Here is a 57,307-nt window from a genome sequence, read left to right as displayed (position 1 = left end):
CGGGCGGAGAGGACGGCGGCCGCCAGGGCCGCCAGGGCCGCCAGCCAGGCGCCGCGGACGGCGAGCTGCCGGTCGGCGCGCAGCAGGGCGGCGAGCGCGGCCAGGACGACGCCCGCGAGCAGCGCGCCGCCGACGGTCTTCGCGCCGCCGGGGTCGGCGGTGAGCAGGTACAGCGGAGAGGCCGTGGCGGTGGCCGCCTGCCCCAGGCCGGCCTCGGTCAGGAAGCGGCCCGGGTGCGCGAACAGGCCGAGGGACCAGGGGGCCAGGACGGCCAGGGGGGTGAGAGTGACGGCGAGGAAGCGCGGGCCGTGGAGCAGCAGCCGCGGGCGCCCGCCCTGGGCACCGTGGAAGGCCAGGGCGGCCAGGCCCAGGACGACGGCGAGCGGCCACACCACCGGAGTGAAGGCGGTGGTGACGGTGAGCAGGAGGGCGTACGCCCAGGACGCGCGCCAGGTGGGGCGGGCGCCCGGGACGCGCAGGCCGGTGGCGGCGACGGCGGTGCGCGCCATGAGCGGCAGCAGGACGGCCAGGACGGCGGTGCCGAGGCGGCCTCCGGCGAGGGCACCGGTCGCGGCGGGCAGGAAGGCGTAGGCGACGGCGGCCCAGGCGCGCAGGGGGCGGGAGGAGACCAGCGGGCGGGAGGCGAAGTAGGCGCTGAGCCCGGCCAGGGGCACCGAGCAGACGAGCAGCAGGGTGAGGGTGAAGCCCGTGGAGCCGAGGAAGAGCGTCGAGAAGCTGGCGAGGACCGCCAGATAGGGCGGTGCGCTTCCGGTGCTGCCGACGCCGACGGGGTGCCAGGCGTCCGTGTACTGCGCCCACAGGGCCGACGCGCCGTCGGGCGCGGGCAGGAGGGCGCCGCCCGAGAGGCTGCCGGTGCCGAAGAGCTCACGGCAGGCGACGAGGGAGACGAGCAGCAGGAGGGCGAAGAGGACGGGGGCGGGCTTGCGGAAGATGCGCTTGAGGCGGGCGAACTGCTCGATCTCCAGGAAGTCGGCGTCCTCGCCGGTCGGCCCGGATTCGACGGCGCCGTGGCGACCGCCCGCGGGGCCGTCGTCCCAGCGGCCGCCGAGGCTGGCCGCCAGTTGCTCGGCAGTGGCCCGGAGGGTGGCTCCGGGCGGCGGGAAGAGCGGTCTCAGTTCGCCGGGAGCGACCGCGGGGGTGCCGCGCTTCGCCCGGGCGGCGCGGATGCGGCCGGGCCGCAGGAGGACGCGGAAGAGGCCGGTGAGCTCGTCGAGGGCCTGCGCGGGGGCCTTGCCCAGGAGGTAGCCGGCGGTCCGCAGGAGGGTGCTGAGGACGAGCCGCAGCATCACGTAGGCGAGGGCCGGGCCGCGGGTGTTGGCGAGGAGGGTGTGCACGGCGCCGGCCTTGTCGACGCGGTGCGGGTTGACCGGGCGGCGGCCGGCGCAGTCGACGGGGCGGCGTTCGCGGGCGGCGGCCTCGGCGTGCCGCAGGACGGCGTCGGGGGCGACGAGGACGCGGTGGCCCGCGGCGTGGGCGCGCCAGCACAGGTCGACGTCGTCGCGCATGAGGGGCAGCCGGGGGTCGAAGCCGCCGAGCTGTTCGAAGACGTCGCGGCGGACGAGCATGCCGGCGGTGGACACGGACAGCACGGTGCGGATCTGGTCGTGCTGGCCCTGGTCCTGCTCGCGGCGGTCGATGCCGGTCCAGCGACGGCCGCTGCGGGCGATGGAGACGCCGGTCTCCAGCAGCTGGCGGCGGTCGTACCAGCCGCGCAGCTTGGGGCCGAGGACGGCGGCGCCCGGCTCGGAGTCCGCGACGCGCAGGAGCTCGTGGAGGGCGCCGGGCTCGGGCGCGCAGTCGTCGTGCAGGAGCCACAGCCACTGGACGGGTTCGAGGTCGGCGTCGCCGTGGCGCCGGCCGTCGCCGGGCTGGTCGTAGCCGTCCTCGCGCCAGGTGCGGCTGACGGGGTCCCAGCCGCTGGAGCGCTTGAGGTAGGGCAGTTCCTCGGGGTCGGGCGCGGGGACGGCGCGCAGGGCCTCGTCGACGGCGGTGCCGAAGCCGGCGCGGCGGGCGAGGTGCAGGACGCGGTCCGGGCCGAGGGCGTCGGCGAGGAGCTGGGCGGAGTCGTCGGTGCTGCCGGTGTCGGCGCCGACGGCGCTCTGCACGGGCCGCTCCTGGCCGAGCAGGCCGGACAGGGCGTCGGGGAGCCAGCGGGCGCCGTCGTGGCTGACGATCACTGCGGTGACGACGTGGCGCGGGAAGGCCGGCGGGACGGCGGGGTCGAACGTGGGCAGACGGTTGGGGGCGGCGGACGCGTCCGCCGTATTCGAGTGCGCCGCATTGCTGTGCACGGACATCGGGGTACGGGCCCTCCGGCCGGGGTCCGGGGCGGGCCCCGGATGACTGCTGTGCTGGACTGCGCCGGCCGCGGGTGCGCCCGTCGGGGCGGCGGTGCGTCTCGGACGGGCCACCACACTAGTGGCTGCGCACACAGCGGTCCGCCTCGCGCCGGTGGCGCGGCGGGCGGACCGGATGTCCCGTACGCGGCGGGCCTGCCGTGCGTACGTCATGGCGTACGTCACAGGGGTGCGCCATGGAGTGCGGAAGGCCTCCCGGCAACAGGGAGCCAAGGCCTGGCCTTCGCTTTTAACTTTCCGTGACCACCGGCCCATTAATTCCCGCATTTACCGGAGAATCGCTGGCCCTGGAATCACGGAGACCAATAAGACCAAAAGTCCGCCCGTAGGATCTATAGGACTCGTAGGCCTATCGGAAGCTCAGACCGCCGCCTTCTTGAGGCGGCGGCGCTCACGCTCGGACAGGCCGCCCCAGATGCCGAAGCGCTCGTCATTGGCAAGGGCATATTCAAGGCATTCCGAGCGGACTTCGCAGGCGAGGCAGACCTTCTTCGCCTCCCGCGTGGACCCGCCCTTCTCGGGGAAGAAGGACTCGGGATCGGTCTGAGCGCACAGCGCGCGCTCTTGCCAGCCGAGCTCCTCGTCCGCCTCCTCGACCAGCAGTTGCTGAAACAGCTCGGTCATGTGCGCCCCTCGTCTGTCATTTACGTCCCCGCATCGTCGCCTTCATCAAGTACGGCACAACGACACGGGTGAAATTACAAGTGTGCCGATCCGGGCCAGTCAAGCCGAGATCTGCTATTGGGCCCCTTATTCACTCTGCGGAACCAAAGCCAAGCAGAAAGTGTCCAAAAGATTACAAGTCCGGACAGACCCCTCTGCGCCGCTCCCACCGGGCCACGGCCGCCCCGTTCCCCTCCGCAAGAAGAGGACGTCACGCGCGGCAATCCCGTTGCACCGTCCGGCCGAACGATGTTTGCGGCCCCGGTCGCAGCGCCACCTCTCCATGGTCACACCCCCGCAAACCTTGGAGCACCCACAGTTACCGGATGAGGTGAAACATTGCCCCCAAAAGGGACGTGCAGTTGACACAACGTGTCCGGGCCCGTCACCGTGGTGGGCATGCCAGTGAACGCCGCCCTCAGCCTGACCCGTAGCTACGGGTCCCGCTGCGCTGTGCAGGCTCGCTGTCGCTGTTCCAGCTGTTGATGCCGTCGACGCCCCAGAGCTCCGGCTGACCTCTCCGCAGCATCGCTGCGCCCCGCGCCCGCGCGGCCGTCGTCACGGCCGTCCACGGCGCACCGCACCCCTGCGCCACCCGTAGCTCCGGGCACCCCCGCGCTCCGCCCGTCACGCGCTCCCCCGCACCTTCCGCCGCTTCCGCCGCTTCCGCCGAGGAACCCCCGCACATGAACAGCGACGTCCAGATCGCCGGCGACCCGCTCGCCATCCCCCACCTCATGCCGCCCGCGCCCGCCCACCCGCGCACCGTCGCCGAGTTCGCCGGGCTGGCCCGCTCCGTCGCCGCCGACCGCGCCTCCTGGGCCCACCTCGTCCAGTACGACGCCACCAGCCGCTGGTACCACCGCCTCCGCGTCGGCCCCGGCTACGAGGTGTGGCTGCTGAGCTGGGTGCCCGGACAGGGCAGCGGGGCCCACGACCACGGCCCCTCCTCCGGGGTGCTGACCGTCCTCCAGGGTGAGTTGACCGAGATCACCGGAAGCACCGGCACGCCCGGCGGCGCGCGGCAGGTGCTGCGCGCCGGAGCCCAGCGCGTCTTCGCGCCCGGATACGCTCATGAGATCGTCAACGACTCGCTCGCACCGGCCGTCAGCCTGCACGTGTACTCACCGGGGCTGACCGAGATGCCCATGCGGGCGTCGGTCTCGGCGACCGCCATCAGGGACGTCGTACCCAACTGACAAACTGCTGCCTATGCCTATGCCTATGCCTACGCAGCGCATCGTCGTTCTGGCCGGTGGAATCGGGGGCTCCCGCTTCCTCCGCGGCCTCAAGTCAGCAGTCCCCGACGCCGACATCACCGTCATCGGCAACACCGGCGACGACATCCACCTCTTCGGCCTCAAGGTCTGCCCCGACCTCGACACCGTGATGTACACGCTCGGCGGCGGCATCCACGAGGAGCAGGGCTGGGGCCGGGCCGGCGAGTCCTTCGCCGTGAAGGAGGAGCTGGCGGCGTACGGCGTCGGGCCCGAGTGGTTCGGGCTCGGCGACCGCGACTTCGCCACGCACATCGTCCGCACGCAGATGCTCGGCGCCGGGTACCCGCTGAGCGCGGTGACCGAGGCGCTGTGCGAGCGGTGGCAGCCCGGGGTGCGGCTGCTCCCCATGAGTGACGACCGTGTCGAGACCCATGTCCTGATCGACGATCCCGACGGCAGTGCCGGCTCCGGCTCCGATTCCGGGGCTCCCTCGCGCAAGGCCGTGCACTTCCAGGAGTACTGGGTGCGGCTGCGGGCCGGCGTGCCCGCGCACGCGGTCATCCCCGTCGGCGCCGAGCAGGCCAAGCCCGCGCCCGGCGTCCTGGAGGCGATCGCCGCCGCCGACGTCATCCTCTTCCCGCCGTCCAACCCCGTCGTCAGCATCGGCACCGTGCTCGCCGTCCCCGGCATCCGCGAAGCCGTCGCCGGCGCCTCCGCCCCCGTCGTCGGCCTCTCCCCCATCGTCGGAGACGCGCCCGTGCGCGGCATGGCCGACAAGGTCCTCGCCGCCGTCGGCGTGGAGTCCACCGCCGCGGCCGTCGCCGGGCACTACGGCTCCGGGCTGCTCGACGGCTGGCTCGTCGACACCGTCGACGCCGGCGCCGTGGAGACGGTCGAGGCCGCGGGCATCCGGTGCCGGGCCGTCCCGCTGATGATGACGGACACCGAAGCCACGGCCGCCATGGCCCGCGAGGCGCTGGCGCTGGCCGAGGAGGTACGGGCGTGAGCGCGGTCCCCGGATTCCGGGTCTGGGCCGTTCCCGGCATCCCCGAGGTGCAGGCCGGCGACGACCTCGTCAAGCTCCTCGCCGGGGCCGTCACCGGCGAGGGCCTGCCCGGGCTCGCCGACGGCGACGTCCTGCTCGTCACCTCGAAGATCGTCAGCAAGGCCGAGGGCCGGATCGTCCGGGGCGACGACCGCGAGGCGGCCATAGACGCCGAGACCGTACGGGTCGTCGCCCGCCGCGGCCCCCTGCGCATCGTCGAGAACCGGCAGGGCCTGGTGATGGCCGCCGCCGGCGTCGACGCGTCCAACACCGCCGCCGGGACGATACTGCTGCTGCCCGAGGACCCCGACGCCTCCGCCCGCGCCCTGCGCGACGGGCTCCGGGAAGCCCTCGGCGTCGACGTCGGCGTCCTCGTCACGGACACCTTCGGCCGGCCCTGGCGCAACGGGCTGACCGACGTCGCCATCGGCGCGGCCGGAGTGCGCGTGCTGGACGACCTGCGGGGCGGCACCGACGCGCACGGCAACCCACTGACCGCGACCGTCGTCGCCACGGCGGACGAGCTCGCCGCTGCCGGGGACCTCGTCAAGGGGAAGGTCTCGGGACTGCCGGTCGCGGTGGTGCGCGGATTGCCCCACGTGGTGGGCGAGGACGGTGACGGTGCCCCCGGGGCGCGGGGCCTCGTGCGGGCCGCCGGCGACGACATGTTCCGGCTCGGGACGTCCGAAGCGGTGCGTGAGGCGGTGACCTTGCGGCGGACCGTGCGGGAGTTCACCGGTGAACCCGTCGACGGCGCCGCCGTGCGGCGGGCCGTTGCTGCCGCCATCACCGCTCCCGCCCCGCACCACACGACGCCCTGGCGGTTCGTCCTGCTGGAGTCCGCGGAAGCGCGGGGGCGACTGCTCGACGCCATGCGGGAGGCGTGGATCGCGGACCTCCGGGGGGACGGGTTCAGCGAGGAGAGCATCGCCAAGCGGGTGCGGCGGGGGGACGTGCTGCGGAACGCGCCGTATCTGGTGGTGCCGTGTCTGGTGACGGAGGGGTCGCACACCTATCCCGACGCGCGGCGCAACGCCTCCGAGCGCGAGATGTTCGTCGTCGCGGCCGGAGCCGCCGTGCAGAACTTCCTGGTGGCGCTGGCCGGTGAGCGGCTGGGGTCGGCGTGGATCTCGTCGACGATGTTCGGCCGCGATGTGGTGCGGGTGGTGCTGGAGCTGCCGGAGGGGTGGGATCCGAGGGGGGCCGTGGCGGTGGGGCATGCGGCGGCGCCGCCGCGGGAGCGGCCTGAGCGGGTCGCTGACGCGTTCATCTCGGTGCGGTAGCCCGTAGGGGGCCGGGGGCCGGGGCCTCCGGGGCAGGGTCCCCGGACCGTATATTTACGGCGCCCCTCGCCCCTGCGCGTTCTCACCCGGCACTTGGCGCCACACATACACGTCAGCGTCCAGGGACCCTGCCCCTGCGGCCCCGGCCCCCTCCCGCCGTCGTCGTCAGCCGGCCCTCGTGCGCTCCTTGGCAGAGGGGTCCGTCGTCAGACGGCTCCCTCGCGTCAGAGGGCCCTGATGTCGTTCACCGAGAAGCGTGGGCCTCTGCGCGGCGGTCTGGTGCCCGTGAGCAGGATCAGGCGGCACGCCCTGTGGCGTTGGCCCTCGTACGGGGTCAGGAGGTTCAGCATCGCCGTGTCGTCCCCGTCCCTGGCGCCGGTCAGGGCGTAGCCGATGATCTTCGGTAGGTGCAGGTCGCCCACCGTGACGGCATCGGGGGCGCCATTGCTGCGCTGGAGCGTCTCCGCCGCCGTCCAGGGGCCTATGCCGGGGACCGCCTGGAGGCGCCGGGACGCCTCGGCGTCGTCCATGGCAGCCGCCTCCTCCAGGCGTCCCGCCACGCGGGCCGCCCGGACGATCGTCGCCGAGCGTTTTCCGTCCACGCCCGCCTTGTGCCAGTCCCAGGACGGGATCGTCGCCCAGCCGCGCGGGCTCGGCATCACCCTCATGCGGGGAGCCGGGCCCGGGGCCGGTTCGCCGTGCTGCTGGAGGAGGAGGCGCCAGGCCCTGTACGCCTCGTCCGCCGTGACCTTCTGTTCCAGGACCGAGGGGATCAGGGACTCCAGGACCAGGCCCGTACGGGCCAGCCTGAGTCCCTGGTGGCGGCGGTGCGCCTCGTGGACCAGGCGGTGGCGGGGCGTGAAGGCGCCCGGGTCGTCGCCGGCGCCCAGGAGCGCGGGGAGCGTCTCCAGGAGCCGGTCCGCGCCGGGGCCCCACGCCTGCGCGTGGATGCGGTCGCCCAGGTCGGTCACGTGGAGCGTGCCGGGGCCTTCCGGCGTGCGGCTGGCCCGCCACACGGAGCCGTCCGGGTCCACCCGGTAGGCCGGGTCACCCGGGCCCCGCGCGAGGACGCCCAAGGTGCGGCCCATGTCGTACGGGGCCGGTGGGGTCCATGTGCGGGTCTTCATCCTGCCAGCGTACGTTCCAGCATTTACCACCAAAGGTGCTGCATGCCGGATTTATCCGGCCCCTACTGGTCCGACGAGAACCTGATCGTTCCCGCCGGGATCCTCGCCTCGCACCAGATCCGGGCTCCCGCCCGCAGCTCGTTGTCCGCCCCCACGTGCGCCCGGTCCCCGATCACCGCGCCGTCCAGCACCGTGCGCGCCCCGATGCGGGCCCCCGTGCCCACCAGCGAGTCGCGGATCTGCGCGCCGGCCTCGACGACCGCGCCGTCGAGGATCGTCGAGCCGTCCACCAGGGCGCCCGGCTCCACGCGCGCGCCCGCGCCGACGACCGTGCCGCCCGTCAGCTTGGCGTCCGGCGCCACGTCGGCGGTGTCCAGGACCAGCCGGTCGCCGCAGCGGCCGGGGACCGCGGGCGACGGGGCCCGGCCCAGGACCAGGTCGGCCGAGCCGCGGACGAAGGCCTGCGGCGTGCCGAGGTCCAGCCAGTACGTCGAGTCGACCATGCCCTGCAGGTGCGCGCCGGCCGCCAGCAGGCCCGGGAACGTCTCGCGCTCGACCGAGACCGGGCGGTCCGCCGGGATGCTGTCGATCACCGAGCGGTTGAAGACGTACGCGCCCGCGTTGATCTGGTCGGTGACGATCTCCTCCGGCGTCTGCGGCTTCTCCAGGAAGGCCGTGACCCTGCCCGTCCCGTCGGTCGGGACCAGGCCGAAGGCGCGGGGGTCCTCGACCCGGGTGAGGTGGAGGGAGACGTCCGCGTTCGTGGTGCGGTGGGTGTCCACGAGGGCTTCGATGTCCAGGCCCGTGAGGATGTCCCCGTTGAAGATCAGGACGGGGTCGTCCGGTCCGGAGTGCAGCCGGGAGGCGACGTTGCGGATGGCGCCGCCGGTGCCGAGCGGCTCCTCCTCGGTGACGTACTCGAGGTGGAGGCCGAGGGCGGAACCGTCGCCGAAGTACGGCTCGAAGACCTCCGCCAGGTACGACGTGGCGAGCACGATGTGCTCCACGCCCGCCGCGCGGGCTCGCGCCAGCTGGTGCGTCAGGAAGGGGACGCCCGCCGCCGGGACCATGGGTTTGGGCGTGTTCATCGTGAGCGGACGCAGCCGGGTTCCCTTGCCGCCGACCAGGAGGATCGCTTCAGTCAAGGTGTTGTCTCTGCTTCCTGCTGGGGCCGGGCCGTGATCGGCGGCCAGTGTATGCAGACCGGAGGGCGCCCCCGCGCCGGGTCAGCGTCCCTGGAGGCGTGCCGCGGCGGCACGGGCGATGCCGAGCTTGCGGTAGAGGCGGTCACCGGGGCACTCCGTGGAGAAGCCGTCGCGGTGTCCGGAGATGACCTTGAGCCGCACCGTGGTGCCCTTTTTGAAGAGATTTCCGCCTCCGGAGACCAGGCTCGTGGTGCCGGCCGGGTTGGCGCCGAACAGTCCGAGCTTCCATGCGGTGAGGTCCGCCACCGCGTCGACCGCCGCGGTGGACGGATTGGTGGTTCCGTACGTTCCGAGAACGGCGATGCCCATGCTGTTGCTGTTGAAACCGAGGGTGTGCGCCCCCTTGACGGGCTTGGCCACGCCTCCTGAGCGGCCCTCGTAGACGGTGCCGCACTTATCGATGAGGAAGTTGTAGCCCAGGTCCCGCCAGCCGCTGCTCACAACGTGGTAGCGGTAGATACCGCGGATGACGGACGCGGACTGCGCGCAGGAATAGCGGTTGCCGGAGGCCGTGTGGTGGACGAAGGCCGCGCGGACGGCTCCGGTGTAGGAGAAGCCGGACTCGCGCAGCGATTCGTCGGCGCCCCAGCCGGCGCGGGTGACGATGCGGGGGCGCGGGCCGACGTAGCGACCGCCGTCGGCGGAGCCGGGGCGGTCGGAGTCGTCCGAGTCGTAGCCGTCGGGCGGATAACCGTCCTCCTCGTCGTCGGCCGGCAGCTCGCCCACGCCGGTGTGCTCGACGTCGCCCTCGGACTCGGGCTTGCCGAGGGCGGGGATCTCGGTGGCGCCCAGAGGGGCGAGCGGGACGTTCGCGGCCGAGGCGGCGAGCTCGTTCTCGCTGGGCACGGGCGGCGCCGCGGAGCGGGCGCGATCCACCCCGGGGTCGACCAGTTCCAGGCGCATCCCGGCGGGCAGGGAGCCGCCGGGGGTGCGCCCGCTCGCGGCGTCGGGGCGTACGCGCACCTGGATGGCGTCGGAGGCGCCGACCCACAGGGGCGCGGTGGAGCCGCGCAGCCGCCCGGCGCGGGCTTCCGTGGAGTCGGTGTCGGGGCGGTCGTCGTCGTGGGTGGAGACCTCCTGCCAGTCCGCCCAGTCCCGGCCGCCGATCGGTCGGGTGCGCACCTGGGCGTGGCCGCGCAGCTCGGCGCCGGCGTCGTCCCAGACGATGCCGACCAGCGAGAACGGCTTGACCTCCATCTGGGGCAGGCCCTGTTCCGTGGAGGTGGGCTCGGGGCCCGCCGTGCGCTTCTTGCTGTGGCTCTTGGCATGGCTGCCGCCGGCATGGCCGGCGCCGTGGCTCGCGCCGCGGAGCGGGACGAGCGGCAGCGACTGGGTGCTGCCGGGCACGGAGCGCGCGGTGACGCCCGGGTCGTGGGTGGACGACGCGGCGGACGAGGGGGTGGCGAGGAAGGGCAGGGTGAGGGCGGCGCAGGCGGTCACGGTCGAGGAGACAAGGATTCCACGCATGACGAAAATCTTGGACATAAGCCTTAAATCTGTCCATTCGTCAAGTGGTGACCGGGCGGCGCCGCACGGCCCCGTCCACCCCTTCGGCGTCGTCCGTCCGGCTGACCGGCCGGTGCCCCGCCGCGTACGCTGACGCCGATGAACGCCACCGATCGCACCCCCGCCGACCTGCTGCGATCCGCGCTCTCCGCGGATCCGGCCCGCCCGCTCGTGACCTTCTACGACGACGCCACCGGCGAGCGCGTGGAATTGTCCGTGGCCACCTTCGCCAATTGGGTGGCGAAGACCGCCAACCTGCTCCAGGGCGAGCTCTCCGCCGAGCCCGGCGACCGGCTCGCCCTGCTGCTGCCCTCCCACTGGCAGACGGCCGTCTGGCTGCTGGCCTGCTCCTCCACCGGGGTGCTGGCCGACGTCGGCGGCGACCCGGCCGCCGCGGACCTCGTCGTCAGCGGGCCCGACACGCTGGAGGAGGCGCGTGCGTGCTCGGGCGAGCGCGTGGCGCTGGCCCTGCGCCCCCTGGGCGGCCGGTTCCCCCAGCCGCCCGCGGGCTTCGCCGACTACGCCGTCGAGGTGCCGAGCCAGGGGGACCGCTTCGCGCCGTACGCCCCGGTCGACCCGGACGCCCCCGCGCTCGCCGTCGGCGGGCTGGAGCTGACGGGCGCCGAGCTGGTGGAGCGGGCGCGCACGGACGCCCTCCAGCACGGGCTCGGCGCGGGCTCCCGGATGCTGTCCGGCCTGCCCTACGACACCTGGGACGGGCTGTCCGCCGGGTTGTTCGCGCCGCTGGCCGCGGGCGGGTCGGTGGTGCTGTGCCGCCACCTCGACCGGCTCTCCGGCGGCGGCCTGGACAAGCGCCGGGAGAGTGAGCGCGTCACCGTGACGGCCCTCTGACAGCCCTCTCGCGCTGCCGCTCCGCCGCTCCCGGGCGATGATCGGCCGTACGGATCGCCAGGTCCACGAGATCGCCGGGTCCGCAAGGATCCCGAGGTCCGCAAGGATCCCGGCGTCCGTACGGCCGCCGGTCCGCGGGCCCCCGAGGCCCGTACGACCGCCCCGACCCCGAGGAGGACGCAGCGCAGCCGTGACCCACAGCCCAGGAAGGCCCGGCCCCCCGGCTTCCCCGTCCTGCTCCGCCTTCTTCGAGGAGCCGGACGAGCAGCCGCCCGCGCCCCGGCGGCGCCGCCGCTGGCTGCGCTGGCTGGCCCTGGCCACGGCCCTGGCGGTGCTCGCCGTGGTGGCGGTGGGCTGGTTCCTCTACGAGCGGCTGAACAGCAACATCACCACGGACACGGCGACGGCGGACGAGCTGCGGCGCTGGGAGAAGGAGCGCCCCGTCGCCCTGGTGAAGGGCGCCCAGAACATCCTGATCATCGGCTCCGACACGCGCAGCGGCGCGGGCAACGGCCAGTACGGCGAGGACAGCGGCACCCAGCGGTCGGACACCACGATCCTGCTGCACCTCGCCGCCGACCGGAAGAGCTCGACGGCCGTCAGCCTGCCGCGCGACCTGATGTCGGTGATCCCGCGCTGCCGGCGGCCGGACGGCACGGAGACGAACGAGCGCTTCGCGCAGTTCAACTGGGCGTACGAGCAGGCGGGCGCGGCGTGCACGATCCGCACCGTCGAGAAGATCAGCGGCATCCGCATCGACCACCACGTGATCCTGGACTTCAACGGGTTCAAGCGGCTGGTGGACTCGGTCGACGGGGTCGAGGTGTGCCTCAAGCAGCCGGTCGACGACCAGGAGGCGAAGCTGAGGCTGCCCGCCGGCCGGCAGACCCTGCACGGCGAGCAGGCCCTCGGCTACGTCCGGGCGCGCTACAGCCTCGGCGGCGGCAGCGACACCGAGCGGATGGGACGACAGCAGCAGTTCCTTGGCGCCCTGTTCAAGGAGATGAAGAGCGACGGGGTGCTGCTCAACCCGACCCGGCTCTACCCCGTGCTGGACGCGGCCACGTCCTCGCTCACGACGGACGCCGGGCTCGACTCGCTGCGGAAGATGTACGACCTGGTGCGCACCGTGCGGACCGTCCCGAGCGACCGGGCGCTGTTCCTGACGGTGCCGCGCCGCCCGTACCCGTACAACCCCAACCGGGACGAACTGGTGCAGCCGGACGCCGACCAGCTCTTCAAGCAACTGCGCGAGGACCGGCCGGTGTCGGTGAGCGGCAACGTCCGGGCGGCGGAGAACAAGCCGGGGGGCGCGAAGCCCGGGGCCGGGCGGCCGGGGGCCGGCAAACCCGGGGCCGAGGAGGGACCTGACGGCACGGAGGGTCCGACGGGGCCGGGGAGCCAGGAGGGGCCCGGCAGCCCGCAGGGGCCCACGGGAACCGGAAGCACGGGGGGAACAGGGGGGCCGGCGCGGACGCCGGGCACCGGGGGGACGGGAGGCCCGGCCGCGCCGGGCGCTCCCCGCGCACCGCGCGGAACCGGCGGGCAGCACGGTACGGCCGTGCCCCCCGGTGGTAATTTCTCGGCAAATGCGAGTGCACCGGCCTCCTCCGCCGGTTCGCCTCCGCCGAACGGTCCCCCCACCTACGAAGGGACCACGGCCGCACGCGGCATCTGTGGATGAATCGCTCAAAACGCACGAACAGGTTTCCCGGCCTGGTCGAAGGGATTGAGCAGATTGCCCAGTTGTAGGGGAGTGGAATTTGTCACCGGCGTCGCTTGACGCTGAACTGGGCGGATAGTGTGAGCGATCCGGTGCGCACGGCCGGGCTGACCGCGCACTGCACAGACGACGTGACCGAGCGCCTCGGGGGGGTAGGCGCCGCGTGGCACCGACGGAGGATTCAAGCGACCGTGGACGCGCAAGGCCGTGGGCGGGCGGGCGGTATCGACCCCGCCGACCAGTGGGTCTTCGACCCGAAGACCGGCAGCTACGAGCTGCGTCTCGACCATGCCGACGGGGCGGAGCCCGCCCCGGGGCGGGGCTCAACCCCCTCGGCCATCACCGATCCCGGCAGCTCCGCCAATTCCTTCGTGCCCCCCGCGAAGGCCTCTCCCGGCACGGCGTCGCGCCCCAAGCCGGGCCGGGACGTGCCGGGCCCGCGCGCGACCGGCCGCCGGGGCGCGCCCGGGGCCAGGCCGGGGACCGCGGCGGGCGCCAAGGCGGGTGCCAGGCCGGGGACCAAGGCCGGGAGCAGGACGGCGGCGGCCAAGGCCGCCGCGACGGGCAGGCGCAAACCCAAGCCGAAGAAGTCCACGAAGAAGAAGGCGCTGCTGTGGACCGGCGGCACGCTGGCGTTCATCCTCGTCGGCGGCTCACTGGGCGCGTACCTGCTCTACGAGCACTTCAACAACAACCTCAACAAGGTTGACGTCGGCATCAACAACGGCGCCGTCACCAAAGGCCCCGTCAACATCCTGGTCATCGGCACCGACAAGCGCGACGGCGAGGGCAACAAGGGCTACGGCGACGAGGGGAGCGTCGGCCACGCCGACACCACCCTCCTCTTCCACGTCTCCGAGGACCGGTCGAACGCCACCGCGCTCTCCATCCCGCGCGACATGATCACCGACATCCCGGAGTGCATCACCAAGAAGGACGGGAAGACCAAGTCCATCCCCGGCTCGAAGGGCGTCCGCTTCAACGAGAGCCTGGGCCAGGAGGACCGCGACCCGGGCTGCACCTGGCGGACCGTCGAGCAGCTCACGGGCCTGAAGGTCACTCACTTCATGATGGCCGACTTCAACGCCGTCAAGAAGATGTCGTCCGCGGTCGGTGGCGTCGAGGTGTGCCTGGGCAAGGACATCGACGACCCCAAGTCGCACCTCAAGCTCAGCAAGGGCCGCCACAAGATCGAGGGCGAGGACGCGCTCGCGTTCGTCCGCACCCGGCACAGCGTCGGCTTCGAGAGCGACCTGGACCGCATCAAGCTCCAGCAGCAGTTCCTGAGCTCGATGATCCGCGAGATGAAGTCGGACGACACCTTCACCAACCCCAAGAAGCTGTACAACCTGGGCGACGCGGCGACGAAGTCACTGACCGTCGACTCCGGCATCGGCTCCGTCAGCGACCTGACCCGGCTGGCGAAGGACCTCAGCCGGGTGAACCTCAAGAACATCACCTTCGCCACCGTTCCCGTCCTCGACAACCCCGCCGAGGGCAAGAACCACAAGACGGTCGTGCTCGACAAGGCGAAGGCCGAGCCGCTGTTCGCGATGGTCCGTCAGGACGTCTCCCTCACCGAGGTGAAGGAGAAGGAGAAGAAGCAGCAGGAGCAGGCCGACGCCAAGCAGGCCGCCCTGCTGCAGGGCCCTCGCTCGGCGCCCGCGGCCGTCCGGGTCAAGGTCCTCAACGGCAGCGGCCGGATGGGCGCGGCCCAGGAGGCCGTCAGCTGGATGCAGAACAGCAAGGGCATGGTCCGCTCCAGCAACGGCGGCAACGCCGCCGGCGGCAAGAAGGTCGACAAGACGGTCCTCGAGTTCGCCCCGGCCCAGGCCGACCAGGCGCGCCGCCTCGCCGACGTCATGGGCCTCGAAGCCGACGCCCTCAAGCAGAGCTCCGCCACCACCGCCCCGGCCGAGATGACCCTCACGCTGGGCTCGGACTTCAAGGCCGCGGGCACCCCGATCCACGTCGAGGCGCCGGCAAAGGCTCCGGAGGACATCCAAAGGGTCGAAGCGGACGACAAGAACATCTGCGCCAAGTGAACCCAGGCACCGCCCAGATGCATCTCACTATCGGACGGCCGGCCTGTTGAACCGCAGGCCGGCCCTGCCGCGCGCCCCGATCGGCGCGCACCGATCGACGAGATACGACACGCCTGCCCATCGGGCCGGACGCACCACTTAGGGGAGGCCTGATGCGGCAGAACAGCGTGCGGGGGCCACGGGCGCGCAAGAGCGTGCCGGGGGCACGCGAGAAGGACGGCGCGGGCGCACCGGCCGAGGAGGCGGCCGAGCCGTCCGAGGAGACCGGGAGAGAAGAAGAGGCCGGGAGCGCCGGGAAGGGCGCGCAGGCCGGCAAGGGCGAGAATCCGGGACCGGGCGACAAGCCTGGCAAGGGCGAGAAGGCGGGCAAAGGCGAGAAGCCGGGCAAGGGCCGCGCCGGGGCCGCGCCCCCGTCCGGCCGGCGCGCCCGCGCGGCCCGAATAGCCCGCTGGGCCGCGCTCTGCCTCGCGGTCCTCGTCCTCGGCACCTCCGCCGCGGGCTGGTTCTACTACCAGCACCTCAACGGCAACCTGAAGAAGGGCGCGCTCAACCTCGGCGACAAGCGGCTCGACCGCAGCGCCGCCAACGCCGCCGGCCAGCGGCCCCTGAACATCCTGCTCCTCGGCTCCGACAGCCGTAACTCCCCGCAGAACGTCGCCCTCGGCGGCGCCCGAGAGGACGCCGACCGCAAGCCGCTCGCCGACGTGCAGATGCTCGTCCACGTCTCGGCCGACCGCAGCAACATGTCGGTCATCAGCGTCCCGCGCGACACCCGGGTCACGATCCCCAAGTGCACCGACCCCGAGGACGGGAAGGTCTACAAGGAGACGAACCGGCAGATCATCAACACCAGTCTGATGAACGGCGGGCCCGGCTGCACCGTCGCCGCCTGGGAAGAGCTCACCGGCATCCCCATCGACCACTTCATGATGATCGACTTCGCCGGTGTGGTGAACATGGCCGACGCCGTCGGCGGCGTCCCGGTCTGCGTGGACAACAACGTCTACGACAAGCTGTCCGGCCTGCGCATGGAGAAGGGCACCCACAACGTCAAGGGCGAGCAGGCCCTGCAGTGGCTGCGCACCCGCCACGGCTTCGAGGACGGCAGCGACATCGGCCGCACCCACGCCCAGCACATGTACATGAACGCGATGGTCCGCCAGCTCAAGTCCGGCACCAAGCTCAGCGACCCGGACAAGCTCACCGACCTCGCCGAGGCCGCCACCAAGGCGCTCACCGTCGACAAGGACCTCGGCTCGGTCAAGAAGCTCTACGACCTCGCCGACGACATCAAGCGCGTGCCGTCCGGCCGGATCACCATGACCACCATGCCGTGGGTGTCCGACCCGTGGGACCCGGACGCGCACGTCATCCCCAAGCCGGGCGACGCGGAGAAGCTGTTCTCGCTCGTCCGCAGCGACACCGCGCTCGACGGCAAGGACCCGAAGAAGGACGACAAGGGCCCCGCGCCCACCGGGCCGGCCTCCCCCAAGGGCTCCGTCGCGGTGACGGTCTTCAACGGCACCGGCACCGCCACCCAGCCCGTGGTCACCGGCCGCGGCGCCGAGATCGCCGCGGCGCTCGTCAAGCAGGGCTTCACCAAGGCCACCTCGGACTCGACGCCGCGCGCCCAGGCCGACACGACGCTCAGCTACGCGAAGACGTCCCAGCGCGCCGACGCCCAGGCGCTGGCCAAGGCCCTCGGGCTGCCGGAGCGGGCGGTGCGGATGTCCACCGCGGTCGACGGGCTGACGCTGGTGATCGGCGGGGACTGGCGTACGGGGACGACGTACCCGAAGGCCGACGACGCCTCCGCGGACGACAAGGGGGCGAAGCCCGGGAAGACCGGGAAGCCCGGGCAGGGTGAGAAGTCCGGGAAGCCCGGCGACGAGGACAAGGCCGACGACAAGGCTCCGGGCGACGACAAGCCCAAGAAGGAGGCCGACAACAAGGCCCCCGAGAGCTCGGACCCGCTCAACGGCAACGACACCTCCGCCTGTATGAAGGTGAACTCGCTGAATCGTTTCTGAGCACGTGCCTGAATCGATTCCGAGCATGGGTAAGGGGCGGACGCCATTGGCGCCCGCCCCTTACACAACGCAACGCGGTCAGCCCGCCCGCACCGGCTCCCGCCGGCTGGCGATGACCTTCTTCGCCAGCGCCCGCGGGCTGGTCAGGAAGCCGAACCCCCACGACATGTGCATCGTGGCCAGCGCCACCGGGATCTGCGCCCGCGCCTTCAGCGGCAGGCCCCTGCCCGCGGGCAGCGAACCGGCGGTGATCGCCGCCAGGTACCCGGCCGGCACGACCAGGCCCCACGGGGTGACCGCCGCGCCCACGACGAGACCCGCGGCGATGGCCACGACGGCGGTCGGCGCGGCGAGGTAGCGCAGGTTGATCGAGCCCTGGTGGTAGCGGGCCACGACGTGGCGCCAGCGGCCGTAGTTCTTGTACTGCTTGGCCAGCGCCTTCACGTTCGGGCGCGGCCGGTAGGAGACCTTCAGCTCCGGCGAGAACCAGATCAGACCGCCGTCCTCACGGATGCGGAAGTTCAGCTCCCAGTCCTGGGCGCGGATGAACTCCTCGTTGTACCCGCCCAGCTTCTCCAGCACCTCGCGCCGGAAGACGCCCAGGTACACGGTCTCGGCCGGGGCGGCGGCGCCACCGGTGTGGAACGCGGCGTTGCCGACGCCGATCCTGGAGGTCATCGCCGCGGCGACGGCCTGCTCCCAGGCGTTCTCCCCCTCGGCGTGCATGATGCCGCCGACGTTCTGCGCGCCCGTCTCGTCGAGCAGGCGCACGGCCGTCGCGATGTAGTTCGGCGACAGCATGCCGTGACCGTCCACGCGCACCACGATCGGGTGCCGGGACGCCTTGATCGCGGCGTTGAGGGCGGCGGGCGTCCGGCCGGTGGGGTTCGGCACCGTGTGGACCCGCGGGTCCTCGCGCACGAGCTCGGCGGCGATCTCGTCCGTACGGTCCGCGGACGGGCCGAGGGCGATCACCACCTCCAGCTCGCCGGCGTAGTCCTGCTCCAGGATGTGCCGCACTGACGTGCGCAGATGCCGCTCCTCATTGAGCACCGGCATGATCACGGAAACGGCGGGCGGCTGCTGTTCGGACATGGTTCCTCGGGGATACGGGGTCCCCCCGGACGGATGGGGGAAGCCGACGGAGTCGCCCGTCACGTTACCGCTAATGGTGGAACGGACGCTCCCGCCCGGGTGGCAGCGGGCGTCCGGACGGCGTGGACACGCGGGCCGCTGATCGTATTGACCTACGTTTGCCCTCCCTGTTCCGGCCCGCCGGCCCGTCCTGCCGTCCGCCGGCGCCGGCCCCTTGTCCGAGCCCGTCCGCCGTGGAGGCCCGCCATGACCGCACCGGAGGAGAGCCCGTCCCCGACCCGGGCCCGCCACAGCGCGCCCCGCCGGCCGCGCTGGGGACTGCGCCTCGCCGTGTGCGGCGCGGCGGTCGTCCTGGCGGCGAGCGGCCTCGGGCACGCGGTCGTGACGGGCATCGACCACCGCATCGACCGCGTGGACCCCTTCCGCGGCCTGTCGAACCGGCCGCCCGTCGTGGCCAGCAAGGGCATGAACATCCTGCTCGTGGGCACCGACGCCCGCGACCGGCTCGACCCCGCGGAGCGCGAGCGCTACCACCTGGGCGGTGCGGCCTGCCACTGCACGGACACGGTGATGCTGCTCCACCTGTCCGCCGCCCGCGACCGGGTCTCCGTGATCAGCCTGCCGCGCGACAGCTACGCCGAGATCCCCGCGCACGTCGACCGGGCGGGCCGGCCGCGCCCCGCCCACCCGCAGAAGCTGAACGCCGCCTACGCCGAGGGCGGCCCCGGGCTCACCGTGCGGACCGTGGAACAGCTCACCGGTGTGCACGTCGATCACTACCTGGAGGTCGACTTCATCAGCTTCATGCGGACCGTGGACGTGGTGGGCGGCGTGCAGGTGTGCTCGGCGCGGCCGCTGAAGGACCCGTACAGCGGGCTCGACCTGCCGCCCGGCACGAGCACCCTCAACGGCGGGCAGGCCCTGCAGTACGTCCGCTCCCGGCACCTCGACGGGGCCTCCGACCTGGGCCGGATGCAGCGGCAGCAGCGCTTCCTCGCCGCGCTGCTGCACACGGCGACGGACGGCGGGGCGCTGCTGAACCCCGTGAAGTTCCAGCAGCTCGCCGCGACGCTGCTGGGCTCGGTGCGGGCGGACCGGGGCTTCGACGGCGAGACGCTGATCGGGCTCGGCCGGGCGATGAAGAACCTCTCGCCGGCGTCGGCGGAGTTCGTGTCGGTGCCGGTGGTGTCCGCGAACTATCCCGTGCCGCGGGTCGGCTCGACGGTGAAGTGGGACGACGCCGCGGCCGGGCGCCTCTTCGAGTCCGTACGGGAGGACCGGCCGCTGGCGACGGCCCGGCCGCAGCGGCAGGCCCACGACGCGAAACCGCCGGTGCCGGGGGGACCGTCCCCTTCGCCCTCGCCGTCGGAGGCGGTGCCGGGGCAGATCCGCATCCAGGTCTACAACGGCTCCGGCCGGCGGGGTCTCGCCCGTGAGACGGACCGCGCGCTGCGGGCCATGGGCTTCGCCACGACCGGCCTGCCCGCGGACGCGGCGGGGCCGGTGGTGCGGCGCACGGTGATCGAGTACGACCCGCACTGGGACCACGCGGTCCGGACGCTGGCCTCGGCCCTGCCGGACGCGGAGCTCAGGCCCGTGGCGGGCCAGGGCCCGCTGATGAAGGTGACGGTGGGCTCGGACTTCAGGGCGGTGGCCCCGGTGAGCCCCGGAACCCCGGTGACGCCGCAGGCCCCGCGGGCGCAGCGGCCGGGGGCGGTGTCCGGGGACAAGGTCCTGTGCCCGGAGAAGAGCCTCGTCTGACGCCGGTGGTCCGGTACCGCCGGAGTCCGCCGTGGTGGTTGCGCGCCGTTGCGGCGCAGGCCTGTGGCGCGGCCCGGCAAAAGACCCGGCCCGGTGGGGGCGAACCGACCGGAACCGTCAGTCCTCGATGCCCTCGGCGGCCCGCGCGTCCCGGAGTTCCTTGATCGCCCGACGCCGCGCGAGGCGGTGCGTGCGGCGGATCTGGGCCTCCTGGTAGCGGCGCCGGTCCTTCTCCGTCTCGGGGAGCACCGGCGGCACGGGCCGCGGCTTCCCGTTCTCGTCGACGGCCGCGAAGACGAGGTACGCGCTGCCGACCTGGACCGCCGGCGTCGACTCGTTCCAGCGCTCGGCGAGCACCCGGACGCCGACCTCCATGGAGGACCGCCCGGTCCAGTTGACCTGCGCCTTCACATGCACGAGGTCGCCCACCCGGACCGGCTCCAGGAAGGCCATCTCGTCCATGGAGGCGGTGACCGCGGGGCCCCCGGAGTGCCGGCCGGCGACGGCGCCGGCGACGTCGTCCACCAGCTTCATGATCACGCCGCCGTGGACGGTGCCCAGCAGATTGGTGTCGCTGCCCGTCATGATGTGCGACAGGGTCGTGCGGGCGGCGGAGGTCGGCTTGCCGGCTATCTGCTGCTCCGGGCTCCGGTCCTGAATGGTCATGTCCACCACTGTATGCCGGGTGCGTGCGGGGCGGAGGATTGCATCAGCTCTGCAACAGGGACGCCCCGAACACGTAGCCGACCGGCCGGTCCGTTCGCCCAGAGGGCACACTTCCTGCATGAGCGATTGGCCCGGAGGGCGGAGCGAGGACCGTCGGCAGGCGTACGGGCGCGGCAGCACGGGCGCGGAGCCCGAGGGTGCGCGCGCCATGCCGCACATACGGCGTCCCGCGCCGCCGCAGCAGTACAGCCCGCCCCAGGGCTACGACGGGGCTCCGGTCGCCGGCGGCCACCGCGTCGTCGGCCAGGGCGGTCCCGGTGACGACTACGGGCGCCACGACGGTGACGGATACAACACCGGACAGGTCTACGGCCGCGGCGCCCCGAACGGGCCGGGCCGCCCCGGCGGCCCCGGGGGCCCGGGCACCGGCGGCCGTCCCCCGCGCACCACCCGCCCGGACTGGCGCAAGCGCATCACGGTCGGCCTGGTGACCCTCCTCGCCGTGCTGCTGGTGGTCTCGGTCGGCACGTACTTCTGGGCCGACTCCAAGCTCCGCACCGAAGTGGACCTGAGCAAGGTCAAGGACCGGCCGGCGGGCGGCGAGGGCACGAACTACCTGATCGTCGGCTCCGACAGCCGCGAGGGCCTGTCGGACGAGGACAAGAAGGAACTGCACACGGGGTCGGCGGACGGCAAGCGCACCGACTCGATGATGATCCTGCACACGGGCGACAACGGCACCACGATGCTGAGCCTGCCGCGCGACTCGTACGTCACGATCCCCGCCTTCACGGGCCCGAAGTCCGGCAAGCACTTCCCGAAGTCCACCCACAAGCTCAACCAGGCGTACTCGGACGGCGGCCCGGAGCTGCTGGCGCAGACGATCGAGTTCAACACGGGCCTGCACATCGACCACTACGCGGAGATCGGCTTCGGCGGCTTCCGCAACCTGGTCGACGCGCTGGGCGGCGTGGAGATGTGCCTGGACAAGCCGCTGAAGGACCGGGACTCGGGCGCGGACTTCAAGGCGGGCTGCCAGGAGCTGAACGGCGCCCAGTCGCTGGCCTTCGTCCGCCAGCGCCACCAGGAGGCCGACCAGGACCTGGGCCGGATGCGCAACCAGCAGAAGTTCCTGAACACGCTCGCGAAGCAGGCCGCCTCGCCCTCGACCGTCCTCAACCCCTTCCGCCTCTACCCGGTGATCGGCTCGGGGCTCGACACGCTCATCGTCGACAAGGACATGGGTCTGTTCGACCTGATGGACATGTTCTGGGCGATGAAGGGCGTCACGGGCGGCGACGGCAAGCAGATGACCGTGCCGATCGCCAACCCCAACCTGCCCACGCCGAGCGACGGGGTGGCCGTGAAGTGGGACATGACCAAGGCCAACCAGCTCTTCGGCCAGCTGAAGAAGGACCAGAAGGTCACGGTCTCCGACAAGTGACGCCCCGTGGGCTCACTTCTCGGGCTCCGCGGCGTTGATGACGGCGAACGTGCTGCCCTGCGGGTCCTGCACGACGGCCATGCGGCCCGCCATCATGTCGAACGGCGGCTTGAGGACGTTGCCGCCGGCGCGCACCAGCGCGTCGACCGTGCTGTCGGTGTCGTCCACGGAGAAGTACGTCAGCCAGTGCGAGGGCGTGTCCTCGGGGATGCCCTCGATACTGGCGAGCCCCTGCAGACCGCCGACCATGCGGCCGTCCACCTCCAGCGAGAAGTAGCCGGTGGCCCCTTCCATGGGGGTCGCCTTGATGCCGAGCGCCTTGGCGTAGAAGCCGGAGGCGGTGGCGGTGTCGCTGGTGTTGAGCTCGTTCCAGATCACGGCACCGGGCTCGTTGACGACCTTCGCGCCCGCGAAGTCGCGCGCCTGCCACAGCCCGAAGACGGCGCCCGTCGGGTCGGAGGCCACGGCCATCCGGCCGAGGGTCATGACGTCCATGGCGGGCATCTGCACCGCGCCGCCGTTGCTCGCGATGCGGGACTGGGTGGCGTCCGCGTCGGCGGTGGCCAGATAGGTGGTCCACACCGGCGGCGGCATCGGGTCGGGCCTGCTGCCGTCCGGGTTCATCGCCGCCATGATTCCGGCGACGGGCTTGCCGTTCAGCTCGCAGACCGCGTACCCGCCCGTCTCCGGCGGCCCGACCTGCCCCTGCCAGCCGAACAGGTCGCGGTAGAAGTCGAGCGCCGCCTGCTGGTCGGGCACCATGAGGTCCACCCAGCAGGGGGTGCCGGGCGCGTACGGGCCGGTGACGTCGGGCATGACGGTGCCTCCAGGCGGCTGGCGGTCAGGGCGTCCTCGTCCAGGATCGGCCCCTGGTCGCCCGCCCGCCATCGGTGTACGGCCGTACGGGAGCAGGGAGGTGCCGGGGCCCTTCCGTCCGCCGCCACGGCGATCGGCCACGACGGTGGTGACCGGCGGTGCCGGGCCGAGCCCGGGCCGACACCGCCGGACCGCGCCGTCGTGGTGTCGCGCCGTTGCGGCGGAGGAGAGGGCGCGGAACCCTTCACCGTGCCGCGCCGGAGGCGTCCGGTGGGCTACTTCGGCAGGTTCCTCGCCATGACGATGCGCTGGACCTGATTCGTGCCTTCATAAATCTGCGTGATCTTCGCGTCGCGCATCATCCGCTCCACCGGGTAGTCCCGCGTGTAGCCGTAGCCGCCGAGGAGCTGGACGGCGTCGGTGGTGACCTCCATGGCAACGTCCGAGGCGAAGCACTTGGCGGCCGCGCCCTGGAAGGTGAGGTCGGCGTCACCGCGCTCGGACTTGGCCGCCGCCGCGTAGGTGAGCTGGCGGGCGGCCTCGATCTTCATCGCCATGTCGGCGAGCATGAACTGGACGCCCTGGAAGTCGGCGATCGGCTTGCCGAACTGCTTGCGCTCCTGGACGTAGCCCTTGGCGTAGTCGAGCGCGCCCTGGGCGACGCCGAGCGCCTGGGCGGCGATGGTGATGCGGGTGTGGTCCAGGGTCTTCATCGCGGTGGCGAAGCCCGTGCCCTCCGCGCCGATCATGCGGTCGGCGGGGATGCGGACGTTGTCGAGGTAGACCTCGCGGGTCGGGGAGCCCTTGATGCCGAGCTTCTTCTCCGGGGCGCCGAAGGAGACGCCCTCGTCGCCCTTCTCGACGACGAAGGCCGAGATGCCCTTGGAGCGCTTCTCGGGGTCGGTCACGGCCATGACCGTGTAGTACTCGGAGACGCCGGCGTTGGTGATCCAGCGCTTGACGCCGTTGAGGACCCAGAAGTCGCCGTCGCGCACGGCGCGGGTCTTCATGCCGGCCGCGTCCGAGCCGGCGTCGGGCTCGCTGAGGCAGTACGAGAACATCGCGTCGCCCTTGGCGAGCGGGCCCATGTACTTCTTCTTCAGCTCCTCGGAGCCGGAGAGGATCACCGGCAGCGAACCGAGCTTGTTGACCGCGGGGATCAGCGAGGACGACACGCAGACGCGGGCGACCTCCTCGATGACGATCACCGTGGCGAGGGCGTCGGCACCGGCGCCGCCGTACTCCTCAGGGACGTGCACGGCGTGCAGGTCGGTGGCGACGAGGGCGTCCAGGGCCTCCTGGGGGAAGCGGGCCTCCTCGTCGACCGCGGCGGCGTGCGGGGCGATCTTCTCCTCGGCGAGCTGGCGCACGACCTTGCGCAGCTCGTCGTGTTCCTCGGACGGCCGGTAGAGGTCGAAGTCCGTGTTTCCCGCCAAGGCGTACTCCCCTGAGAGTTAACTACCGTTTAGTAACCCAGATTCTAGGGGCGGCCCCCGGACACGGACTACGTGAGCTTGCCGACAGCACCGCGCCTCACCCGCCGTCGCGGCGCTCACCCCGCTCCTTCCCTGCTCGGGGCCCGACTATGCTCGGGCACCGCAGTCCCGCCCGTCAGCACATGGAGCACGCATGGCCCCCAGGATCACCGTGATCGGCACCGGCTACCTCGGCGCGACCCACGCCGCGGCCATGGCCGAACTCGGCTTCGAGGTGCTGGGCCTCGACGTGGACCCCGGGAAGATCGAGATGCTCGGGCGCGGCAAGGTCCCGATGTACGAGCCGGGACTGGAGGAGCTGCTGCGCAAGCACGTCGCCGGCCTGGAGGGCTCGACCGGGCGGCTGCGCTTCACGACCTCCTGGGAGGAGGTCGGCGAGTTCGGCGACGTCCACTTCGTCTGCGTGAACACCCCGCAGAAGCACGGCGAGTACGCGTGCGACATGTCCTACGTCGACGCCGCCGTCACCTCCCTCGCCGCCGTGCTGCGCCGACCCGCGCTCGTCGTCGGCAAGTCCACCGTCCCGGTCGGCAGCGCCGCCCGGCTCGCCCGGCTCCTCACCGAGCTGGCCCCGGCCGGCGACGAGGTCGAGCTGGCCTGGAACCCCGAGTTCCTGCGCGAGGGCTTCGCCGTCCAGGACACGCTCCACCCCGACCGCATCGTCGTCGGCGTCGGCGGCGAGCACGGCGAGAAGCTGCTGCGCGAGGTGTACGCCGGCCCGATCGGGGAGGGCACGCCGTTCGTCGTCGCCGACTACCCGACCGCCGAGCTGGTCAAGACCGCGGCGAACTCCTTCCTCGCCACGAAGATCTCCTTCATCAACGCCATGGCCGAGGTGTGCGAGGCCGCCGACGGCGACGTCGTGAAGCTCGCCGAGGCCATAGGGCACGACGACCGCATCGGCAAGAAGTTCCTGCGCGCCGGCGTCGGCTTCGGCGGCGGCTGCCTGCCCAAGGACATCCGCGCCTTCATGGCGCGGGCGGGCGAGCTGGGCGCCGACCAGGCGCTGACCTTCCTCCGCGAGGTCGACTCCATCAACATGCGCCGCCGCGCGCACATGGTGGAGCTGGCCCGCGAGGCGGTCGGCGGCAGCTTCCTGGGGCAGCGGGTCGCCGTCCTCGGCGCGACGTTCAAGCCCGACTCGGACGACGTCCGCGACTCCCCCGCGCTCAACGTCGCCGGGCAGATCCACCTGCAGGGCGGCCAGGTCACGGTCTACGACCCGAAGGGCATGGACAACGCGCGCCGCCTCTTCCCCACCCTCGCCTACGCGCCGAGCGCGCTCGAGGCGTGCCGGGGCGCGCGGGTGGTGCTGCACCTGACGGAGTGGGGCGCGTTCCGGGCGCTCGACCCGGTGGCGGTCGGCGCCGTCGTCGCCGACCGCCACCTCATCGACGGCCGCAACGCGCTGGACGCTGCCGCGTGGCGTGACGCGGGCTGGACGTTCCGCGCGATGGGGCGCCCTCGCGCCTGACGGCGTGTCCGATCGCCTCGGCTGAGCAGTGTCCGGCACCGCCGGACCGCGTTCGCTGTGGCTGATCGCCACGGCGGCGGACAGGTGAGGCGCGGCCTCACCCGTCCTGGAAGGCGCCGGTCACCGCACGGGCGGGCCGTCCAGCGCGTCGATCGTGGCGACCGACGGGCCCCGTACCGCGGAAAGATCCCGCGCCACGTCCTCCGCCGCCCGCAGCACCCGTACCGCATTGCGCCACGTCAGCTTCGCCAGGTCCGCGTCCGACCAGCCCCGCCGCAGGAGTTCGGCGATGAGGTTGGGGTAGCCGGCCACGTCGGCGAGGTCGGCCGGGGTGAAGGCCGTGCCGTCGAAGTCGCCGCCGATGCCGATGTGGTCGACGCCGGCGACCTCGCGCATGTGGTCGAGGTGGTCGGCGACCGTCGACGCCGTGGCGAGCGGCCGGGGACGCTCCGCCTCGAAGGCGCGGTGCAGTTCCATGGCCCGGGGCGACGTGTCGAGGTGGTGCAGGCCGTGCGCGCGCAGGTTCTCGTCGGCGGCCTGCGTCCAGGCGACGGCCGCCGGCAGGATGAACTTGGGGACGAACGTGGCCATCGCCACGCCCCCGTTCGCGGCGAGCGCGCCGAGCACGTCGTCCGGCACGTTGCGCGGGTGATCGCAGACCGCCCGCGCCGACGAGTGCGAGAAGATCACCGGCGCTTCGCTGACGCGCAGCGCGTCCCGCATGGTGTCGGCGGAGACGTGCGAGAGGTCGACGAGCATGCCAACGCGGTTCATCTCGCGCACGACCTCCTCGCCGAAGCGGGTGAGCCCGCCGGCCGCGGGAACGTCGGTCGCGGAGTCGGCCCACGGGATGTTGTCGTTGTGCGTGAGGGTCATGTAGCGCACGCCGAGCCGGTGCAGCGCCCGCAGCGTGGCCAGGGAGCAGTTGATGCTGTGCCCGCCCTCGGCGCCCATCAGGGAGGCGATGCGTCCTTCGGCGCGGGCCGCCTCCATGTCGTCGGCGGTGAAGGCGAGCCGCAGGTCGCCGGGGTAGCGGTCGGCCAGCTGCCGTACGACGTCGATCTGTTCGAGCGTGGCACTGACGGCCTCGTCCCCGGCCATGTCGGTGCGGACGTACACGGACCAGAACTGGGCGCCGACCCCGCCGGCCCGCAGCCGGGGGAGGTCGGTGTGGAGCCCGGTGGCGCTCTGGTCGGCGGCGATGTCGCGCCGGTCGAGGTCGTAGCGGACCTGCTGGCGCAGTGCCCAGGGCAGGTCGTTGTGGCCGTCGACGACGGGGTGGGCGGCGAGGAGCTCGCGGGCGCGCTCCAGCAGTTGTCCGGTCACCGCCGCTCCCCCGCTCACTTGCCGAATCCGAAGCCGGTGGCGCCCTGCACCTTCGCGCGCAGCCGCCGGCCCTTGTCCGTGGCCTGTTCGTTGAGCTCTTCCTGGAAGTGCTGCATGCGGGCGAGCAGGTCGTCGTCGTGGGCGGCGAGCATGCGGACGGCCAGGAGGCCGGCGTTGCGGGCGCCGGCGACGGAGACGGTGGCGACCGGGACGCCGGCGGGCATCTGGACGATGGACAGGAGGGAGTCCATGCCGTCCATGTACTTCAGCGGGACGGGCACGCCGATCACCGGCAGGGGGGTGACGGAGGCGAGCATGCCGGGCAGGTGGGCGGCGCCGCCCGCGCCCGCGATGATCGCCTTGAGGCCGCGGCCGGCGGCCCGCTCCCCGTAGGCGACCATCTCGCGCGGCATCCGGTGCGCGGAGACGACGTCGACCTCGTAGGGGATCTCGAACTCCTCCAGGGCCTGGGCGGCGGCTTCCATGACGGGCCAGTCGGAGTCGGAGCCCATGACGATGCCGACGACGGGGCCGACAGCGGTGGAACCAGTCATTCCGTGATCGTTCCTCGCAGATATCCGGCGGCGTGGCTCGCGCGCTCGCGCACGTCCGCCAGGTCGTCGCCGTAGGTGTTGACGTGTCCGACCTTGCGACCGGGCTTGACGTCCTTGCCGTACATATGGATCTTCAGGCCCGGGTCGCGTGCCATGCAATGGAGGTACGCGGAATACATGTCGGGATAGTCGCCGCCGAGCACGTTGGCCATGACGGTCCACCGGGCGCGCGGGCGGGGGTCGCCGAGCGGCAGGTCGAGCACGGCGCGCACGTGGTTGGCGAACTGCGAGGTGACCGCGCCGTCCTGGGTCCAGTGGCCGGAGTTGTGCGGGCGCATCGCGAGCTCGTTGACGAGGATGCGGCCGTCTGCGGTCTCGAACAGCTCCACGGCGAGGTGCCCGACGACGCCGAGCTCCTTGGCGACCTTGAGGGCGAGCTGCTGCGCCTGCGCGGACAGCTCGGCGGAGAGGCCGGGCGCGGGGGCGATCACCGTGTCGCAGACGCCGTCGACCTGGACGGACTCGACGACGGGGTACGAGACGGCCTGGCCGTGCGGGGAGCGGACGACGTTCGCCGCGAGCTCGCGGACGAAGGCGACCTTCTCCTCGGCGAGGACGGGCACCCCGGCGCGAAAGGGTTCACTCGCCTCTTCTGCGCTGCGGACGATCCACACCCCCTTTCCGTCGTATCCGCCGCGCACCGTCTTCAGGACGACGGGGAAACCGTCGCCCTCGGCGGCGAAGCGCTCCACATCGGCGGGGTCCTCGACGATGCGGTGCCGCGGGCACGGCACTCCGATCGCGTCGAGCTTGGCCCGCATCACGCCCTTGTCCTGGGCGTGCACCAATGCGTCGGGCCCGGGGCGGACGGGGATGCCGTCCGCCTCCAGGGCCCGGAGGTGCTCGGTGGGGACGTGCTCGTGATCGAAGGTGATCACGTCACACCCTTGTGCGAAAGCACGAAGGGTTTCCAGGTCGCGGTAGTCGCCGATGACGACATCGCTGACCACCTGGGCCGCCGAGTCCTGCGGAGTGTCACTGAGCAGCTTGAACTTGATGCCGAGGGGGATGCCCGCCTCGTGGGTCATACGGGCGAGCTGGCCGCCGCCGACCATGCCGACTACCGGGAACGTCACGCCCCCAGGGTATCCGTACGGGGGAACAGCCCCGGACCGCGTTCGGAGGATCATCCGAAAAGGCGGCGTCTGCCCCGTTGGCCGATATGACTCGCGTTCGTCTCACGTTCACCGACTCCGTCCATCGGTGGCAGAACGCGCTCGCTAGCATGAAAGCTGCCCCACGCCCCCAAGACGCCCATTCAACGGAGCCTGACGATCCCATGAGTCAACGGCGCACAGTGCGTTCCCGGCTGGAGCGGGTGGCCCGCGAAATCGCCAAGTTCGGCGCGGTCGGGGCCATCGGGTTCGTGGTCAACTTCATCGTCTTCAACATCTGTGTCCACGGTTTCCACCTCGCGGTGGTGCGCTCGGGTGTGATCGCCACGGCCGTGGCGATCGCCACGAACTACGTCGGCAACCGGTACTGGACCTACCGGGACTGCGACCGGAGCCGGCGCAGCCGCGAGATGAGCCTGTTCCTGCTGTTCAGCGGCGCCGGGCTGGTCATCGAGAACGGCATCCTGGCGCTCTCGCACTACGGCTTCGGCCTGACGTCCCCGCTCGCGGACAACATCGCGAAGAACGTGATCGGGCTGGGGATAGGAACGGTCTTCCGCTTCTGGTCCTACCGCACGTGGGTCTTCCGCGCGCAGGCGGTGGAGACTGCGGAATCGTTCCTGACGGAGGAGCCGGCGCGCGCGGAGGCGCGCAAGTAAACGGCCGGCACGTACGCCTGCGGGCAGCCCGGCACCGCCGGGCACGTCCGGTGGAGGCCCCGGGCGACCGCTGGGAGGTGCCCCCGGTCGCGGCGCGGGGTTTCCTGCCCGGCGGCAAGAGCCTGCGGGGCGACCGAGGGCCTGTCCGCCGCCGGCCGCGCCCCGGATCAGACGCTCACGTCCGGCTCTTCCGATTCCCGGCTGAGGAAGAGGGCGAAGACCGGCGGGTTCGCCTGGAGGAGTTCCAGGCGGCCGCCGTCCGCCTCCGCGAGGTCCCGTGCGACGGCGAGCCCCAGCCCCGTGGAGTTCCGCCCGCTGACGGTGCGCTCGAAGACCCTCGCTCCGAGGTCCGGCGGCACCCCCGGCCCCTCGTCCGTGACCTCCACGACCGCCTGGTTGCCGGTGACGCGCGTCCGCAGGGCGACCGTGCCGTCGCCGTGCATCAGCGAGTTCTCGATGAGGGTGGCGAGGACCTGGGCGACCGCCCCCGGCGTGCCGACCGCCCGCAGCCCCTGCTTGCCCGAGCGCACGATGGCCCGGCCCTCGCTGCGCGAGGCGGGCCGCCACTCCTCGATCTGCTGCTTGATGACCTCGTCCAGGTCGAAGGTGACGGCCGAGCTGGACTTGGGGTCGCGCGAATTGGTCAGGAGCCGCTGGACGACGTCGGTCAGCCGCTCGACCTGGGCGAGGGCGATCGTCGCCTCCTCCTTGACCGTCTCCGGCTCGTCGGTGAGCGTGATCTCCTCCAGCCGCATGGACAGCGCCGTCAGGGGCGTCCGCAGCTGGTGCGAGGCGTCCGCGGCCAGCCGCCGCTCGGCGGTGAGCATCCGTGCGATCCGCTCGGCGCTGCTGTCCAGGACGTCGGCGACGCGGTCCAGCTCGGGCACTCCGTAGCGGCGGTGGCGGGGCCTGGGGTCGCCGGAGCCGAGCCGCTCGGCGGTCTCGGCGAGGTCGGTGAGCGGCGCGGTGAGCCGGTTGGCCTGCCGTACGGCCAGGAAGACGGCGGCGACCACGGCGAGGAGCGCCACCGCGAGGATCACCAGCAGCGTGCGGCCGACCTCGCGGCTGACCGTGGAGCGGGACTCCTCGACCCGGACGAGCTCGCCCTGCTCGCCCTTCTGCGCATTGGCGATGACACCGCCCTCGGGCCGGTCGCCGATCTCGATCGGCGCGCGCCCGGGGATCTCGATCCGGGCGTACCGGTCGGCGGTGATCTGCTCGCTGAGCACCCCGGACTCGACCCGCTCGCCCCCGACCAGGCGGCTGTCGACGATGCTGACGAGCCGTACGGCCTCGGACTGCACGCTCTCCTGGGCGCTGCTCTCGATCGTGCGGGTCTCGACGATGACGAGCGAGATGCCGAAGACGGCGATCACGACGAGCACGACGGCGAGCGTGGAATTGATCAGTCGGCGGCGCACGGGTTGCCCTCCGGGCGGGGTGGTACGAACGCTGGTCCCCGCCGGGCGGACCGCACGGCCCGCCCGGCGCAAGGGCTCAGCTCTTCTCGAAGCGGAACCCGACGCCCCGCACGGTGGCGATGTAGCGGGGGTTGGCCGCGTCGTCGCCGAGCTTCTTGCGCAGCCAGGAGATGTGCATGTCGAGGGTCTTGGTGGACGACCACCACGTGGTGTCCCAGACCTCGCGCATCAGCTGATCGCGGGTGACCACGCGCCCCGCGTCGCGGACGAGCACCCGCAGCAGGTCGAACTCCTTCGCCGTCAGCTGCAGTTCCTCGTCGCCCATCCAGGCGCGGTGCGACTCGACGTCGATCCGCACGCCGTGCGTGGCGGGCGGCTGCTGGTGGGCCTCGACGGTGCCGCGCCGCAGCAGGGCCCGGACGCGCGCCAGCAGTTCGGCGAGACGGAAGGGCTTGGTGACGTAGTCGTCGGCGCCGGCGTCCAGGCCGACGACGGTGTCCACCTCGTCGGCACGGGCGGTGAGCACCAGGACCGGGAAGCCGTGGCCCTCGGTGCGCAGCCGGCGGCAGACCTCCAGTCCGTCCATGCCGGGCAGCCCGAGGTCGAGGACGAGCAGGTCCACCCCTCCCTTGAGCCCGGCGTCCAGCGCCGTGGGACCGTCTTCTCGCACCTCCACCTCATACCCCTCGCGGCGCAGCGCGCGTGCGAGCGGCTCCGAGATGGACGCGTCATCCTCGGCGAGCAGTACTCGGGTCATGCAGTGATGGTAGTCCGCGCGGGCCCACGTCAGAGGCGTACCGGCGGCTACCCGCGGCAACCCTTGACAGCCCGGTACGGACCTTTGAGGGTGCGAAAACGGTTCCCCGATGCGATGTGATCCGCGTCTCAACTCCTTCCGTTTGCGGGCGGGGTGTGACGTATGGTGACCAGACGTCTGTAGCTACAAGGGGGCCTTTCGGATCGTTCTCGGCGCGCCGAAGGCCTCTGTTGTGCGCAGGACTGGATACCCCAGTCTTGTTACACAGTGAATGACCTGGCGGCCGGGTCCGTCGCGCGAAGGGGCGCGAGGGCGTGGATCCCGGTGACGGCTGTCCCACCGCTCTCTTGGAGGAGGGAGCGAGCCCCTTGGACGTGGGGCGGGCGGCGCGGTGACCGGTGCCGGCCAACCCCCACCCGGGCGCGTAGCAGCTGCAAGCGGCGCGTCCCGAGCACACAAGGATCGACATGGCGTCCAGCCTGACGAAGGGTGCGGCCCAGCAGGAGAAGACCTCTCCCGTTTCCGGCGGCAAGACCTTCCTCGGCCACCCCCGCGGCCTGGCCCCCCTCTTCATGACGGAGATGTGGGAGCGCTTCAGCTACTACGGCATGCGCGCCCTCCTCGTCGTCTACCTGATCGCCGGCGGCCCGGACGCGAAGCCCGACAGCCAGGGCGGCGGTCTGGCCATGCCCGAGGCGAGCTCGGTGGCCATCTACTCCGTCTACGTGGCGATGGTCTACCTGCTCGCCATGCCCGGCGGCTGGTTCGGCGACCGCGTCTGGGGCCCGCGCAAGACGGTCGCCATCGCGGCGGGCGTCATCATGGCCGGCCACCTGACGCTGGCCGTCCCCGGCAAGCCGACCTTCTTCGCCGGCCTCGCGCTGGTGGCGATCGGTTCCGGTCTGCTGAAGGCCAACATCTCCACGATGGTCGGCCATCTCTACGACGGCCCGCAGGACCCGCGCCGCGACGGCGGCTTCACGATCTTCTACATCGGTGTGAACACCGGCGCCTTCGCCGCGCCGCTCGTCATCGGCACCGTCGGCCAGAAGGTCAACTGGCACCTGGGCTTCGCGATCGCCGCGGTCGGCATGGGTCTCGGCCTGCTCTTCTTCCTGTGGGGCACCCGCCACCTCAGCCCGCAGAGCAGCGTCGTCCCGAAGCCGCTGACGGCGGCCGAGCGCAAGTCGACGCTCATGAAGGTCCTTCTCTGGCTGGCCGTCGCCGTCGCCTTCTACGGCGTCGTCGGTGGCACCGGTCACTTCACGCAGAAGTGGGCCACGATCCCGCTCGCGCTGGTCGGCCTGATCGTCCCGATCACGGTCCTGACCCGCATCAAGCGCGACAAGGACCTGACCGCGAACGAGCAGACCAAGGTCAGCGGCTACATCTGGTTCTTCGTCGCCGCCGCCGTGTTCTGGATGATCTTCGACCAGGCGGGCTCGACCATGTCGACCTTCGCCGAGAAGAAGACCACGGACAACGTCTTCGGCATCGGCTTCCCGTCGACCTGGTTCCAGTCGGTCAACCCGCTGTGGGTCATGGCCATCGCCCCGGTCTTCGCGTCGATGTGGCTGATGCTGGCCCGCAAGGACCGCGAGCCCAGCACCACGGTGAAGTTCTCGATGGCCATGGTCATCATCGGTGCCTCGTTCTTCGTCTTCGCCATCCCGATGGCGATGGCCTCGGACGGCTCGAAGGTCACCCCCGCCTGGCTGCTGATGATCTACGGCATCCAGACCATGGGTGAGCTGTGCCTCTCCCCGGTCGGCCTGTCGCTCACCACGAAGATGGCGCCGCAGAAGTACGCGAGCCAGATGATGGGTGTCTGGTTCCTCGCGGTGACCGCGGGTGACTGCACGATGTCGCTGCTGACGGAGGCGGGTGTCGACCTCAACGGCTCCGCCGTGATCCTCGGACAGGCGGCGGCCGCCACCCTGGCCGGCTTCGCGGTGTGGCTGTCCCGCAAGCGGATCGAGAGCCTGATGGGCGACGTCCGCTAAGAGCAAGCACGAAAGGGCCCCCGGCGCATCGATGCGCCGGGGGCCCTTTGCCGTGCCTCAGTCGGGCGGCGGGACAGTGCCGGGAGCGAACCAAGGAAGACCAGGGTTCCCGGGGGCGGCGACAGGCCGGGGCCGCAACCGGTCGACAAGAAGCATCCCCACTCGAAAGAGCCCCACGGCCACCACACCCCCCAGCAGCACCCAGAAGAGAACGACCCCCCAGGGCCGGGCGACGTCCCAGGGCTCGGTGACGAGCACCTTCTCCCCGTACTTCAGCGACACCTCGTAGGGCCCGTGGGCACCCGCGGCGAGCTCCACATCGAAATCCACGCGAGCCCGCTGCCCCGCGGGAACGGTCCCGTGCCACTTCCGCTCCTCCCACGCGGGAGCGAGGACGCCCCGTGCGGTGCCGACGCGGAAGACGGGGTCCTTGACGGTCTCGGAACCGAGGTTGCCGACGGTCACGACGAGCCGCCGCGTGGGCGGCGCCCCGAACCAGGTGAGCAGCCCGCCGGAGCCCTCCAGCCGTGCGGCGAGCACACCCAGCCGGGCGCCGGAGGGCACGGGGACGACAGGGTGCCCGGCGACGACGAGCGGAACGTCCACAGCCTGGGCGTCACCCATGACAGTGGCGACGTGCACCACGCAAGGACAGGGCCGAGGCGGCTCAGCGACGAAAACCTCTCTCCGGAAGCGCCCGTCACTCCCTGTAGTGACCGTCCGCCCGTCCGCATTGGCGCAGTCGTTGGTGCCCCCCACCATGTTCTGCCCGCACACCAACAAGGTCAGCAGGGCACCCGGCCGCCACCCCTCCCCCGTCACCACCACAGAGCTGCCCTTCCCTGCCTGGGACCGATTGAGGGAGAGCCTCGGACCCCCATCAGCCGAAGCGGTGCCCGCAGATGGCAGGAGGAGAACGAGCACGGCCAGCAGGAGAACGACCAGAGAGGCGCCGGGGCCGCAGGGGCAGGGTCCTGGACGCTGACGTGTATTTGCGGCGCCAAGTGCCGGGGGAGCCTGCGCAGGGGAGCGGGGCGCCGTACATATACGGTCCAGGACCCTGCCCCGGAGGCCCCGGCGCCGGCCCACGACGCGGCGCACCAGCACCACCGCACCGGCCGAAGCGAGCACGCCCCCACCTCCCACCGGCACCACCCACCGCCACGGCGTGTACGACGCCGCGCCGCTCGCCCGTACCCCGCCCTCCGCCGAGGCGGTGACCCGCACCGTCACGGAGTCCAGCCGCGGCGCGTCCGCCCACCGCTCCACCCGCTGCACGGCGCGCCCCGGCGGCAAGGCCTGCGGGGCGTCACCGACCGTGCGGCGGAGGACCGTGCCGAAGATGCCGTCGGCTCGGATGGCGAGGCGCGGCGCCAGGACGGTGTTCCCGCGGTTGACGACCGCGTACCGGATGACCGCGCCGCGCCCGTCCGCCGCAGCGCTGACCCGTACGTTCTCGACGGCGAGCGCGGGCAGCGCGGGCGCACCGCTCACCCGTAGAGCGAGGGGCACCCGTACCTCCCGCCCCTCTCCCGTGACGACCACGGTCCCGGACCGGTCGCCGGGGACGGACCGGTCGCCGGCCCCGGAGCCGTCGCCGGGGACGGTCACGGTCAACGGGACGTCGGCGCGCGTGCGGGCGGGGACCCGTACCTGCCGTTCGGCGAGGGAGATCCAGGGCGCGGAGGCCCGGAGCGCGAGGGAGCGCGCGCGGTCCGTAGGGTTGACGAGGGACAGCTTGTCGGTGAGGACCGCGCCGGGGGCGCCCTCCAAGTAGAACGACGTCCGGTCGTCCGGCCCGGGCGCGGCCGTACCGGCGGTGGCGGGCGCGGCGGACCAGGCCGCGGGCCGGTCGTCGGCCGCGGCGCGGGCGACGGTGGCCGCCGGGGCTCCGGACGCGCAAAGCATCACTGCGGCCAGGACCGTCACCAGACGACGACGCAAGGCGGTTGCCTCAGCGGGCGCCGGCGCGGCGGCGCCGGGTCAGCCAGAGCGTGCCGGCGATGCCGGTGAGGAGGACGGTGCCGCCGAGGGTGCCGAGGGCGATGGCGGAGTCGGCGGGCCCGGTCTGCGGGAGCTGACCGCCGCCGGTGGCGGAGGACCCGCCCGTGGCGGAGGACCCGCCGGTGGAGGACGAACCACCGGTAGCAGCCCCGCCGCTGGAGGACCCACCGGTGGAAGATCCACCAGACGCGGAGGACCCGCCGGAGGCAGCGGCCCCTCCGGACCCCGTCCCCCCGTCCCCCTTGATCTCCAGCGTCAGCGACGGCTTCGGATCGTTCGTGGGTGTGCAGGTCGTGGTCGTCCCCAGCGCCGAGATGGTCAGCGTGGAGGCGGTGAACGTGACGCTGCCGCTCTTCTTCGGGGTGTACGTCCCGGACAGGTCGCTGATCTTGATCGGCGTGTTGGCGGGGATCGGCTCCGCGTTGGCCGGCCCGGAAACGGCCACCGTGCCGCTGTCCGCACCGCCCAGCTTGATGACGGCGCTCGGCTTCATCGCGCCCTTGCCGAGCTCGATGGGGCTGGAGGAGACGCCCTTCTCGAAGGACATGGTCAGCTTGTACGAACTGCCGTCCGCGACGCCCTTGATGTCGATGGGCGAGACGGCGCTCTTGTCACCGATGGGGGTCTTGCACGCGTAGGCGACGTCGACGGTGACGGCGTGCGCGGCCGGGGCGCCGAGCAGGACGGCCCCGCCGGCGAGGGTCACGGCGACTGCGAGTGCGCGGCGCGGGTTGTGGGACACCTCTGGTTCCCCTCTCGTCCGGTGCCGCCGCCGGGAAAACTACTGACGGCACATCAGATCGGGCGCAGACAGTACGCCGGGGACCTTGAGGAAGGAAGAGAAGGAAAGAAGAAGCCGGACAAGAAAGCGACGGAAGGGACGGACGAGGCAAGGCAAGCGGGCAAGCGGGCAAGCGGGCAAGCGGGCAAGCGGGCAAGCGGGCAAGCGGGCAAGCGGGCAAGCGGGCAAGCAAGGGCCTAACCCGGAGCGGCCAGCTCCGCCCACACCGTCTTCCCGGCCCCGCTCTCGTTCCGCACGACCCCCCAGTCCAGGCAGAGCCGCTGCACGATGAACATCCCGTGGCCGCCGGGCCGCCCGCCCCGGTGCGGCGTGCGCGGCGCGGGCGTGCCGGCGCCGAGGTCGACGACCTCCAGGCGCAGCACCTTGCCGGCGCAGCTGACGCGCAGTTCCTCCGGTCCGTCGGCGTGCAGGCAGGCATTGGTGACGAGCTCGGAGACGACGAGGAGGACGTCCTCCGCGGCGGCGCGGTGGTCGGCACCGGCGGCGGGCAGCCAGCCCCAGTCGTAGAGGGCCTGCCGGGTGAAGTCGCGGGACATCGGTACGGCACCGCTGACCCCGACGAGGTGCAGCCGGCGCACTCCACCGGGGGGCGCACACGACGAGGGCGCCTCCGGCGTCGCCGCACCGGACGGCGCATCGGACGGCGGACCAGCCGGCATGCCGGACGGCGTACCGGGCGCGCCGGACGAGGCGGCGCCGCCCGCCCCCGGACCGGGGTCGCCCGGCGGAGGGCACGGCCGGGTGGTGCTCATCAGCGCTTCACCTCACCGATTCACCGATTCAGAACGGAACGTAACGAACGTATGGACGGAACGGACCCGACGGAGCAGATTCAGCAGACTCCTGCCCGACCGATTCGTGAGAACACCCACTTCTTCGGCACGGATCCTGTGATGCATACAACTGCGGGACACGGCTCCAGACCGGAACCGCGTAACGTTTGAATAACACACAGGAAAGCGTGCGAAGGGCGCGGGCGCCAGGGGTCAGCCGGCGAGCCCGGCGAGCGCCGCGTCGAGCGTCTCGTGCACGGTGAAGACGGCTTCCGCGCCGGTGATCTCGAAGACGCGGGCGACCACGGGCTGCATCGCGGCGAGGTGGATCCCGCCGCCGCCGGCCTCGGCCTGGAGCCGGGCGCCGAGGAGGACGTTCAGACCGGTGGAGTCACAGAAGTCCAGCCGGGAGCAGTCCAGAACGACGCGCACACCGCCGTCGGCGATGGCCGCTTCGAGCGGCTCGCGGAGCACATCCGCCGTGTGGTGATCGAGCTCGCCCACCGGCGTCACGATCGCGCTCGACCCGTCCCGCCGGACGGCTACATTCAGCCGGCCCCTCGCGCTGCCGACCATCCCGCGATCCATGCGCATCCCTTCTCGGTGTGCCTGCGTGGCGCTCCGAGAACACTACGCCTTCCCTACGGCCTCCGGAAGCGGAAGGTCCGGCATTATGCACATATCCGGACATCACGCACTTGCGGTGCGAGGGCGAGGGCAGGTAGGGCTAGTAGGACGACATCCACCACGAACGGCTTTGGAGGCGCCGCTCACCGCAGCACGACGCGACGGCATCGGCAGCCATATGCCGAGAATGATGGAGGAGACCATGTCACCCCGGCTCGACGAAACGCATGCGGAAACCCGTACGGCGTCGTCGGCAACCCCACCCGAGCACGACGTCCCCGGCGCGATCACCGAGATCGCGGACCTCGGCCCCACGCCCCCCGGCGAACTGGCCCCGGACGACGCCCGGGCCCTGTCCAAGACGCTCTTCGCCCGCCTCGAAGCGCTCGAAGAGGGCACCCACGAATACGCCTACGTCCGGAACACCCTGGTCGAGCTGAACCTCGCGCTCGTGCGGTTCGCCGCCGCCAGGTTCCGCACCCGCAGCGAGCCGATGGAGGACATCGTCCAGGTCGGCACGATCGGCCTCATCAAGGCCATCGACCGCTTCGAGCTCAGCCGGGGCGTCGAGTTCCCGACGTTCGCGATGCCGACGATCATCGGCGAGATCAAGCGGTTCTTCCGCGACACCAGCTGGTCCGTGCGCGTGCCGCGCCGGCTCCAGGAGCTCCGCATCGACCTCGCCAAGGCCGGCGACGAGCTCGCCCAGGCCCTGGACCGCGCCCCCACCGTCGGCGAACTCGCCGAACGCCTGGGCCTGTCCGAGGACGAGGTCGTCGAGGGCATGGCCGCGAGCAACGCCTACTCGGCGAGCTCCCTGGACGCCGCCGCCCAGTCCCAGGACGAGGAGGCCGAGAGCACGCTCGCCGCGCGCATCGGCTACGAGGACCACGACCTGGAGGGCATCGAGTACGTCGCCTCCCTCAAGCCGATGATCGCCGAACTCCCGCACCGGGACCGGAAGATACTGTCCCTGCGGTTCGTGGCGAACATGACCCAGTCGGAGATCGGCGAGGAGCTGGGCATCTCCCAGATGCACGTCTCGCGCCTGCTCTCGCGCACGCTCCGGCGCCTCCGGAGTGGGCTGCTCACCGAGGAGTGTGGAGTGAGGCCTTCGGCCTCCGCCCGCCTTTCGCCGCGTGCCGCACGGGACCAACCCCCGTGCGGCACGCGGCATTTCGCTGACCGGCGCACGCCCTCCACCCGGGAGGTCCGGCAAGAACCCGGCAAGAGGAGGCGCACTGCACGAACGTGGGGCGCCCCGTACGCGCCGGAGGTGTTGACCCGCCCGCCGCGGGGCGAATAGCGTCGCGGCGGCCTCTGGGGGAACGGCGGTGCGACTGGCGTGCGCGTTCTGCGGAAAGAGCGGGAAGACATAGAGGGCACGGCCGGCGCGGACGTCGTCGTGGTCGGCAGCGGCATCGTCGGCGCGGCGTGCGCCGAGTCCCTGACGCGGCGCGGGGCGCACGTCCTGGTGCTCGACCGGGGCCCGTTGGCCGCCGGGACGACCGCGTGCGGCGGGGGCAACCTCCTCGTCTCCGGCCGGGCCCCGGGGCCCGGACTTTCCCTCGCCCAGGCCTCCCTGCACCGCTGGCCCCGGCTCCTCGCCGCGCTCCGCGAGGAGCTCGGTCCGGGGCGGGCGGAGTGCGAGTACGAGGCGAAGGGCGGGCTCGTCGTCGCGACCGACGACCCGTCCGGCACCGCCCTGCGCGCCTTCGCCGCGGCCCAGCGCGCCGCGGGCGTGGACGCGCGGGAGCTCGCGCCGGGCGAGGCGGCCGCGTACGAGCCGCATCTGACGCCCCGTGTGCGCGCCGCCGTGCACTATCCGGAGGACGCCCAGCTGCAGCCGGTCCTGGCGGCCACCTCACTGCTGGCCGCCGTGCGGGCGCGCGGCGGCCGGATCCGCACCGGCGTGGAGGTGACGGGCGTGGAGACCGGCCGGGACGGGCAGCGGATCGTGGGCGTACGGACATCGGACGGGCGCATTCCGTGCGGTGCGGTCGTCAACGCCTGCGGCCCGTGGGCCGGGCAGTTCGCCGCGGCCGCCGGCGCGCCCCTGCCCGTCCTGCCCCGCCGCGGCACCGTCCTCGTCACGGCGCCGCTCCCGCACGGCACGGTGCGGCACAAGGTGTACGACGCCGGCTACGTGCGCGCCGCCGGCAGCCCGGACGCGGCGCTGCAGGTGGCGGCCGTGGTCGAGGCGACGCAGGCGGGGACGGTCCTGATCGGCTCCAGCCGCCGCCGCGCGGGCTTCGACGCGACGCTGCGCGCCGACGTGCTGCGCGCGCTGGCGCGCGGGGCGGCGCGCCTCTTCCCCGTGCTCGGCGGCGTGCCGGTCATGCGGGCGTACGGCGGCTTCCGCCCGTACACCCCCGATCACCTGCCGGTCGTGGGCGAGGACCCGCGCCGCCCCGGTCTGTGGCACGCGACCGGTCACGAGGGCGCCGGCATCGGCCTGGCCGCCGCCACCGGTGAGCTGCTCGCCGAGCTGTGGGCGGGCGAACCGCCGCACGTGGACCCGGAGCCGTTCCGGGCCGGCCGCTTCGCACCCGTGTCCTTCTGACACCCCCTGACACCCCGGCATCCGGAAGGAGAACGGATGGCACTGATGACGGTGTACGTCGACGGCGAGCGGCACCGCGCCCTGCCCGGCCAGACCGTGGCGGCCCTGCTGCTGGCGACGGGCCGCCGGTCCTGGCGCACCACCCGCCTCGGCGGCCGCCCGCGCGGCGTCTTCTGCGGCATCGGCGTCTGTTACGACTGCCTGCTCGTCGTCAACGGCCTCCCGGACGTCCGGGCCTGCCTGCGCGAACTGCGCGACGGCGACCGGGTGGAGACCCTGCGCGGCGCCCGCCTGCCCGCGGGCGCGGAGGCCCCGGAGAGCGTGCGGCCCGTGCGCGGCACAGCCGACGCCGGCGCGACCGACGCAGCCGATGCGACCGGCGCGGATGAGGCGGACGAGGTCGCATGAGCGGCCCTTCCTCCATACCTTCTCCTCCTCCCCTCGTGGTCGTGGTCGGCGCCGGCCCCGCCGGCTCGCGGGCCGCGCTGAGCGCCGCCCGGTGCGGCGCGCGCGTCGTGCTCGTCGACAGCGGGGAGCGCGTCGGTGGCCGGTACGGGCGGCGGCCCGCCGTCGTCACCGACGGAGCGGTCACCTCCGCCACGCACCCGCTGGAGGTGGCCGTCGCCGTCCAGCCCCGTATCGAGCACCTGGCCGGTGCCACCGTCTGGGCGCTGGAACCCGGCCCGGCGCCCGGCCGGCACCTCGTCCACCTGCAGCAGGGCCCCGCGGACGACCGCGGCCGCCCCGTGCGCACGCTCACCGCCGACGCGCTCGTCCTGTGCACGGGCGCCTTCGACCGCGCGCTGCCGTTCCCCGGCTGGGAGCTGCCGGGCGTGGTCACGGCGGGCGCGGCGCAGGCGCTCGCCGAGGGGCAGCGGACGGCTGTCGGCGCCCGGGCGGTGGTGTCGGGGACCGGCCCGTTCCTGCTGCCGGTCGCGCTGTCCCTGCTGGACGTCGGGGCGCACGTCCTGGGCGTGTACGAGGCGGGGAACCCGGCGCGCTGGCTGCGCAGCCCCGCGGCCGCCCTGCGCGACGGCGGCCCCGGCAGGCTCGCGGAGCTCGGCTCGTACGCCGCCGGGCTGGCCCGCGCCCGCGTCCCGTACCGCACCCGGCACGCGGTCGTCGCGGCGCACGGCCGGGACCGCGTCGAGGCCGTCACCGTCGCCCGCCTGGACGCCGGCTGGCACCCGGTCCCGGGCAGCGAGCAGCGTCTGGCGCCGGTGGACGCGGTGTGCGTGGGCTACGGGTTCACGCCGCAGCTGGAGCTGTCGCTGGCGGCGGGCTGCGCCGTGCGCGACGGGCACGTGGTCGTCGACAGGCGGCAGGCGACGACCGTGCCGGGCGTGTACGCGGCCGGTGAGCTCACCGGGATCGCGGGCGCGCCGGCCGCCGCGGCGGAGGGCGAGCTGGCGGGCCTGGCGGCGGTGGCGGACCTGGCCGAGCGCCTGTGGGCCACCGGCGGGACGGCCGGACCGGCGGAGCGTGCGGCGGACGGGGAGGCCTCCGGGGCGGGCCTCTCTCCCCCGCCTCCCGCCCGTGTCGCGGCCGCCGCCGCGCGGGTCCGCTCCGGGCGGCGGTTCGGGCAGGCGCTCGCGCGGGCGCACCCCGTGCCGGGCGGCTGGCGCGGCTGGCTGCGCGAGGACACGCTGGTGTGCCGGTGCGAGGAGGTGTCGTACGGGGAGCTGCGGGACGCCGTCGTGGCGCGCGGCGCGGACGGGATGCGGGCGCTGAAGCTCGCGTGCCGCGCCGGGCTGGGCGCCTGCCAGGGGCGGGTGTGCGGGCGGAACACGGCCGAGCTCGCCGCCGCGTTCCTGGGCTCCCCCGTCGCCGATCCGTACGCGATGGACCGGCGGCCGCTGGCCCATCCGGTGCGGCTCGGGGACCTCGCGGGGCCGCCGGACGGGGCCGGGGATGTGACTGCCGACCCACCGGTTTCGCCCGACACCCGTTGACTAGAGCTATTCAGCCACCCAAGATGTGCAGTGTTCTATTCAGAGCAGGGCAGAGCAGCGAGAGCAGCCGCCAGGGAGGCAGGGCCCCATGTCCGGACCGCGACCCGTACGAGCGCCGCGAGGCGACCAGCTGAGCACGCTGGGGTGGCAGCAGGAAGCCGCCCTGCGCATGCTGCAGAACAACCTCGACCCCGAGGTGGCCGAGCACCCCGACAAGCTCGTCGTCTACGGCGGCACGGGCAAGGCCGCCCGCGACTGGCGCTCGTTCGACGCCATGGTCCGCACGCTGCGAACGCTCAAGCAGGACGAGACCATGCTCGTCCAGTCCGGCCGGCCGGTCGGCGTCATGCAGACCCACGAGTGGGCGCCGCGCGTCCTCCTCGCCAACTCCAACCTCGTCGGCGACTGGGCCAACTGGGAGGAGTTCCGCCGCCTGGAGCACCTCGGCCTCACCATGTACGGCCAGATGACCGCCGGCTCGTGGATCTACATCGGCACGCAGGGCATCCTCCAGGGCACGTACGAGACCTTCGCCGCCGTCGCCGCCAAGAAGTTCGGCGGCACGCTCGCCGGGACGATCACCCTGACGGCCGGCCTCGGCGGCATGGGCGGCGCCCAGCCGCTCGCCGTCACCATGAACGACGGCGTCGCCATCTGCGTCGACTGCGACCCGCGCGCCATCGAGCGCCGCATCGAGCACCGCTACCTCGACGTGAAGGCCGACTCGCTCGACCACGCGCTGCAGCTCGCCGTCGAGGCGCGCGACGCCCGCCGCCCGCTGTCCATCGGCGTCCTCGGCAACGCCGCCGAGCTCGTCCCGCAGCTGCTCGCGATGAACGCCCCGATCGACATCGTGACCGACCAGACCAGCGCCCACGACCCGCTGTCCTACCTGCCGGTCGGCGTCCCCTTCGACGAGATGGCCACGTACGCGGCCGAGAAGCCCGCCGACTTCACCACCCGGGCGCGCGAGTCCATGGCCCGGCACGTCGAGGCCATGGTCGGCTTCCAGGACGCCGGCGCCGAGGTCTTCGACTACGGCAACTCCATCCGCGGCGAGGCTCAGCTCGCGGGCTACACCCGCGCCTTCGACTTCCCCGGCTTCGTGCCCGCCTACATCCGGCCCCTCTTCTGCGAGGGCAAGGGCCCCTTCCGCTGGGCGGCGCTCTCCGGCGACCCGGCCGACATCCACAAGACCGACAAGGCGATGCTCGAGCTCTTCCCCGAGAACGAGTCCCTGGCCCGCTGGCTCAAGATGGCCGGGGAGCGGGTCCACTTCCAGGGCCTGCCGGCGCGCATCTGCTGGCTGGGCTACGGCGAGCGCGACAAGGCCGGCGAGCGCTTCAACGACATGGTCGCCGACGGCACGCTCGCCGCGCCGCTGGCCATCGGCCGCGACCACCTCGACTGCGGATCCGTGGCCTCGCCGTACCGCGAGACGGAGGCCATGCTGGACGGCTCCGACGCGATCGCCGACTGGCCGCTGCTCAACGCCATGGTCAACGTGGCCTCCGGCGCGTCCTGGGTCTCCATCCACCACGGCGGCGGCGTCGGCATGGGCCGCTCCATCCACGCGGGCCAGGTGACGGTGGCCGACGGCACGGCGCTGGCCGGCGAGAAGATCCGCCGCGTCCTGACGAACGACCCGGGGATGGGCGTCATCCGGCACGTCGACGCGGGGTACGACATCGCGGAGTCGGTCGCGGAGGACCGCGGGGTCCGCGTCCCGATGCGGGAGGAAGCGTGAGCCGGACTGCGGGCGATCGTCCCGCAGGGCGGGACGGGTGGGCGCAGGACGACCACCGGCCCGCACCTGGGCACGAAACGCCCGGCGATACGGAAGCGCCGTCGCGGAGCACGGTCCGTGGGGCGGGCTTCCACGAGATGTGGCGCGACCTCGCGCCCATCGGCCGTGACAAGGACAGCGGCGGCTACCGCCGCCTCGCCTGGACCGGCGCCGACGCCGACTGCCGCGCCTGGTTCCGCACCCAGGCGGAAGCCAGAGGGCTCGCCTACGAGGTCGACCGGAACGGCAACCAGTGGGCCTGGCTCGGCGACCCCGCCGCCGGGGACGCCGTCGTCACCGGATCGCACCTGGACTCCGTCCCGGACGGCGGCGCCTTCGACGGCCCGCTGGGCGTCGTCTCGTCGTTCGCCGCCCTCGACGAGCTCCGCGGCCGCGGCGCGCAGCCGTCCCGCCCCCTCGCGATCGTCAACTTCGGCGACGAGGAGGGGGCCCGCTTCGGCCTGGCCTGCGTGGGCTCGCGCCTGACCGCAGGTCAGCTGGCCCTCGGCAAGGCCCACGCCCTCCGGGACGCCGAGGGGATCTCCCTCGCGCAGGCCATGGAGCGCGCGGGCTACGACCCGGAGGCCATCGGCCCGGACCCCGAGCGCCTGGCCCGCATCGGCGCCTTCGTCGAGCTGCACGTCGAACAGGGCCGGGCCCTGGCCGACACGGACCACGCCGTCGGCATCGCCTCCGCCATCTGGCCGCACGGCCGCTGGCGATTCGATTTCCACGGCGAGGCCAACCACGCCGGCACGACCCGCATCGAGGACCGCCGGGACCCGATGCTGACCTACGCCAACACCGTCCTCGCCGCCCGCAAGAAGGCGCGGCTGGCCGGCGCCCTGGCCACCTTCGGGAAGATCAGCGTCGAGCCGAACGGCGTGAACGCGATCCCCTCCCTCGTACGCGGCTGGCTGGACTCGCGGGCCGCCGACCAGCAGACACTCGACCTCGTCGTCGCCGAGATCGAGAAGGCGGCCGTGGAGCGCGGCGAGCGCGACGGCATCGACGTGCGGATCACGCGGGAGTCGTTCACGCCCGTCATCGAGTTCGAGCACGCGCTGCGCGACGAGCTCGCCCGCATCCTGGGCGAGGGCGGCGGCAGCGTCCCCGTCCTCGGTACGGGCGCGGGACACGACGCCGGAATCCTCTCCGGAGCCGTCCCCACCGCCATGCTGTTCGTACGCAACCCCACAGGCGTCTCCCACTCACCCGCCGAAACGGCCTCCGAGGACGACTGCCTGGCCGGGGTGACCGCACTCGCCGACGTACTGGAGGGCCTGGCGTGTCGCTGACGGCACAGACCTACTGGGCGGAGCACGCCCTTCTCGACACCGGCGTCGAGCCGGGCGTGGTCATCGAGACCGCTGCGCACGGCCGGATCACGGCCGTCCGCAGCGGGACCCCGGCCCCGCCGCCCGGGGCGGTGTCCCTGCGCGGCCTCACCGTGCCGGGCCTCGCCAACGCCCACAGCCACGCCTTCCACCGGGCCCTGCGCGGGGCCACCCAGGCGGGCGAGGGAACGTTCTGGACCTGGCGCGAGGTCATGTACCGCGCCGCCGACCGCCTCACGCCCGACAACTACTTCGCGCTCGCCCGTGCGGCCTACGCCGAGATGGCGCTCGCCGGCATCACCTCCGTCGGTGAGTTCCACTACGTGCACCACCTCGCCGGCGGCGCCCGCTACGACAACCCCAACGCCATGGGCGAGGCCCTGATCGCGGCCGCCGCCGAGGCCGGCATCCGCATCACCCTCCTCGACACCTGCTACCTCTCCTCCGGCTTCGGCGCCGAGCCCGACAAGCACCAGCGCCGCTTCAGCGACGGCACCGCCGAGCGCTGGGCCGAGCGCGTCTCCGCCCTCAAGGGCGACGACAACACGCGGATCGGCGCCGCGATCCACTCCGTGCGTGCGGTGCCCGCGGAGCAGCTGGGCACCGTGGCCGCGTGGGCGCAGGAGCGCGACGCGCCGCTGCACGTGCACCTGTCCGAGCAGACCGCCGAGAACGACGCCTGCGTGGAGGCGCACGGCTTCACGCCGACCGCCCTCCTCGCCCACCACGGCGTGCTCGGCCCCCGCACGACCGCCGTGCACGCCACGCACCTCACCCCGGGCGACATCCGCCTCCTCGGCCACTCGGGCACCGGCGTGTGCATGTGCCCGACCACCGAGCGCGATCTGGCCGACGGCATCGGCCCCGCGCCGGCCCTCCAGGAGGCCGGCTCCCCGCTCTCCCTCGGCAGCGACAGCCACGCCGTCATCGACCTGTTCGAGGAGGCGCGGGCCATGGAGCTGAACGAGCGGCTGCACAGCCGTACCCGCGGGCACTGGAGCGCGACCGCCCTGCTGCGCGCCGCGAGCGCCGACGGCCACGCCGCCCTCGGCTGGGACGAGGCCGGCAGCATCACCTCCGGCGCGCTCGCCGACTTCACGACCGTCGCCCTGGACTCCGTGCGCACCGCGGGCCCGCCGCCCTCGCTCGGCGCCGAGACGGCCGTGTTCGCGGCGAGCAACGCGGACGTCCGGGACACCGTCGTCGGCGGCCGGCACATCGTCCGCGACGGGAACCACCAGCTCGTCGCGGACGTGCCGGTGGAACTGGCGCGGACGATCGCCGCCCTGCGCGACTAGGGCCCGGCGGCGACGGCCGAGGCCCGACACCACAGCAACCACAGAGGAGTGCCGCACGCCCATGGCGACGACGGTCATCACCAACATCAGCAGTCTCGTCACGAACGACCCCTCCCTCGGCGAAGGCCCCCTCGGCACGGTCCGGGACGCGGCGGTCGTCATCGACGGCGACCGCGTCGTCTGGGTCGGCACGTCCAGCAAAGCACCCGCCACTGACAACCGCGTCGACGCCGAGGGCCGGGCGGCCCTGCCCGGCTTCGTCGACTCCCACTCCCACCTGGTCTTCGCCGGCGACCGGACCGCCGAGTTCAACGCCCGCATGTCCGGCCGCGGCTACAGCGCCGGCGGCATCCGCACCACCGTCGCGGCCACCCGCGCCGCGAGCGACGAGGCGCTGGACGCCAACGTGCGCCGCTACGTGCGCGAGGCCCTGCGCCAGGGCACCACGGTCCTGGAGACCAAGTCCGGCTACGGCCTCACCGTCGAGGACGAGGCCCGCGCGCTGCGCATCGCCTCGGCCCACACCGACGAGGTCACCTACCTCGGCGCCCACATCGTCTCCCCCGACTACGCGGACGACCCGGCCGCGTACGTGGACCTGGTCACCGGGCCGATGCTCGACGCCTGCGCCCCGCACGCCCGCTGGGTCGACGTGTTCTGCGAGCGGGGCGCCTTCGACGGCGACCAGGCCCGCACGATCCTCAAGGCCGGTGCCGCCCGGGGCCTGACCCCGCGCGTGCACGCCAACCAGCTGTCCTACGGGCCCGGCGTCCAGCTGGCCGTCGAGCTCGGCGCGGCCTCGGCCGACCACTGCACCCACCTGACCGACGCGGACGTGGACGCCCTGGCGAGCGGCACGACCGTCGCGACGCTCCTGCCCGGCGCGGAGTTCTCGACGCGCGCCCAGTGGCCCGACGCCCGGCGCCTGCTGGACGCGGGGGCGACGGTCGCGCTGTCCACCGACTGCAACCCGGGCTCGTCGTTCACCAGCTCCATGCCGTTCTGCATCGCCCTGGCCGTGCGGGACATGGGGATGACGCCGAACGAGGCCGTCTGGTCCGCGACGGCGGGCGGCGCGGCGGCCCTGCGCCGTACGGACGTGGGCCGCGTCGCCCCGGGCGCCCGGGCCGACCTCGCGCTCCTCGACGCCCCGTCACACGTCCACCTGGCGTACCGCCCGGGCGTGCCGCTGGTCTCGGCGGTCTGGCGCGCGGGCGTACGGGAGGCCTGACCCGTAGCCGGCGGCGCGCTCAGGCCCGCCGGCCGATCGCGTCCAGCCGCTCGTACTGAGCGTCCGTCAGCCGGACGTCCAGCGCGCCGGTGTTCTCCTCCAAGTGGGCGAGCGACCGCGTGCCGGGGAGGGGGACGAGCGTGGGCGAGCGGTGCAGCAGCCAGGCGAGCGCCGTCTGCGCGGGCGTCGCGCCCACTTCGCGCGCCACGTCCGCGACCGGTCCGCCCGGGGCGGCGTGCGCGCCCACGGCGACCGGGAAGTAGGCGAAGAAGGTGATGCCGTGCGCGGCGGCGTAGTCGACGACGTCGTCGTGGCCGCGCTCGGAGAGGTTGTACAGGTTCTGCACGGAGGCGACGGGGGCGATCTCCTGCGCCGCCCGCAGTTCGCCGACGGTCACCTCGGACAGGCCGATGTGCCGCACCTTGCCCTCGTCCTGCAGCTGCCGGAGCGCGCCGAGCTGGTCGGCGAGCGGGTAGGCGGGGTCGATGCGGTGCAGCTGGAGGAGGTCCAGGCGCTCCACCCGCAACCGCCGCAGCGCCAGTTCGGCCTGCTGGCGGAGGTAGGCGGGGTGACCGTGCGTCACCCACTCGGCAGGGCTGGGCCGTACGACGCCGGCCTTGGTGGCGACCGTGACGCCGTCGTACGGGTGGAGGGCCTCCGCGATGAGCTCCTCGCTCTCGCCGAGCGAGTAGGCGTCGGCGGTGTCGATGAGGCCGACGCCGAGCTCGACCGCGCGCCGCAGCAGGGCGACGGCACTGCCGCGGTCCTCGGGGGCGCGCCAGATGGGCGCCTGCATCGGGTCGGTGAGCCCGGCGGGAGTCTCGGCCAGCCGCATCGCGCCGTAGCCGATGCGGGTGACGGGCAGGTCGCCGCCGATGCTGTGGACGGGCGGGAAGGCCGGGGAGGAAGCGGGGGAAGAAGCGGGGGCTGCCGCGGTGTTCGTCATGACCGCAACGCTAAATTCTCACATCCGTGTGAGATTCAACCCCGTGTGAGGCAGCTCATATGAAGATCGGTGATCTGGCGCGCGAGACCGGAGTGAGCGTGCGGCTGCTGCGCTACTACGAGGAGCAGGGCCTGCTGGACTCCCACCGCCTGCCCAGCGGCCACCGGCGCTACGGGCAGGACGCCCCGGAGACCGTCCGCCGCATCCGCGTCCTGCTGGCGGCGGGCCTGCCCACGCGCGTCATCCGGGACGTGCTGCCGTGCGTACGGGGCGCGGGTGAGGCGGAGTTCGACCCGTGCGTCGCCCTGCACCTGCGCGAGCAGCTGCAGGGGCTCGACGCGCGCATCGGGGAGCTGCAGGAGACGCGGGCGGCCCTGGCCGGGCTGCTCACCGCGACGGAAGGCGCTGCGGCCGTGGACACGGCCGCGGCGTGAGCCCGCGCGCCCATCGACCGGCACCGATGAGCCGGTCGAAGGCGTCGTGCGGCGCGGGCGCGCCGGCCGCCTCCGCGAACGGTGGCCGCCCCGGAGGGCACCCCGGGCGCCGGCTCTTCCCGCATCCGGGCCGGTCCGGTTCGCACCCCGTCCCGACCCTCAGGCCCATCGTGTGCGGAAACCGCCCGCAGCGCATGCGATTTTCGCGGCCCCGTGTGGTGGAGTAGCTCCATGTCGTCCAGTGCCGTGCCCCTCGGCACCGTGGTGCGGGCCGCGGTGCGGCAAGGGCTGCTGCCCGCGTGGGCGCCCGTGGCCGGGCTGCTCGACGTGCGGGGGATCCGTACGGCCGCGGCGGCGCTGCGGGAGGCCTTCGAGGAGGCCGGGGCGCCGCGCGGCACGACCCTGCACGCGTTCGCCGTGAAGGCCGCTTCCCTGGTGCCCGTGCTGCGCCTGCTCGCCGCGGAGGGGCTGGGCGCCGAGGTGGCGAGCCCCGGGGAGCTCGCCCTGGCGCGGGCGGCGGGGGTGGCGCCCGAACGGATCGTGCTGGACTCCCCGGTGAAGACCGTCCCGGAGCTGCGCGAGGCCCTCGCCCTGGGCGTCGCGGTCAACGCCGACAGCCGCGAGGAGCTCGCCCGCCTGGACGAGCTGCTGGGGGACGCCGCCGGGCCGCCCCGCTCCCCGCTCGGCGTCCGCGTCAACCCCCAGGTGGGCGGCGGCAGCATCGACGCGCTGAGCACCGCCACGGACACGTCGAAGTTCGGGGTGGCGCTCCGGGACGACGGGGCGCGCGCCTGGCTCGTCCGCGCCTTCGCCGAGCGCCCGTGGCTCACCCGGCTGCACGCCCACGTGGGCTCCCAGGGCTGCCCACTGGAGCTGATGGCGGCGGGCGTGCGGGCCGCGTACGAGCTGGCGGAGGAGATCAACCGGACGGTGGGGCGCCGGCAGGTGACCACGCTGGACATCGGCGGCGGGCTGCCCGTGAACTTCGCGTCGGACGACGTGACCCCGACCTTCCGCGCCTACGCCCGCCTGCTCGCGGACGCCGCCCCCGGCCTGTTCGACGGGCGCTACGGGCTGGTCACGGAGTTCGGCCGCTCCCTCCTGGCCAAGAGCGGCCTGGTGCTGGCGCGCGTGGAGTACACGAAGACCGCGGGCGGGCGGCGGATCGCCGTGACGCACGCGGGCGCGCAGGTGGCCACCCGCACGGTGTTCGCGCCCGCGTCCTGGCCGCTGCGGGTCGCGGTCTTCGACGCACAGGGGCGGCCGAAGACCGGTCCGCCGGTGGACCAGGACATCGCGGGCCCGTGCTGCTTCGCCGGTGACGTCGTCGCGGCGGGCAGGCCGCTGCCGCTGCTGGAGGCGGGCGACCACGTGGCGCTCCTCGACACCGGCGCGTACTACTTCTCGAACCACTTCGCGTACAACACTCTGCCCCGTCCCGGGGTTTACGGATACGCGCGCGCAGAAGAGGAGAGTGACGCCGTGCGGTTCGCGACCGTGCGGGCTCCGCAGAGCCTCAGCGAACTCGTCGCCGAGAGCGGCGGCGCCTACGCGGCGGAGCTCACCGCCCTGCGCTGACCGCACCTCACACGTTTCCCTGACCGCGTCTCAGCGCGCTTCGCTGACCGCCGTCCCGGCCGTCACCCGGGCCGAGCGGCGCCGGCCGCCACCCGGCGCGGCATCGCCCGCGGCGAGCCCGGTGGACAGATAGCCGCGCACGGCCTTGGCGGCGGGGGAGGCCTGCGCCCACTCCGTGCGGACCCACAGCAGCGACCCGGCACGGCGCTCCAGGCCGCCCAGCCACAGGGCCTTCGCCCACAGGCCCGCGGCCGCGCCGGCGAGGGCCATGCCGGCCGCGGCCGGCACCGCGAAGGACGAACCCAGGGCGGCGAGGAAGGCGACGAGCAGCCACCAGCGGCGGGCTCGCCGCCAGTTCCGCAGGGTCACCGCGCGGTCCTGGAGGAAGACCGACCGGCCCGCCCGCGACGCACCGCGCGCCAGCGCCGCGTAACGCCCGCGGCGGACCGCGAAGACCGCACCGGCGGCGATCAGGAACAGCGCCGCCCCGGCGAGCACGCCGATCCGCCGCCCGGTGAGCCCGGGCACCAGGACGCCGGTGCCCGCGCTGAGCAGCCCCGCCCACGCCAGCCAGCCCGCCGGCGCCCTGACGACCACCGCCACCCGCGCCAGCGCATACGAACCGCGCCCCACGTCGAATCCCGCCTTTCCCTGTCGAAATCCCCTCGTTCCCGACTCTCACGCGGCAGGCTAGCCAACGAATCTGAGTGCGAGCTGAGAATCCCGTGGGGTGTACCCCACAGGGGTCATACCCCGGTATCAGCCCGGACTTGGCTCCGCCGTATGACGTGTGCGCACTTGTGTGGTCCCTATGGTCGTCCCGTCGGAGAGGGACGAGCGGGGGAGGCCGGAGATGCGGATTCAGGAGCGAGGGGACGGCAGGCTCAGGCGGCGGGCCGTCGCCGCCGCAGGGGCGCTGGCCCTGACCGGCGTGCTGAGCGCGCTCGTACCGGCGCCGGAGGCGCGCGCTGCGGGCACCCCGGCCACGCCCGCGGCCGCAGACGCATCCGCGTCCACAGCCGCCAAGGACGTCCGGCCCGCGCTGCCGGCGCCCACCGGCCCGTACGCCGTCGGCACGGTCACCCGGCACCTGGTGGACACCTCCCGGGCGGACCCCTGGAAGCCGGAGCGGGGCAGGCGCGAGGTCATGGTCAGCCTGTTCTACCCCGCGGACCGCGGCACCGCCTCCCCCGTCGCACCCCACATGGACGCCTCCTCCGCAGCCCACTTCGGCTCGGCCCGCGGGGCGGGCAGCTTCAACTACGGCGTCCGCCCGGGCGCCGCCGACTGGACCTCCACGCGCACGCACGCGCGCGTGGACGTCCCCGTGGCCCGCGCCGCCCGCGCCCTGCCGGTGGTGCTGTACTCGTCCGGTCTGGGCGACCCGCGGACGTGGAACACGACCCTTGTGGAAGAGCTGGCCTCGCGCGGCTACGTGGTCGTCACCATCGACCACACGTACGACTCCTCGGAGGTGCTGCTCCCCGGCGGCCGCCTCGCGGAGTCGGTGCTGCCGGAGCTCGCGGGCGCACCCGTGGCCGACGTCGACGCCGCGCTGCGCAAGGCGGTGAAGGCCCGGGTGGACGACACCCGGTTCGTCCTCGACACCCTCGGCTCGGCGCGGTGGCGGCGGGACCTGCCGCGCGGCCTGGGGGACGCCGTGGACCTGCGGCGCGTGGGCATGGCCGGGCAGTCCGCGGGCGGCTTCACGGCGGCACAGGCCCTGCACGACGACCGCCGCCTCAAGGCGGGGATCAACATGGACGGGCAGATGGACTTCCCCCTGCCCGACAGCACGGGCAGCAGGCTGAGCAACGTGGCGCGCGAGGGCGTGGACCGGCCGTTCCTGCTGCTCGGGTCGGACGGGCCGGGCGCGGACGACAACGCCGTCTCGTGGACGTCCTTCCTGGAGCACTCCCGTGGCGATCAGCGCCGGACGACCCTGGCCGGCGCCCGGCACGGCACGTTCACCGACGCGCCGTCCCTGCTGCCCGCGCTCGTCCGGCAGGGCGCCATGACGGAGGACGCGCTCCGGCAGGACGTCGGCACGCTCCGCCCTGAACAGGCGGTGACCGCCACGCGCGCGTACGTGGTGGCGTTCTTCGACCGCCATCTCAAAGCCGGCGTCTGAGCCACCGGGGGGGGCTCACTCCACGAACAGCCCCCGCGCGGACGCCTTCGCGTCGAACTCCTCCAGGCGCGCCTGCGCGTCCGGCAGGGCGTCGCACATGGCCTCCAGCAGCATGCGCCCCAGCAGCATCGGCGCGCAGGCCGTGTCGAAGGCCAGGCCCGTGCCGACGGCGGCGGGGAGCAGGAGGTCGCTGTGGCGGGCCACCGGGGCGAAGGTGGAGTCGGCGACCGTGACGACGGTCAGGCCCTGCCCCTGCGCGTACTCCAGCGCCTCCACGACCTCGCGCGGGTGGCGGGGCAGGGCGAAGCACAGGAGGGTGCTCGCCCCGGCCCGTACGGCCGCGTCTATGCGGTCGGCGAGGAGCGTGCCGCCCTCGTCCAGGAGGCGGACGTCGGGGTGGACCTTGCGGGCGAAGTAGGCGAAGCCGGCGGCCTGGGCCGTGGCGGCGCGCAGGCCGAGCACGAGCAGCGGCCGGGACGTGGCGAGGAGCCGGCCGGCGCGGGTGACGGGGGCGGGGTCGGCGAGGACCGAGGAGAGGTGGCGGAGGTTGTCGATCTCGACCTGGACGGCCTGCTGGTACTCGTTGTACGCGCTCTCGCCCTCGGCCGGGGCGTCCGCCGCGGGGACGACGTCGCGCAGGTGGCGGCGGAGCGCCGGGTAGCCGTCGAAGCCGAGGGCGACCGCGAAGCGGGTGACGGAGGGCTGGCTGACGCCGGCGAGCTCGGCGAGCTCGACGCTGGAGAGGAAGGGCGCGTCGGCGGCGCGGCGCACCATGCAGTGGGCGATGCGGCGCTGGGTGGGCGTCAGCCGGTGCCCTTCGAAGAGCTTCTGCAGCCGTGCGGTGGCTTCCGGTTCGCCGCCGGTCTCGCTCATCGGGCCCTCCATGGTCGTCGACGGTCGCTGCGGCAGTGGTCATTCACTCAGCGCCGCCCTGCATGGAATTATGCAGGGCGGCGGCGCCCGCTGAAGCCAATTCGCCGTGAGAGCGGAGGCAGCCGTTACAGCGGGGGCAGGAGTTTCTTCTGCGGCTTGCCCATGGCGTTGCGCGGCAGGGCGTCGAGGAAGCGGACCCTGCGCGGCCGTTTGTGCACGGACAGGTGCCCCGCCACGAAGTCGATCAGCTGCTTCTCCGTCGCTCCGTCGGCCACCACGTAGGCCACGATCTCCTGGCCGAGGTCGTCGTGCGGGACACCGACCACGGCGGCCTCCCGGACGGCCGGGTGGTCGAGGAGGGCGTTCTCCACCTCGCCCGCCCCGACGCGGTAGCCGCCGGACTTGATCAGGTCGGTGGAAGCGCGGCCCACGATGCGGTGCGTGCCGTCCTCCTCGATCGCGGCGATGTCGCCCGTACGGAACCAGCCGTCGGCCGTGTGCGCGGCCGCCGTGGCCTCCGGGCGGCCCAGGTAGCCGCTGAAGAGCGTCGGCCCGGAGACCTCCAGCTCGCCGATGCCGCTCTCGGCCGCCACGAGGCGCGTGCGGACGCCCGGCAGCGGGGTGCCCACGGCGCCCGGCCGCCGCTCGCCGCCGGCTCGCGCGGAGACGGTGATCAGCGTCTCGGTCATGCCGTAGCGCTCGACGGGCCGCTGCCCGGTGAGGGCCTCCAGGTCGCGGAAGACGGGCGCGGGCAGGGCCGCGCTGCCCGACACCAGCAGCCGGGCCTTGGCCAGCTCCCGGGCCGCGGACGGCTCGCGCACCACCCGGGACCACACCGTCGGCACCCCGAAGTACAGGCTGCCGCCGGCCGCCGCGTACGCCTCCGGCGCCGGCCGCCCGGTGTGCACGAGCCGGCAGCCCGTGCGCAGCGCCCCCAGGACGCCCAGGACGAGGCCGTGGACGTGGAACAGCGGCAGGCCGTGCACGAGGGTGTCCTCGGCGGTCCACTGCCACGCCTCCGCGAGCCCGTCGAGGCCCGCGGCGACCGCGCGGCGCGGGATCAGCGCGCCCTTGGGGGCGCCGGTCGTGCCGGACGTGTAGAGGATCAGGGCGGTGCTGTCCGCGCCGGGCTCGGCGCCGGACCAGTCGCCCCGCTCCCCCATGCCGACGGGCAGCCCGTCGGGGCCGCCGAGCACCAGGGCGGCGCCGGAGTCGCGCAGGATGTGGCCGCGCTCGGCGGGCCCCGCGTCCGGCGGCAGCGGCACCACCGGCACCCCGGCGAGCAGCCCGCCCACGACGGCCGCCACGGTCTCCAGGGAGGCGTCGGCGTGGACGGCGACGGCCGGGGCGCCCGCGATGCGGTGCGCCACCGCGGCGGCGGCGCCCAGCAGTTGCTCGCGGGAGCAGGCCCGCCCGGCGACGCTCAGGGCGTCCGGCCGGTCCTCGCCCGTTCCGGGAGCGAGGTGGGTGAGCAGAGCTTCGGTCGGTCCGGGCACGGACTGCTCCTTCCAGCGGCGCCCCGGCACGGCGACGGGGCTGCCCCTACGGCGGATACGGGTGCTGGCCCCAGCGACGCGGGGCCCTGCCGACCGTATCGTCCTGAGCATGATGGCCCGCGACCATGAGCTGAAGAAGGATCTCGCCGCGACCCTGGAGACCCGGAAGGAACTGGGCCCGGAGTACGAGGCCGAACTCATCGACGCCTTCCTGGAGAAGGTCGACCGGAAACTGGACGCCACGATCGACCGCCGGGTGCGCCGGCAGGCGGCGGAGACGCAGATGGCCGTCGCCCGCGGGGGGCGGCCGCGCGCCGACGGGCCCGGCACGGGGAGCTTCGGCGAGCGCTTCGGCTTCGCCGTGGCGTCCCTGGTGCTGGCCGTCCCGCTGTCCGCGATCGCCGTGGTGAACGCGCACCTGCCCGGGCTGCTCGTGAGCTGGGCGGGGATCGTGGGCGTCAACGCCCTGAACGCGGCGGGGGTGTTCCCGTGGCAGCGCGGACGGCAGAAGCGGGACGGCGGCGACGCCTCCGGCTGGGAGTGAAGCGCGAGGAGCGAACGCGAGAGGGATCCCGCAGGAGGACCACAGGGGATCGCAGGGACCCGCAAGGACCCGCAGGGGGATCGAGAGAGGGAGCACGCAGGGGGCCGCCGCACCCCGGCCGAGGCCGGAGTCGGGACGACGGCGGTCCCCCACGAGGACACGGGCCGGGTCAGGGCCGGTGAGCCGCGTCCGGGCGGCCGCGGAGTCCGGGAGCCGCTCCGGAAGTCCTGCCGCCGCTTCGGTGCCGGCCCGGGGCGAGCCCCTGCCGGCACCTCCACTATGCAGGACCGTTGTTAAGCCGGTGCTGCGGGCGTGTGACGCATACGCACCTTTGACGGACCGTCCGTCCGCGCCCCGTTCACACGGTCGTACGCGCGGGGGGCGCAGGGCGCGCCCCCCGCGGTGCTACTTGGCGCCGTTGCCGGCCTTGCCGGAGCCCTCCGCGAGGAAGGCCAGCAGGTCCTGACGGCTCACCACACCGGTGGGCTTGCCCTCGACGAGCACGATCGCCGCGTCCGCCTCGCCCAGGACGGCCATCAGGTCGGCGACGGGCTCGCCGGAGCCGACCTGCGGCAGCGGCGGGCACATGTGCTTCTCCAGCGGGTCCGAGAGGGAGGCGCGCTGGGTGAACAGGGCGTCCAGCAGCTCGCGCTCCACGACCGAGCCGATGACCTCGGCGGCCATCACATCGGGGTGCCCCGCGCCCGGCTTGACGATGGGCATCTGCGAGACGCCGTACTCGCGGAGCACCTCGATGGCCTCGCCGACCGTCTCCTCCGGGTGCATGTGCACCAGGGAGGGCAGGCCGCCGTCCTTGCGGCGCAGCACGTCGCCCACGCGGGCGGCGTCGCCGGCCTCCTCCAGGAAGCCGTAGTCCGCCATCCACTCGTCGTTGAAGATCTTGCTCAGGTAGCCGCGGCCGCTGTCCGGCAGCAGGACGACCACGACGTCGTCCGGGCCGAGGTCCTCGGCGGCACGCAGGGCGCTGACGACCGCCATGCCGCAGGAGCCGCCGACCAGCAGGCCCTCTTCCTTGGCGAGGCGGCGCGTCATCTGGAAGGCGTCCTTGTCGGAGACCGCGATGATCTCGTCCGTGACAGTGCCGTCGTAGGCGCTGGGCCAGAAGTCCTCGCCGACGCCCTCGATCAGGTACGGACGGCCCGAACCGCCGCTGTAGACCGAGCCCTCCGGGTCGGAGCCGATGACCT

At 73.3% G+C, this 57,307-nt stretch carries 44 protein-coding genes and 3 pseudogenes (2 of these 47 only partly in view); 24 read left to right on the top strand and 23 right to left on the bottom strand.

All coding sequences use genetic code 11. The features are described from left to right. Together ACOTKD_RS30115 and ACOTKD_RS30110 are read right to left on the bottom strand one after the other, a co-directional pair. Window positions 1–2,318: the 5' portion of a glycosyltransferase family 2 protein gene (locus ACOTKD_RS30115; RefSeq protein ID WP_424892136.1), read on the bottom strand. It extends 1,483 nt beyond the left edge of the window; the window shows 2,318 of its 3,801 coding nt (coding positions 1–2,318); it begins with the start codon at window positions 2,316–2,318; its stop codon lies beyond the left edge, outside the window. Between the two features lie 420 nt (window positions 2,319–2,738). After that, window positions 2,739–3,002 (bottom strand): WhiB family transcriptional regulator, encoded by a 264-nt coding sequence (locus ACOTKD_RS30110; protein WP_004952403.1) that lies wholly within the window; start codon window positions 3,000–3,002, stop codon window positions 2,739–2,741. 725 nt (window positions 3,003–3,727) lie between these two features. On the opposite strand from ACOTKD_RS30110, the gene ACOTKD_RS30105 reads away from it, so the two are divergent. From ACOTKD_RS30105 to ACOTKD_RS30095, 3 genes are read left to right on the top strand one after another with little or no spacing between them, the layout of a single operon-like run. Next, window positions 3,728–4,240, top strand: a complete 513-nt coding sequence (locus ACOTKD_RS30105) for a cysteine dioxygenase (RefSeq protein WP_424892135.1) — start codon at window positions 3,728–3,730, stop codon at window positions 4,238–4,240. Window positions 4,241–4,259: 19 nt separating this feature from the next. Further along, a complete protein-coding gene (gene cofD, locus ACOTKD_RS30100; protein WP_424892134.1) occupies window positions 4,260–5,267 on the top strand; it encodes a 2-phospho-L-lactate transferase in 1,008 nt (335 codons plus the stop codon). Continuing rightward, on the top strand, window positions 5,264–6,589 hold the full coding sequence (locus ACOTKD_RS30095) for a coenzyme F420-0:L-glutamate ligase (RefSeq protein ID WP_424892133.1): 1,326 nt from the start codon (window positions 5,264–5,266) through the stop codon (window positions 6,587–6,589). Before cofD ends, ACOTKD_RS30095 begins: the two co-directional genes overlap by 4 nt. Before the next feature lie 224 nt (window positions 6,590–6,813). On the opposite strand, the gene ACOTKD_RS30090 is transcribed toward ACOTKD_RS30095, so the two are convergent. The 3 genes from ACOTKD_RS30090 to ACOTKD_RS30080 form a co-directional block, all read right to left on the bottom strand. Further along, a complete protein-coding gene (locus ACOTKD_RS30090) occupies window positions 6,814–7,716 on the bottom strand; it encodes a DNA-3-methyladenine glycosylase family protein (RefSeq protein WP_424892132.1) in 903 nt (300 codons plus the stop codon). A gap of 62 nt (window positions 7,717–7,778) precedes the next feature. Beyond that, entirely contained in the window at window positions 7,779–8,861 is a 1,083-nt protein-coding gene (locus ACOTKD_RS30085; protein WP_424892131.1) for a sugar phosphate nucleotidyltransferase, read from the bottom strand. Between the two features lie 81 nt (window positions 8,862–8,942). Then, the gene (locus ACOTKD_RS30080; protein WP_424892130.1) at window positions 8,943–10,388 is read right to left on the bottom strand and encodes a peptidoglycan recognition protein family protein; all 1,446 of its coding nucleotides are present in this window, start codon (window positions 10,386–10,388) and stop codon (window positions 8,943–8,945) included. A 138-nt stretch (window positions 10,389–10,526) separates the two neighbouring features. Between ACOTKD_RS30080 and ACOTKD_RS30075 the strand changes: the two genes are divergently transcribed. The 4 genes and pseudogenes from ACOTKD_RS30075 to ACOTKD_RS30060 all read left to right on the top strand — a co-directional run bounded on the left by ACOTKD_RS30075 (window position 10,527) and on the right by ACOTKD_RS30060 (window position 17,077). Then, window positions 10,527–11,279, top strand: a complete 753-nt coding sequence (locus ACOTKD_RS30075; RefSeq protein WP_424892129.1) for a TIGR03089 family protein — start codon at window positions 10,527–10,529, stop codon at window positions 11,277–11,279. A gap of 37 nt (window positions 11,280–11,316) precedes the next feature. Beyond that, a pseudogene (locus ACOTKD_RS30070) lies at window positions 11,317–12,690 on the top strand (LCP family protein); the annotation flags it as partial. 503 nt (window positions 12,691–13,193) lie between these two features. Next, entirely contained in the window at window positions 13,194–15,047 is a 1,854-nt protein-coding gene (locus tag ACOTKD_RS30065) for an LCP family protein (protein ID WP_424892128.1), read from the top strand. A gap of 152 nt (window positions 15,048–15,199) precedes the next feature. After that, window positions 15,200–17,077, top strand: a complete 1,878-nt coding sequence (locus ACOTKD_RS30060; RefSeq protein WP_424892127.1) for an LCP family protein — start codon at window positions 15,200–15,202, stop codon at window positions 17,075–17,077. A 78-nt stretch (window positions 17,078–17,155) separates the two neighbouring features. Here the strand turns inward: ACOTKD_RS30060 and ACOTKD_RS30055 are convergent, their stop codons facing one another. Beyond that, the gene (locus ACOTKD_RS30055; protein ID WP_424892126.1) at window positions 17,156–18,172 is read right to left on the bottom strand and encodes a glycosyltransferase family 2 protein; all 1,017 of its coding nucleotides are present in this window, start codon (window positions 18,170–18,172) and stop codon (window positions 17,156–17,158) included. Between the two features lie 246 nt (window positions 18,173–18,418). Between ACOTKD_RS30055 and ACOTKD_RS30050 the strand changes: the two genes are divergently transcribed. Continuing rightward, complete coding sequence (locus ACOTKD_RS30050) at window positions 18,419–19,933, top strand: LCP family protein (protein WP_424892125.1); 1,515 nt, start codon at window positions 18,419–18,421, stop codon at window positions 19,931–19,933. A 117-nt stretch (window positions 19,934–20,050) separates the two neighbouring features. On the opposite strand, the gene ACOTKD_RS30045 is transcribed toward ACOTKD_RS30050, so the two are convergent. Further along, the gene (locus ACOTKD_RS30045; protein WP_424892124.1) at window positions 20,051–20,599 is read right to left on the bottom strand and encodes an acyl-CoA thioesterase; all 549 of its coding nucleotides are present in this window, start codon (window positions 20,597–20,599) and stop codon (window positions 20,051–20,053) included. 118 nt (window positions 20,600–20,717) lie between these two features. On the opposite strand from ACOTKD_RS30045, the gene ACOTKD_RS30040 reads away from it, so the two are divergent. Next, window positions 20,718–22,043 carry an LCP family protein gene (locus ACOTKD_RS30040; protein WP_424892123.1) on the top strand — a complete coding sequence of 442 codons (1,326 nt, stop codon included), beginning with the start codon at window positions 20,718–20,720 and terminating at the stop codon, window positions 22,041–22,043. Between the two features lie 12 nt (window positions 22,044–22,055). On the opposite strand, the gene ACOTKD_RS30035 is transcribed toward ACOTKD_RS30040, so the two are convergent. Then, the gene (locus ACOTKD_RS30035; RefSeq protein WP_424892122.1) at window positions 22,056–22,859 is read right to left on the bottom strand and encodes a VOC family protein; all 804 of its coding nucleotides are present in this window, start codon (window positions 22,857–22,859) and stop codon (window positions 22,056–22,058) included. A 275-nt stretch (window positions 22,860–23,134) separates the two neighbouring features. Beyond that, window positions 23,135–24,295 (bottom strand): acyl-CoA dehydrogenase, encoded by a 1,161-nt coding sequence (locus ACOTKD_RS30030; RefSeq protein ID WP_106677496.1) that lies wholly within the window; start codon window positions 24,293–24,295, stop codon window positions 23,135–23,137. Window positions 24,296–24,488: 193 nt separating this feature from the next. On the opposite strand from ACOTKD_RS30030, the gene ACOTKD_RS30025 reads away from it, so the two are divergent. Continuing rightward, on the top strand, window positions 24,489–25,829 hold the full coding sequence (locus tag ACOTKD_RS30025; RefSeq protein WP_424892121.1) for a UDP-glucose dehydrogenase family protein: 1,341 nt from the start codon (window positions 24,489–24,491) through the stop codon (window positions 25,827–25,829). Between the two features lie 120 nt (window positions 25,830–25,949). On the opposite strand, the gene ACOTKD_RS30020 is transcribed toward ACOTKD_RS30025, so the two are convergent. From ACOTKD_RS30020 to ACOTKD_RS30010, 3 genes are read right to left on the bottom strand one after another with little or no spacing between them, the layout of a single operon-like run. Beyond that, window positions 25,950–27,155 (bottom strand): dipeptidase, encoded by a 1,206-nt coding sequence (locus ACOTKD_RS30020; protein WP_424892120.1) that lies wholly within the window; start codon window positions 27,153–27,155, stop codon window positions 25,950–25,952. Window positions 27,156–27,169: 14 nt separating this feature from the next. After that, window positions 27,170–27,709, bottom strand: a complete 540-nt coding sequence (purE, locus tag ACOTKD_RS30015) for a 5-(carboxyamino)imidazole ribonucleotide mutase (RefSeq protein ID WP_424892119.1) — start codon at window positions 27,707–27,709, stop codon at window positions 27,170–27,172. Continuing rightward, window positions 27,706–28,899 carry a 5-(carboxyamino)imidazole ribonucleotide synthase gene (locus tag ACOTKD_RS30010; protein ID WP_424892118.1) on the bottom strand — a complete coding sequence of 398 codons (1,194 nt, stop codon included), beginning with the start codon at window positions 28,897–28,899 and terminating at the stop codon, window positions 27,706–27,708. Before ACOTKD_RS30010 ends, purE begins: the two co-directional genes overlap by 4 nt. A 149-nt stretch (window positions 28,900–29,048) precedes the next feature. Here ACOTKD_RS30010 and ACOTKD_RS30005 point away from each other — a divergent pair, with 149 nt between their 5' ends. Further along, window positions 29,049–29,543, top strand: a complete 495-nt coding sequence (locus ACOTKD_RS30005; RefSeq protein WP_424892117.1) for a GtrA family protein — start codon at window positions 29,049–29,051, stop codon at window positions 29,541–29,543. A 167-nt stretch (window positions 29,544–29,710) separates the two neighbouring features. Here ACOTKD_RS30005 and ACOTKD_RS30000 read toward each other — a convergent pair whose 3' ends face one another. Both ACOTKD_RS30000 and ACOTKD_RS29995 read right to left on the bottom strand, forming a co-directional pair. Continuing rightward, window positions 29,711–30,964: an ATP-binding protein gene (locus tag ACOTKD_RS30000; protein WP_424892116.1), complete on the bottom strand. Its 1,254-nt coding sequence runs from the start codon at window positions 30,962–30,964 to the stop codon at window positions 29,711–29,713. A gap of 76 nt (window positions 30,965–31,040) precedes the next feature. After that, window positions 31,041–31,721 (bottom strand): response regulator transcription factor, encoded by a 681-nt coding sequence (locus tag ACOTKD_RS29995; protein ID WP_030365213.1) that lies wholly within the window; start codon window positions 31,719–31,721, stop codon window positions 31,041–31,043. Window positions 31,722–32,188: 467 nt separating this feature from the next. Here ACOTKD_RS29995 and ACOTKD_RS29990 point away from each other — a divergent pair, with 467 nt between their 5' ends. Next, complete coding sequence (locus tag ACOTKD_RS29990; protein WP_424892115.1) at window positions 32,189–33,724, top strand: peptide MFS transporter; 1,536 nt, start codon at window positions 32,189–32,191, stop codon at window positions 33,722–33,724. Between the two features lie 57 nt (window positions 33,725–33,781). Here ACOTKD_RS29990 and ACOTKD_RS29985 read toward each other — a convergent pair whose 3' ends face one another. From ACOTKD_RS29985 to ACOTKD_RS29970, 4 genes are all read right to left on the bottom strand, one after another. Beyond that, the gene (locus tag ACOTKD_RS29985) at window positions 33,782–35,632 is read right to left on the bottom strand and encodes a hypothetical protein (protein WP_424892114.1); all 1,851 of its coding nucleotides are present in this window, start codon (window positions 35,630–35,632) and stop codon (window positions 33,782–33,784) included. Between the two features lie 46 nt (window positions 35,633–35,678). Then, the gene (locus tag ACOTKD_RS29980; protein WP_424892113.1) at window positions 35,679–36,470 is read right to left on the bottom strand and encodes an LPXTG cell wall anchor domain-containing protein; all 792 of its coding nucleotides are present in this window, start codon (window positions 36,468–36,470) and stop codon (window positions 35,679–35,681) included. 236 nt (window positions 36,471–36,706) lie between these two features. Further along, a complete protein-coding gene (locus ACOTKD_RS29975; RefSeq protein WP_424892112.1) occupies window positions 36,707–37,282 on the bottom strand; it encodes an ATP-binding protein in 576 nt (191 codons plus the stop codon). Window positions 37,283–37,516: 234 nt separating this feature from the next. Beyond that, window positions 37,517–37,891, bottom strand: a complete 375-nt coding sequence (locus ACOTKD_RS29970; RefSeq protein ID WP_424892111.1) for an STAS domain-containing protein — start codon at window positions 37,889–37,891, stop codon at window positions 37,517–37,519. 229 nt (window positions 37,892–38,120) lie between these two features. On the opposite strand from ACOTKD_RS29970, the pseudogene ACOTKD_RS29965 reads away from it, so the two are divergent. From ACOTKD_RS29965 to hutI, 8 genes and pseudogenes are all read left to right on the top strand, one after another. Next, window positions 38,121–39,029, top strand: a pseudogene (locus ACOTKD_RS29965) (SigB/SigF/SigG family RNA polymerase sigma factor); the annotation flags it as partial. 246 nt (window positions 39,030–39,275) lie between these two features. Then, on the top strand, window positions 39,276–40,493 hold the full coding sequence (locus ACOTKD_RS29960; RefSeq protein ID WP_424892110.1) for an NAD(P)/FAD-dependent oxidoreductase: 1,218 nt from the start codon (window positions 39,276–39,278) through the stop codon (window positions 40,491–40,493). Window positions 40,494–40,529: 36 nt separating this feature from the next. After that, window positions 40,530–40,778: pseudogene (locus ACOTKD_RS29955) on the top strand ((2Fe-2S)-binding protein); the annotation flags it as partial. Between the two features lie 119 nt (window positions 40,779–40,897). Next, the gene (locus ACOTKD_RS29950) at window positions 40,898–42,445 is read left to right on the top strand and encodes an FAD-dependent oxidoreductase (protein ID WP_424892109.1); all 1,548 of its coding nucleotides are present in this window, start codon (window positions 40,898–40,900) and stop codon (window positions 42,443–42,445) included. Between the two features lie 88 nt (window positions 42,446–42,533). Beyond that, on the top strand, window positions 42,534–44,192 hold the full coding sequence (gene hutU / locus ACOTKD_RS29945; protein ID WP_424892108.1) for a urocanate hydratase: 1,659 nt from the start codon (window positions 42,534–42,536) through the stop codon (window positions 44,190–44,192). A 137-nt stretch (window positions 44,193–44,329) separates the two neighbouring features. Next, window positions 44,330–45,529: an allantoate amidohydrolase gene (locus tag ACOTKD_RS29940; RefSeq protein WP_424892162.1), complete on the top strand. Its 1,200-nt coding sequence runs from the start codon at window positions 44,330–44,332 to the stop codon at window positions 45,527–45,529. Beyond that, window positions 45,526–46,866 (top strand): formimidoylglutamate deiminase, encoded by a 1,341-nt coding sequence (locus ACOTKD_RS29935; RefSeq protein ID WP_424892161.1) that lies wholly within the window; start codon window positions 45,526–45,528, stop codon window positions 46,864–46,866. Before ACOTKD_RS29940 ends, ACOTKD_RS29935 begins: the two co-directional genes overlap by 4 nt. A 61-nt stretch (window positions 46,867–46,927) precedes the next feature. Further along, entirely contained in the window at window positions 46,928–48,097 is a 1,170-nt protein-coding gene (gene hutI / locus ACOTKD_RS29930) for an imidazolonepropionase (protein WP_424892107.1), read from the top strand. Window positions 48,098–48,116: 19 nt separating this feature from the next. On the opposite strand, the gene ACOTKD_RS29925 is transcribed toward hutI, so the two are convergent. After that, a complete protein-coding gene (locus ACOTKD_RS29925) occupies window positions 48,117–49,043 on the bottom strand; it encodes an aldo/keto reductase (RefSeq protein WP_424892106.1) in 927 nt (308 codons plus the stop codon). 59 nt (window positions 49,044–49,102) lie between these two features. On the opposite strand from ACOTKD_RS29925, the gene ACOTKD_RS29920 reads away from it, so the two are divergent. Both ACOTKD_RS29920 and ACOTKD_RS29915 read left to right on the top strand, forming a co-directional pair. Continuing rightward, window positions 49,103–49,477: a MerR family transcriptional regulator gene (locus ACOTKD_RS29920; protein ID WP_424892105.1), complete on the top strand. Its 375-nt coding sequence runs from the start codon at window positions 49,103–49,105 to the stop codon at window positions 49,475–49,477. 231 nt (window positions 49,478–49,708) lie between these two features. Further along, window positions 49,709–51,055 carry a diaminopimelate decarboxylase gene (locus ACOTKD_RS29915; RefSeq protein ID WP_424892104.1) on the top strand — a complete coding sequence of 449 codons (1,347 nt, stop codon included), beginning with the start codon at window positions 49,709–49,711 and terminating at the stop codon, window positions 51,053–51,055. Between the two features lie 30 nt (window positions 51,056–51,085). On the opposite strand, the gene ACOTKD_RS29910 is transcribed toward ACOTKD_RS29915, so the two are convergent. Further along, window positions 51,086–51,688: a hypothetical protein gene (locus tag ACOTKD_RS29910; protein ID WP_424892103.1), complete on the bottom strand. Its 603-nt coding sequence runs from the start codon at window positions 51,686–51,688 to the stop codon at window positions 51,086–51,088. 220 nt (window positions 51,689–51,908) lie between these two features. Here ACOTKD_RS29910 and ACOTKD_RS29905 point away from each other — a divergent pair, with 220 nt between their 5' ends. After that, entirely contained in the window at window positions 51,909–53,186 is a 1,278-nt protein-coding gene (locus ACOTKD_RS29905) for an alpha/beta hydrolase family protein (RefSeq protein ID WP_424892102.1), read from the top strand. Between the two features lie 15 nt (window positions 53,187–53,201). Here the strand turns inward: ACOTKD_RS29905 and ACOTKD_RS29900 are convergent, their stop codons facing one another. Further along, window positions 53,202–54,059, bottom strand: a complete 858-nt coding sequence (locus ACOTKD_RS29900; protein ID WP_424892101.1) for a MurR/RpiR family transcriptional regulator — start codon at window positions 54,057–54,059, stop codon at window positions 53,202–53,204. A gap of 125 nt (window positions 54,060–54,184) precedes the next feature. Further along, a complete protein-coding gene (locus ACOTKD_RS29895) occupies window positions 54,185–55,555 on the bottom strand; it encodes an acyl-CoA synthetase (RefSeq protein WP_424892100.1) in 1,371 nt (456 codons plus the stop codon). A gap of 109 nt (window positions 55,556–55,664) precedes the next feature. Here ACOTKD_RS29895 and ACOTKD_RS29890 point away from each other — a divergent pair, with 109 nt between their 5' ends. Beyond that, a complete protein-coding gene (locus ACOTKD_RS29890) occupies window positions 55,665–56,099 on the top strand; it encodes a hypothetical protein (protein WP_424892099.1) in 435 nt (144 codons plus the stop codon). A gap of 405 nt (window positions 56,100–56,504) precedes the next feature. Here ACOTKD_RS29890 and ACOTKD_RS29885 read toward each other — a convergent pair whose 3' ends face one another. Further along, on the bottom strand, window positions 56,505–57,307 hold the 3' portion of the coding sequence (locus ACOTKD_RS29885) for a cystathionine beta-synthase (RefSeq protein ID WP_424892098.1). 604 nt of this gene lie beyond the right edge of the window; 803 of the gene's 1,407 nt are visible here — the last part of the coding sequence; the start codon falls outside the window, past its right edge; it ends in the stop codon at window positions 56,505–56,507.

This window comes from Streptomyces sp. XH2, assembly GCF_049725035.1.
Classification (GTDB): domain Bacteria; phylum Actinomycetota; class Actinomycetes; order Streptomycetales; family Streptomycetaceae; genus Streptomyces; species Streptomyces roseoverticillatus.
Note: the sequence above shows the minus strand (reverse complement) of the source record. Positions and strands in the feature narration are given on the sequence as shown.

What these genes read in the sequence shown, in the direction of transcription:
- ACOTKD_RS30110 (WP_004952403.1), bottom strand. Translation starts at nt 3,002, where the DNA reads ATGACCGAGCTGTTTCAGCAACTGCTGGTCGAGGAGGCGGACGAGGAG.
- ACOTKD_RS30105 (WP_424892135.1), top strand. Translation starts at nt 3,728, where the DNA reads ATGAACAGCGACGTCCAGATCGCCGGCGACCCGCTCGCCATCCCCCAC.
- cofD (WP_424892134.1), top strand. Translation starts at nt 4,260, where the DNA reads ATGCCTATGCCTACGCAGCGCATCGTCGTTCTGGCCGGTGGAATCGGG.
- ACOTKD_RS30090 (WP_424892132.1), bottom strand. Translation starts at nt 7,716, where the DNA reads ATGAAGACCCGCACATGGACCCCACCGGCCCCGTACGACATGGGCCGC.
- ACOTKD_RS30080 (WP_424892130.1), bottom strand. Translation starts at nt 10,388, where the DNA reads ATGCGTGGAATCCTTGTCTCCTCGACCGTGACCGCCTGCGCCGCCCTC.
- ACOTKD_RS30075 (WP_424892129.1), top strand. Translation starts at nt 10,527, where the DNA reads ATGAACGCCACCGATCGCACCCCCGCCGACCTGCTGCGATCCGCGCTC.
- ACOTKD_RS30060 (WP_424892127.1), top strand. Translation starts at nt 15,200, where the DNA reads ATGCGGCAGAACAGCGTGCGGGGGCCACGGGCGCGCAAGAGCGTGCCG.
- ACOTKD_RS30055 (WP_424892126.1), bottom strand. Translation starts at nt 18,172, where the DNA reads ATGTCCGAACAGCAGCCGCCCGCCGTTTCCGTGATCATGCCGGTGCTC.
- ACOTKD_RS30050 (WP_424892125.1), top strand. Translation starts at nt 18,419, where the DNA reads ATGACCGCACCGGAGGAGAGCCCGTCCCCGACCCGGGCCCGCCACAGC.
- ACOTKD_RS30045 (WP_424892124.1), bottom strand. Translation starts at nt 20,599, where the DNA reads ATGACCATTCAGGACCGGAGCCCGGAGCAGCAGATAGCCGGCAAGCCG.
- ACOTKD_RS30040 (WP_424892123.1), top strand. Translation starts at nt 20,718, where the DNA reads ATGAGCGATTGGCCCGGAGGGCGGAGCGAGGACCGTCGGCAGGCGTAC.
- ACOTKD_RS30035 (WP_424892122.1), bottom strand. Translation starts at nt 22,859, where the DNA reads ATGCCCGACGTCACCGGCCCGTACGCGCCCGGCACCCCCTGCTGGGTG.
- ACOTKD_RS30025 (WP_424892121.1), top strand. Translation starts at nt 24,489, where the DNA reads ATGGCCCCCAGGATCACCGTGATCGGCACCGGCTACCTCGGCGCGACC.
- purE (WP_424892119.1), bottom strand. Translation starts at nt 27,709, where the DNA reads ATGACTGGTTCCACCGCTGTCGGCCCCGTCGTCGGCATCGTCATGGGC.
- ACOTKD_RS30010 (WP_424892118.1), bottom strand. Translation starts at nt 28,899, where the DNA reads ATGATCCTCCGAACGCGGTCCGGGGCTGTTCCCCCGTACGGATACCCT.
- ACOTKD_RS30005 (WP_424892117.1), top strand. Translation starts at nt 29,049, where the DNA reads ATGAGTCAACGGCGCACAGTGCGTTCCCGGCTGGAGCGGGTGGCCCGC.
- ACOTKD_RS29995 (WP_030365213.1), bottom strand. Translation starts at nt 31,721, where the DNA reads ATGACCCGAGTACTGCTCGCCGAGGATGACGCGTCCATCTCGGAGCCG.
- ACOTKD_RS29990 (WP_424892115.1), top strand. Translation starts at nt 32,189, where the DNA reads ATGGCGTCCAGCCTGACGAAGGGTGCGGCCCAGCAGGAGAAGACCTCT.
- ACOTKD_RS29985 (WP_424892114.1), bottom strand. Translation starts at nt 35,632, where the DNA reads ATGCTTTGCGCGTCCGGAGCCCCGGCGGCCACCGTCGCCCGCGCCGCG.
- ACOTKD_RS29975 (WP_424892112.1), bottom strand. Translation starts at nt 37,282, where the DNA reads ATGAGCACCACCCGGCCGTGCCCTCCGCCGGGCGACCCCGGTCCGGGG.
- ACOTKD_RS29970 (WP_424892111.1), bottom strand. Translation starts at nt 37,891, where the DNA reads ATGGATCGCGGGATGGTCGGCAGCGCGAGGGGCCGGCTGAATGTAGCC.
- ACOTKD_RS29950 (WP_424892109.1), top strand. Translation starts at nt 40,898, where the DNA reads ATGAGCGGCCCTTCCTCCATACCTTCTCCTCCTCCCCTCGTGGTCGTG.
- hutU (WP_424892108.1), top strand. Translation starts at nt 42,534, where the DNA reads ATGTCCGGACCGCGACCCGTACGAGCGCCGCGAGGCGACCAGCTGAGC.
- ACOTKD_RS29940 (WP_424892162.1), top strand. Translation starts at nt 44,330, where the DNA reads ATGTGGCGCGACCTCGCGCCCATCGGCCGTGACAAGGACAGCGGCGGC.
- hutI (WP_424892107.1), top strand. Translation starts at nt 46,928, where the DNA reads ATGGCGACGACGGTCATCACCAACATCAGCAGTCTCGTCACGAACGAC.
- ACOTKD_RS29925 (WP_424892106.1), bottom strand. Translation starts at nt 49,043, where the DNA reads ATGACGAACACCGCGGCAGCCCCCGCTTCTTCCCCCGCTTCCTCCCCG.
- ACOTKD_RS29920 (WP_424892105.1), top strand. Translation starts at nt 49,103, where the DNA reads ATGAAGATCGGTGATCTGGCGCGCGAGACCGGAGTGAGCGTGCGGCTG.
- ACOTKD_RS29915 (WP_424892104.1), top strand. Translation starts at nt 49,709, where the DNA reads ATGTCGTCCAGTGCCGTGCCCCTCGGCACCGTGGTGCGGGCCGCGGTG.
- ACOTKD_RS29905 (WP_424892102.1), top strand. Translation starts at nt 51,909, where the DNA reads ATGCGGATTCAGGAGCGAGGGGACGGCAGGCTCAGGCGGCGGGCCGTC.
- ACOTKD_RS29900 (WP_424892101.1), bottom strand. Translation starts at nt 54,059, where the DNA reads ATGAGCGAGACCGGCGGCGAACCGGAAGCCACCGCACGGCTGCAGAAG.
- ACOTKD_RS29890 (WP_424892099.1), top strand. Translation starts at nt 55,665, where the DNA reads ATGATGGCCCGCGACCATGAGCTGAAGAAGGATCTCGCCGCGACCCTG.